The 56,474-nt window shown below is 63.1% G+C and carries 51 protein-coding genes and 1 riboswitch (2 of these 52 running past the window's edge); of the genes, 23 read left to right on the top strand and 28 right to left on the bottom strand.

The genetic code is table 11. From position 1 onward, the window contains the following. From IEG05_RS04755 to IEG05_RS04745, 3 genes are all read right to left on the bottom strand, one after another. Window positions 1–368 carry the 5' portion of a hemerythrin domain-containing protein gene (locus tag IEG05_RS04755; RefSeq protein ID WP_023446037.1) on the bottom strand. Its footprint begins 106 nt before the window's first position, so 368 of the gene's 474 nt are visible here — the first part of the coding sequence; its start codon is at window positions 366–368; its stop codon lies beyond the left edge, outside the window. A gap of 92 nt (window positions 369–460) precedes the next feature. Then, window positions 461–739, bottom strand: a complete 279-nt coding sequence (locus IEG05_RS04750) for a DUF3509 domain-containing protein (RefSeq protein WP_003301474.1) — start codon at window positions 737–739, stop codon at window positions 461–463. A gap of 177 nt (window positions 740–916) precedes the next feature. After that, complete coding sequence (locus tag IEG05_RS04745) at window positions 917–1,531, bottom strand: class I SAM-dependent methyltransferase (RefSeq protein ID WP_023446038.1); 615 nt, start codon at window positions 1,529–1,531, stop codon at window positions 917–919. Between the two features lie 310 nt (window positions 1,532–1,841). On the opposite strand from IEG05_RS04745, the gene IEG05_RS04740 reads away from it, so the two are divergent. Next, window positions 1,842–2,222 carry a response regulator gene (locus tag IEG05_RS04740; RefSeq protein WP_014818786.1) on the top strand — a complete coding sequence of 127 codons (381 nt, stop codon included), beginning with the start codon at window positions 1,842–1,844 and terminating at the stop codon, window positions 2,220–2,222. Between the two features lie 60 nt (window positions 2,223–2,282). Here the strand turns inward: IEG05_RS04740 and fba are convergent, their stop codons facing one another. From fba to IEG05_RS04705, 7 genes are all read right to left on the bottom strand, one after another. Next, window positions 2,283–3,347 carry a class II fructose-bisphosphate aldolase gene (gene fba, locus IEG05_RS04735; protein ID WP_014818785.1) on the bottom strand — a complete coding sequence of 355 codons (1,065 nt, stop codon included), beginning with the start codon at window positions 3,345–3,347 and terminating at the stop codon, window positions 2,283–2,285. A 179-nt stretch (window positions 3,348–3,526) separates the two neighbouring features. Further along, complete coding sequence (locus IEG05_RS04730; protein WP_023446039.1) at window positions 3,527–3,862, bottom strand: MliC family protein; 336 nt, start codon at window positions 3,860–3,862, stop codon at window positions 3,527–3,529. A 23-nt stretch (window positions 3,863–3,885) separates the two neighbouring features. Next, on the bottom strand, window positions 3,886–4,080 hold the full coding sequence (locus IEG05_RS04725; RefSeq protein ID WP_014818783.1) for a hypothetical protein: 195 nt from the start codon (window positions 4,078–4,080) through the stop codon (window positions 3,886–3,888). A gap of 134 nt (window positions 4,081–4,214) precedes the next feature. Continuing rightward, window positions 4,215–5,375 carry a phosphoglycerate kinase gene (locus tag IEG05_RS04720; protein WP_046617545.1) on the bottom strand — a complete coding sequence of 387 codons (1,161 nt, stop codon included), beginning with the start codon at window positions 5,373–5,375 and terminating at the stop codon, window positions 4,215–4,217. A 48-nt stretch (window positions 5,376–5,423) separates the two neighbouring features. Next, window positions 5,424–6,470, bottom strand: a complete 1,047-nt coding sequence (gene epd, locus IEG05_RS04715) for an erythrose-4-phosphate dehydrogenase (protein ID WP_046617544.1) — start codon at window positions 6,468–6,470, stop codon at window positions 5,424–5,426. Window positions 6,471–6,572: 102 nt separating this feature from the next. Beyond that, window positions 6,573–8,570 carry a transketolase gene (tkt, locus tag IEG05_RS04710; RefSeq protein WP_046617543.1) on the bottom strand — a complete coding sequence of 666 codons (1,998 nt, stop codon included), beginning with the start codon at window positions 8,568–8,570 and terminating at the stop codon, window positions 6,573–6,575. A 93-nt stretch (window positions 8,571–8,663) separates the two neighbouring features. Beyond that, complete coding sequence (locus IEG05_RS04705) at window positions 8,664–9,602, bottom strand: LysR substrate-binding domain-containing protein (RefSeq protein WP_045666224.1); 939 nt, start codon at window positions 9,600–9,602, stop codon at window positions 8,664–8,666. Window positions 9,603–9,746: 144 nt separating this feature from the next. Here IEG05_RS04705 and IEG05_RS04700 point away from each other — a divergent pair, with 144 nt between their 5' ends. The 5 genes from IEG05_RS04700 (at window position 9,747) to IEG05_RS04680 (ending at window position 14,089) form a co-directional block, all read left to right on the top strand. Next, window positions 9,747–10,643, top strand: a complete 897-nt coding sequence (locus IEG05_RS04700; protein ID WP_191121698.1) for a TauD/TfdA family dioxygenase — start codon at window positions 9,747–9,749, stop codon at window positions 10,641–10,643. Continuing rightward, window positions 10,640–11,242 carry a LysE family translocator gene (locus tag IEG05_RS04695; RefSeq protein WP_014818777.1) on the top strand — a complete coding sequence of 201 codons (603 nt, stop codon included), beginning with the start codon at window positions 10,640–10,642 and terminating at the stop codon, window positions 11,240–11,242. The genes IEG05_RS04700 and IEG05_RS04695 overlap by 4 nt, the downstream gene beginning before the upstream one ends. Before the next feature lie 83 nt (window positions 11,243–11,325). Continuing rightward, window positions 11,326–12,327 carry an ArsR/SmtB family transcription factor gene (locus tag IEG05_RS04690; RefSeq protein ID WP_046617540.1) on the top strand — a complete coding sequence of 334 codons (1,002 nt, stop codon included), beginning with the start codon at window positions 11,326–11,328 and terminating at the stop codon, window positions 12,325–12,327. Window positions 12,328–12,341: 14 nt separating this feature from the next. Next, on the top strand, window positions 12,342–13,532 hold the full coding sequence (metK, locus tag IEG05_RS04685; RefSeq protein WP_046617539.1) for a methionine adenosyltransferase: 1,191 nt from the start codon (window positions 12,342–12,344) through the stop codon (window positions 13,530–13,532). 224 nt (window positions 13,533–13,756) lie between these two features. Continuing rightward, window positions 13,757–14,089 (top strand): hypothetical protein, encoded by a 333-nt coding sequence (locus tag IEG05_RS04680; RefSeq protein ID WP_046617538.1) that lies wholly within the window; start codon window positions 13,757–13,759, stop codon window positions 14,087–14,089. 57 nt (window positions 14,090–14,146) lie between these two features. On the opposite strand, the gene IEG05_RS04675 is transcribed toward IEG05_RS04680, so the two are convergent. Together IEG05_RS04675 and IEG05_RS04670 are read right to left on the bottom strand one after the other, a co-directional pair. After that, complete coding sequence (locus IEG05_RS04675; protein ID WP_014818773.1) at window positions 14,147–14,908, bottom strand: ABC transporter permease; 762 nt, start codon at window positions 14,906–14,908, stop codon at window positions 14,147–14,149. Window positions 14,909–14,920: 12 nt separating this feature from the next. Further along, entirely contained in the window at window positions 14,921–15,844 is a 924-nt protein-coding gene (locus IEG05_RS04670; RefSeq protein WP_031298037.1) for an ABC transporter ATP-binding protein, read from the bottom strand. Between the two features lie 173 nt (window positions 15,845–16,017). Between IEG05_RS04670 and IEG05_RS04665 the strand changes: the two genes are divergently transcribed. From IEG05_RS04665 to IEG05_RS04655, 3 genes are all read left to right on the top strand, one after another. Further along, complete coding sequence (locus IEG05_RS04665) at window positions 16,018–17,349, top strand: ferredoxin reductase family protein (RefSeq protein ID WP_046617537.1); 1,332 nt, start codon at window positions 16,018–16,020, stop codon at window positions 17,347–17,349. A gap of 89 nt (window positions 17,350–17,438) precedes the next feature. Beyond that, window positions 17,439–19,103, top strand: coding sequence for an NAD-dependent DNA ligase LigB (gene ligB, locus IEG05_RS04660; RefSeq protein ID WP_191121697.1), 1,665 nt, complete (start codon window positions 17,439–17,441; stop codon window positions 19,101–19,103). A 60-nt stretch (window positions 19,104–19,163) separates the two neighbouring features. Then, window positions 19,164–19,544, top strand: a complete 381-nt coding sequence (locus IEG05_RS04655; protein WP_046617534.1) for a DUF1090 domain-containing protein — start codon at window positions 19,164–19,166, stop codon at window positions 19,542–19,544. Here IEG05_RS04655 and IEG05_RS04650 read toward each other — a convergent pair. Then, a complete protein-coding gene (locus IEG05_RS04650; protein WP_046617533.1) occupies window positions 19,541–19,987 on the bottom strand; it encodes a c-type cytochrome in 447 nt (148 codons plus the stop codon). The genes IEG05_RS04655 and IEG05_RS04650 overlap by 4 nt on opposite strands. 103 nt (window positions 19,988–20,090) lie before the next feature. Further along, window positions 20,091–20,528 (bottom strand): hypothetical protein, encoded by a 438-nt coding sequence (locus tag IEG05_RS04645; RefSeq protein ID WP_044316210.1) that lies wholly within the window; start codon window positions 20,526–20,528, stop codon window positions 20,091–20,093. A 167-nt stretch (window positions 20,529–20,695) separates the two neighbouring features. Then, a riboswitch (S-adenosyl-L-homocysteine riboswitch) is annotated at window positions 20,696–20,779 on the top strand. A gap of 24 nt (window positions 20,780–20,803) precedes the next feature. On the opposite strand from IEG05_RS04645, the gene ahcY reads away from it, so the two are divergent. The 3 genes from ahcY to IEG05_RS04630 all read left to right on the top strand — a co-directional run bounded on the left by ahcY (window position 20,804) and on the right by IEG05_RS04630 (window position 25,192). Then, entirely contained in the window at window positions 20,804–22,210 is a 1,407-nt protein-coding gene (gene ahcY, locus IEG05_RS04640) for an adenosylhomocysteinase (protein WP_014818766.1), read from the top strand. A gap of 73 nt (window positions 22,211–22,283) precedes the next feature. Then, on the top strand, window positions 22,284–23,135 hold the full coding sequence (gene metF, locus IEG05_RS04635) for a methylenetetrahydrofolate reductase [NAD(P)H] (protein WP_046617531.1): 852 nt from the start codon (window positions 22,284–22,286) through the stop codon (window positions 23,133–23,135). A gap of 233 nt (window positions 23,136–23,368) precedes the next feature. Further along, window positions 23,369–25,192: an RNA helicase RhlE2 gene (locus IEG05_RS04630; protein WP_046617530.1), complete on the top strand. Its 1,824-nt coding sequence runs from the start codon at window positions 23,369–23,371 to the stop codon at window positions 25,190–25,192. Between the two features lie 90 nt (window positions 25,193–25,282). Here the strand turns inward: IEG05_RS04630 and adeC are convergent, their stop codons facing one another. From adeC to IEG05_RS04605, 5 genes are all read right to left on the bottom strand, one after another. After that, a complete protein-coding gene (gene adeC, locus IEG05_RS04625) occupies window positions 25,283–26,707 on the bottom strand; it encodes an AdeC/AdeK/OprM family multidrug efflux complex outer membrane factor (RefSeq protein ID WP_046617529.1) in 1,425 nt (474 codons plus the stop codon). After that, entirely contained in the window at window positions 26,707–29,844 is a 3,138-nt protein-coding gene (locus IEG05_RS04620; protein ID WP_041015618.1) for an efflux RND transporter permease subunit, read from the bottom strand. Before IEG05_RS04620 ends, adeC begins: the two co-directional genes overlap by 1 nt. A 14-nt stretch (window positions 29,845–29,858) precedes the next feature. Beyond that, window positions 29,859–31,001 (bottom strand): efflux RND transporter periplasmic adaptor subunit, encoded by a 1,143-nt coding sequence (locus tag IEG05_RS04615; protein ID WP_041015617.1) that lies wholly within the window; start codon window positions 30,999–31,001, stop codon window positions 29,859–29,861. A 263-nt stretch (window positions 31,002–31,264) separates the two neighbouring features. Further along, the gene (locus tag IEG05_RS04610) at window positions 31,265–31,840 is read right to left on the bottom strand and encodes a YceI family protein (RefSeq protein ID WP_046617528.1); all 576 of its coding nucleotides are present in this window, start codon (window positions 31,838–31,840) and stop codon (window positions 31,265–31,267) included. Between the two features lie 25 nt (window positions 31,841–31,865). Continuing rightward, entirely contained in the window at window positions 31,866–32,420 is a 555-nt protein-coding gene (locus IEG05_RS04605; RefSeq protein WP_023446062.1) for a cytochrome b, read from the bottom strand. Between the two features lie 161 nt (window positions 32,421–32,581). On the opposite strand from IEG05_RS04605, the gene IEG05_RS04600 reads away from it, so the two are divergent. Beyond that, a complete protein-coding gene (locus tag IEG05_RS04600; RefSeq protein WP_046617526.1) occupies window positions 32,582–33,988 on the top strand; it encodes an adenosylmethionine--8-amino-7-oxononanoate transaminase in 1,407 nt (468 codons plus the stop codon). An 81-nt stretch (window positions 33,989–34,069) separates the two neighbouring features. Further along, window positions 34,070–34,786, top strand: coding sequence for a 16S rRNA (uracil(1498)-N(3))-methyltransferase (locus IEG05_RS04595; protein ID WP_046617525.1), 717 nt, complete (start codon window positions 34,070–34,072; stop codon window positions 34,784–34,786). 24 nt (window positions 34,787–34,810) lie between these two features. On the opposite strand, the gene IEG05_RS04590 is transcribed toward IEG05_RS04595, so the two are convergent. From IEG05_RS04590 to pilG, 8 genes are all read right to left on the bottom strand, one after another. Then, on the bottom strand, window positions 34,811–35,281 hold the full coding sequence (locus tag IEG05_RS04590) for a chemotaxis protein CheW (protein ID WP_031298038.1): 471 nt from the start codon (window positions 35,279–35,281) through the stop codon (window positions 34,811–34,813). Further along, the gene (locus IEG05_RS04585; RefSeq protein ID WP_023446065.1) at window positions 35,278–36,330 is read right to left on the bottom strand and encodes a chemotaxis protein CheB; all 1,053 of its coding nucleotides are present in this window, start codon (window positions 36,328–36,330) and stop codon (window positions 35,278–35,280) included. Before IEG05_RS04585 ends, IEG05_RS04590 begins: the two co-directional genes overlap by 4 nt. Continuing rightward, complete coding sequence (locus IEG05_RS04580; RefSeq protein WP_191121712.1) at window positions 36,323–43,489, bottom strand: Hpt domain-containing protein; 7,167 nt, start codon at window positions 43,487–43,489, stop codon at window positions 36,323–36,325. Before IEG05_RS04580 ends, IEG05_RS04585 begins: the two co-directional genes overlap by 8 nt. A gap of 11 nt (window positions 43,490–43,500) precedes the next feature. Beyond that, window positions 43,501–44,367 (bottom strand): CheR family methyltransferase, encoded by an 867-nt coding sequence (locus IEG05_RS04575; RefSeq protein WP_046617745.1) that lies wholly within the window; start codon window positions 44,365–44,367, stop codon window positions 43,501–43,503. Between the two features lie 61 nt (window positions 44,368–44,428). Beyond that, on the bottom strand, window positions 44,429–46,477 hold the full coding sequence (locus IEG05_RS04570) for a methyl-accepting chemotaxis protein (protein WP_046617523.1): 2,049 nt from the start codon (window positions 46,475–46,477) through the stop codon (window positions 44,429–44,431). A gap of 75 nt (window positions 46,478–46,552) precedes the next feature. Beyond that, entirely contained in the window at window positions 46,553–47,089 is a 537-nt protein-coding gene (locus tag IEG05_RS04565) for a chemotaxis protein CheW (RefSeq protein ID WP_191121696.1), read from the bottom strand. A 41-nt stretch (window positions 47,090–47,130) separates the two neighbouring features. After that, complete coding sequence (gene pilH, locus IEG05_RS04560; protein ID WP_003303135.1) at window positions 47,131–47,496, bottom strand: twitching motility response regulator PilH; 366 nt, start codon at window positions 47,494–47,496, stop codon at window positions 47,131–47,133. 43 nt (window positions 47,497–47,539) lie between these two features. Continuing rightward, complete coding sequence (gene pilG / locus IEG05_RS04555; protein ID WP_003282729.1) at window positions 47,540–47,947, bottom strand: twitching motility response regulator PilG; 408 nt, start codon at window positions 47,945–47,947, stop codon at window positions 47,540–47,542. A gap of 236 nt (window positions 47,948–48,183) precedes the next feature. Here pilG and gshB point away from each other — a divergent pair, with 236 nt between their 5' ends. The 7 genes from gshB (at window position 48,184) to IEG05_RS04520 (ending at window position 54,048) form a co-directional block, all read left to right on the top strand. Further along, window positions 48,184–49,134 carry a glutathione synthase gene (gene gshB, locus IEG05_RS04550; protein WP_046617521.1) on the top strand — a complete coding sequence of 317 codons (951 nt, stop codon included), beginning with the start codon at window positions 48,184–48,186 and terminating at the stop codon, window positions 49,132–49,134. Between the two features lie 87 nt (window positions 49,135–49,221). Beyond that, on the top strand, window positions 49,222–50,115 hold the full coding sequence (locus IEG05_RS04545) for an energy transducer TonB (RefSeq protein WP_046617520.1): 894 nt from the start codon (window positions 49,222–49,224) through the stop codon (window positions 50,113–50,115). Window positions 50,116–50,181: 66 nt separating this feature from the next. Further along, on the top strand, window positions 50,182–50,751 hold the full coding sequence (locus tag IEG05_RS04540; protein ID WP_044315557.1) for a YqgE/AlgH family protein: 570 nt from the start codon (window positions 50,182–50,184) through the stop codon (window positions 50,749–50,751). Beyond that, window positions 50,748–51,176 (top strand): Holliday junction resolvase RuvX, encoded by a 429-nt coding sequence (ruvX, locus tag IEG05_RS04535; RefSeq protein ID WP_191121695.1) that lies wholly within the window; start codon window positions 50,748–50,750, stop codon window positions 51,174–51,176. Before IEG05_RS04540 ends, ruvX begins: the two co-directional genes overlap by 4 nt. A gap of 21 nt (window positions 51,177–51,197) precedes the next feature. Then, the gene (pyrR, locus tag IEG05_RS04530) at window positions 51,198–51,710 is read left to right on the top strand and encodes a bifunctional pyr operon transcriptional regulator/uracil phosphoribosyltransferase PyrR (protein ID WP_046617519.1); all 513 of its coding nucleotides are present in this window, start codon (window positions 51,198–51,200) and stop codon (window positions 51,708–51,710) included. A 47-nt stretch (window positions 51,711–51,757) separates the two neighbouring features. Further along, on the top strand, window positions 51,758–52,774 hold the full coding sequence (locus tag IEG05_RS04525; protein ID WP_042927198.1) for an aspartate carbamoyltransferase catalytic subunit: 1,017 nt from the start codon (window positions 51,758–51,760) through the stop codon (window positions 52,772–52,774). After that, window positions 52,774–54,048 (top strand): dihydroorotase, encoded by a 1,275-nt coding sequence (locus IEG05_RS04520; RefSeq protein ID WP_046617518.1) that lies wholly within the window; start codon window positions 52,774–52,776, stop codon window positions 54,046–54,048. Before IEG05_RS04525 ends, IEG05_RS04520 begins: the two co-directional genes overlap by 1 nt. A gap of 77 nt (window positions 54,049–54,125) precedes the next feature. Here the strand turns inward: IEG05_RS04520 and IEG05_RS04515 are convergent, their stop codons facing one another. Continuing rightward, on the bottom strand, window positions 54,126–54,521 hold the full coding sequence (locus IEG05_RS04515; protein ID WP_003282737.1) for an NINE protein: 396 nt from the start codon (window positions 54,519–54,521) through the stop codon (window positions 54,126–54,128). Window positions 54,522–54,654: 133 nt separating this feature from the next. On the opposite strand from IEG05_RS04515, the gene IEG05_RS04510 reads away from it, so the two are divergent. Together IEG05_RS04510 and IEG05_RS04505 are read left to right on the top strand one after the other, a co-directional pair. Next, window positions 54,655–55,866 (top strand): putative DNA modification/repair radical SAM protein, encoded by a 1,212-nt coding sequence (locus tag IEG05_RS04510; protein ID WP_046617744.1) that lies wholly within the window; start codon window positions 54,655–54,657, stop codon window positions 55,864–55,866. Beyond that, window positions 55,866–56,474 carry the 5' portion of a TIGR03915 family putative DNA repair protein gene (locus tag IEG05_RS04505; protein WP_125898697.1) on the top strand. 228 nt of this gene lie beyond the right edge of the window, so 609 of the gene's 837 nt are visible here — the first part of the coding sequence; its start codon is at window positions 55,866–55,868; the stop codon falls past the right edge of the window. The genes IEG05_RS04510 and IEG05_RS04505 overlap by 1 nt, the downstream gene beginning before the upstream one ends.

Below are 56,474 nucleotides of genomic sequence, written 5' to 3'. Positions count from 1 at the left end.
TGCGGGAACATTTCCGATTCCTCTTCCTCGATATGGTGCTCGAGCAGCTCCTTGCACACCTTGGCGCGACCGGAGAATTCGAGGCTACCGGGATCGGTTGCCTTCAGATCCGGCAGTACCAGTGCATCCACCGCACGGTGTTCTTCCTTGGCCTCGTGGTACATCTTTGCTTCTTCCTTGCCGCCAGCTTCCTTGTAGGCGGGATAGAGAATCTGCTCTTCCAGCTGGGTATGGATGGTCACTTCCATTTCCAGCTTGCTCAGCAGCTCGGTGCGTGTCTTCACGGCACGCTCGGTGGAATCGGTCAGGCGCGTCAGCAGGTCCTTCACGCGCTCATGATCCTCAATCAACAGGTCGATGGCGTTCATGTGGCTATCCTCTTCGGCTTCACGGCAAACGAACCGGGCTCTGCGGCCCGGTGTCGAAAAATATGGCTGCGGTCATCCCGCAGCCGAGCGGCTCAGGCGTACTCGTAGGTCGGCAGTGCGGTACGGCTCTGGCTCTGCAGATGTGCGATGGAAGGCGACATCCCCGCCTCCAGCGCGAGGTCCCGGCGTACCGAGCTGACGACCCATTCCAGTTGCATCCGGGTCTGGGTCTGGCCCTTGGAAAGCGCTCGCTTGACCAGAACACGGTCGTCGTTGCGCAGGGTCAGCAGCAGCCCGCCATCCGGGCGGGGCTCGGTGAGCACTTCGAACTCAGGAAATGCGGCAGTGAGGAATTGTTGTGCAGCGGTCATTGTTCTGTACTCCAATAAGTTCCAGCGAACCTAACGGAGCAGCGTTCGTGCCAACCTGACCAATGATTTTTTATCTAGCAAAAACAATAACTTATGAAATTATGCCCAGGCATTAAGCCGTGCAAAACGCAATACGAAGCGTGACGCAGGTTGCATTCTGCGGTCTGCATTGACCGTTCAGCCCTTACGCCAGACACTCGCTAGCCAAGGTTGTTCCTCCCGTGGCAGCCCAGCGGGGCGGTAATAGTGCTCCAGTTCGACGAAACCGGCGGCCAGCAGGCGTTCGCACCAGGTCGGCCAGGCATACCAGACGCCGTAGCGATCTCCACTCCAGCCCTCCTGGTCCTGACCGCGCGGGTTGGAGCAGAACAACACCCCACCCGGCTTCAAGCTATCGCTCAGCTGCAAAAGGACCCTGGGCAATTCGGTGCTAGGCACGTGAAACAGCACCGCATTGGCGAAGATCCCATCGAACGATTGGGCCGGAAGCTCCAGTTGCAGCAGATCCTGATGCCAGACTTCACAGCCACTGTCGGCGCGAGCCATCTCGACGAACGCCTCTGTTCCATCGAGACCTATCGCCACATGCCCACGGGTTCTCAGGGTCTTCAGATCACGACCTGGACCGCAGCCGAGGTCGAGGATGCGCAGCGGCGGTTCTGCCCGAATGTGACGCAGAAGGGCATCGATGTTCTGGCTGACGTCGTGGTCGAGCGTACCCTCGCGGAAAGCCTCTGCATTGAGGCGGTAGTAATCGAGCGTGCGCTGCGCGGCGGCCTCGGTATCGTTCATGGGCGACTCCAGCAAGAGAATGGCGCAACCCTAGCGCGGCCTCGAGCCTGGGGCCAGTGCTGCGACCGACCTGTACTGCCGGTCAGGCACCCCCGGCTGCCCCCCGCTAGGCGCCCCCGGCTAAGGTAGGCATTGAGCGTTGCGCCTGGAACGGCGAGGATGCCACCCACAACGTGCGCCAGCGCACAGCCGCCGGTAGAAAGCGACGACCGTCCGGCTGCAGGACTGAAACTTGCAGCGCGTAACCTGTCGAAATCCTGTCCGGCTCTACAACGGCTGGAATGCAGCGAAACGCAACATCGAGACCACCATGAACCACGCACTGCCGAAAATCGTTCTGCTCGTCGAAGACGAGCCGCATATCCTCAGCCTGCTCTCGGACTATCTGGCCAGCGAGGGCTACCAGGTACTGGAAGCGGACAGCGCGCCCAAGGCATTCGAAATCCTGGCGACCAAACCGCAGCTGGATCTGTTGGTAACCGACTTCCGCCTGCCCGGCAATGTATCCGGCGTGATGATCGCCGAGCCGGCACTCAAGCTGCGGCCCGACCTCAAGGTGATCTTCATCAGCGGCTATCCGATCGAAATCTATGAATCGGGCAGCCCCATTGCGCGCTCGGCGCCGGTGCTGGCCAAGCCCTTCGCCCTGGACACGCTGCACAGCCAGATTCAGGCATTGCTCGCCAGCTGACCGACACTGCGCCGAAACGAAAAAGCCCGCATAGCGCGGGCTTTTTCACGTCTGGACGGATCAGTTGATCTTCGGGTCCAGTTCGCCGCTGGCGTAGCGCTGGAACATGCCTTCCAGGGAGATCGGCTTGATCTTGCTGGCGTTACCGGCGGTACCGAAGGCCTCGTAGCGGGCGATACAGATGTCGCGCATGGCCGAGACGGTCTTGGCGAAGTACTTGCGCGGGTCGAACTCGCTGGGGTTCTTCGCCATGAACTCGCGAATCGCGCCGGTGGAGGCCAGACGCAGGTCGGTGTCGATGTTGACCTTGCGCACGCCGTACTTGATGCCCTCGACGATTTCTTCGACCGGCACGCCGTAGGTTTCGCCGATTTCACCACCGTACTGGTTGATGATCTGCAGCCACTCCTGCGGCACCGACGAGGAGCCATGCATCACCAGATGAGTGTCCGGAATGCGCGCATGGATTTCCTTGATGCGCTGGATCGAAAGGGTGTCGCCGGTCGGCGGCTTGGTGAACTTGTAGGCGCCGTGGCTGGTGCCGATGGCGATCGCCAGGGCATCGACCTTGGTCTTGGCGACGAAGTCGGCGGCTTCTTCTGGATCGGTCAGCAGCTGGCTGTGGTCCAGTACGCCCTCGGCACCGACGCCGTCTTCCTCGCCGGCCATACCGGTTTCCAGGCTGCCCAGGCAGCCCAGCTCACCTTCCACGGAAACACCGCAGGCGTGAGCGAAGGCCACGGTCTGCTGGGTCACGCGCACGTTGTAGTCGTAGTCGGCGGGGGTCTTGCCGTCTGCCTGCAGCGAACCGTCCATCATCACCGAGGAGAAGCCGAGCTGGATCGAACGCTGGCAGACATCCGGGCTGGTTCCGTGGTCCTGGTGCATGCACACCGGGATGTGCGGGAATTCTTCGATCGCCGCCAGGATCAGATGACGCAGGAACGGCGCACCGGCGTATTTGCGGGCACCGGCGGAAGCCTGGACGATCACCGGGGAGTCGGTCTTGTCAGCCGCTTCCATGATGGCGCGCATCTGCTCGAGGTTGTTGACGTTGAAGGCCGGCACGCCGTAGCCGAACTCGGCGGCGTGGTCGAGCATCTGGCGCATGCTGATGAGTGCCATGTTTTCCTTTCTCCCGGTCTGGGTCGTTTGATCGTGTAGAGCCTGCCGCAGTGGCCGACGCTGTTCAAGCGCCGCACGCTGGGCGCGGCATTGTAGTGGCGGGGGCGGCAAATGCCAGCGTCCCGCCAGCTTTCAGTCGAAAACCCCGCATCGGCGAGGCCTGTATGAATCATTAGCCGCTAGATGCTGATGAGCGACGCACTGCAGCCATGGGCCAGCACCTTGTCATCGGCGACGCGGTACACCAGCGCCTCGTTACCCTTGTCGTGGAAAGCGAGTACGCCATCGCTATAGAAACTGCCGCGGGTGGCTGGTTCCTTTCGCAGGGTATGAATACGTTCGTCATTGCCCACTTTCAGGTCGATCGCCGAGTGCTGGTCGTCAGCGTATCGCCAGGCGATGTTCTGTTGACTCTGGCATTTCCAGCGCACGAATGGCGCATCCGGGCCGGATTGCCAGTGGCCACAACCGCCGAGCAGCAACGCTGCGATCAGCATGGACAGGCCTTTGTTCATTCCTTCTCCTTGGCAAACGGTGATCACGGGCAATCCTGCAGGCCGTCTTGCGTGGTGATGGTCGGGTCGCCCGTGGCCTGCATTTCGACGCGCTGGTCATGCTCGGCAGTCGGGCTGAGGACAGGCGGTGGGTCGAGTACCTGGCAAGCGCTATCCGGTGAATTCCCGGCGCAACCGGCCAACCCCAGGCAGCAAACAGCAACAACGGCATATCGCATGGTGCATCCCCTTTCCTTGTTCCAGATAGAACAAAGACCACGGCGAGCCGCCGGGGTTGCTCCATGCGCTGCCGGCCCGACATCTCCTGGGCCGGCAGGCGAACGGCACAAGGCGTTCACCTCGCCCGCGAAGTTCAGTCGGCGCGCTGTTCCAGCACTTCGACCGCCGGCAGCACCTTGCCCTCGACGAACTCGAGGAAGGCGCCACCACCGGTGGAAATGTAGGAGATCTGCTCGGCCACGCCGTACTTGTCGATGGCTGCCAGGGTGTCGCCGCCGCCGGCGATGGAGAACGCCGGGCTCTGGGCGATGGCCTGAGCCAACACCTTGGTGCCGTTGCCGAACTGGTCGAATTCGAACACGCCGACCGGACCGTTCCAGAGGATGGTCTGCGAAGCCTTGAGCATCTCGCCGAACATGGCGGCGGTCTTCGGGCCGATATCCAGGATCATGTCGTCGTCGGCGACGTCGGCGACAGCCTTGACCGTGGCTTCGGCGGTTTCGGCGAATTCCTTGGCGACGACCACGTCCACCGGCAGCGGCACCGAGACCTTGGCGGCGATGGCCTTGGCGGTATCCAGCAGGTCCGCTTCATGCAGCGACTTGCCGACGTTGTAGCCGGCAGCGGCGAGGAAGGTGTTGGCGATACCCCCACCGACGATGAGCTGATCGCAGACGTCCGCCAGGGAGGTCAGCACGTCGAGCTTGGTGGACACCTTGGAACCAGCCACGATGGCGACCATTGGCTTGGCCGGGGTCTTCAGCGCTTTGCCCAGGGCGTCCAACTCGGCTGCCAGCAGCGGGCCGGCGCAGGCGACCTTGGCGAATTTGGCCACCCCATGGGTCGAGCCCTGGGCCCGGTGGGCGGTGCCGAAGGCGTCCATGACGAAGACATCGCACAGCGCAGCGTATTTCTGCGCCAACTCGTCGGTGTTCTTCTTCTCGCCCTTGTTGAAGCGCACGTTCTCCAGCAGCACCAGCTCACCGGGCTGGACCTTGACGCCTTCGAGGTAGTCCTTGACCAGCGGGACTTCGCGGCCAAGCGCCTTGGACAGGTAGTCGGCGACCGGCTTGAGGCTGTCTTCCTCGCTGTAGACACCCTCTTCCGGGCGGCCCAGGTGCGAGCAGACCAGCACTGCCGCGCCCTTCTCCAGCGCCAGCTTGATGGTCGGCAACGAGGCCAGGATGCGTGCATCGCTCTTCACCGCGCCATCCTTCACCGGCACGTTGAGGTCCTCGCGGATCAGCACGCGCTTACCCTGGAGGTCGAGATCGGTCATCTTCAAAACGGTCATGTTGGTCTTCCTTAAGGTCGAGAAGCAGCGATGTTCCAGGCGCGGGAGCTAGGTGCGATTGGCCACGCGCAGATAGTGGTCGGTGACGTCGAGCATGCGGTTGGCGAACCCCCATTCGTTGTCGAACCAGGCCAGCAGGTTCACCAGGCGCGGGCCGGACGCGCGCGTCAGGCTGCCGTCGACGATCGCCGAATGCGGATCGTGATTGAAATCGCAGCTGGCGTGGGGCAGCTCGGTATACGCCAGCAAGCCCTGCAAGGGCCCGCCTTCGGCGGCCTCGCGCAGCACCCGGTTGATCGTTCGCGCATCGGTATCGCAGGCGGTCTGCAGCGTGATGTCCAGACAGGACACGTTCACCGTGGGCACCCGCACCGCTTTGGCCTGAATCCGCCCCGAGAGTTCCGGCAGCAGGCGTTCGATACCCCGCGCCAGGCCGGTGGAAACCGGAATTACCGACTGGAAGGCCGAACGGGTGCGGCGCAAGTCTTCATGATGGTAGGCGTCGATCACCGGCTGATCGTTCATCGCCGAGTGAATCGTGGTGATCGAGGCGTACTCGATGCCCACCGCGTCGTTGAGCAGCTTGAGCAATGGCACGCCGCAGTTGGTAGTGCAGGAAGCGTTGGACACCAGCCGCTCGGAGCCCGTCAGCTGCTGCTGGTTGATGCCCATGACCACCGTGGCATCGACATCCGCCGCGCTGGCCATCGGCTGCGAGAACAGCACCCGCGGCACACCCGCGGCGAGAAAGCGCTCGCCATCGGCGCGACTGGTGTAGGCGCCCGAGCACTCCAGCACCAGATCGACATCCAGCGCCCGCCAGTCGATGGCCTCGGGCGTCGACTCACGCAGCACCTTCACGCAGTGTCCATTGAGGTGCAGGCAATCGCCGTCGACACTGACTTCGCCGGGAAAGCGGCCGTGGGTGGAGTCGAAACGGGTGAGGTATTCCAGGCTGGCCATGTCGGCCAGATCGTTGAGGGCAACGAACTGAAAATCGAAGGCGGCGCCGCGCTCATAGAATGCACGCAGCACGCAACGGCCGATGCGGCCGTAGCCGTTGAGAACGACGCGATAGGGACGGGCGTTGGCCATGGGTTCTTCGTCGGTCCTGCAGGTGGAAAACCGATGTTCTCCACCCTACGCGGATGGGGCTTGATGGGTGGATGGCCGCAGCCATCCACCCCATCTTTGCGGTCAGTCCTCCAGCAGCTCTTCGGCGACGGCGAGGATGTTGTCGACGGTGAAGCCGAATTCCTCGAACAGCTGGTTGGCCGGAGCCGATTCCCCGTAGGTGGTCATGCCGATGATGCGACCGTCAAGGCCGACGTACTTGTACCAGTAGTCCGCGTGCGCCGCCTCGACGGCGATACGTGCACCGACTTCCACCGGCAGCACCTGCTGCTTGTAGGCGGCGTCCTGGGCATCGAACACGCTGGTGCAAGGCATCGAGACAACACGCACCTTGCGGCCCTGCTCGGTCAGCTTGTCGGCGGCCTGCACCGCCAGACTGACTTCCGAACCGGTGGCGATGAGGATCAGCTCCGGCTCGCCGACGCAGTTCTTCAGGATGTACCCGCCGCGGGCGATGGCCGCCTCGGTCTCGTTGTCGCGCACGTGGAACGGCAGGTTTTGCCGCGAGAAGATCAGCGCGCTCGGGCCGTCCTTGCGTTCGACCGCATGCTTCCAGGCCACCGCGGATTCGACGGTATCGGCCGGGCGCCAGGTGTCCAGGTTCGGCGTGGTGCGCAGACTGGTCAGCTGCTCGATCGGCTGGTGAGTCGGGCCATCTTCGCCAAGACCGATGGAGTCGTGGGTGAAGACGTAGAGCACGCGCTGCTTCATCAGGGCGGACATGCGCACGGCATTGCGGGCGTATTCCATGAACATCAGGAAGGTTGCGCCGTACGGAATCAGGCCGCCGTGCAGGGCGATGCCGTTCATGATCGCGGCCATGCCGAACTCGCGCACGCCGTAATACATGTAGTTGCCCGAGGCGTCCTCAGCGACTACCGGCTTGCAGCCCTTCCACAGGGTCAGGTTGGAGCCGGCGAGGTCCGCCGAGCCGCCGAGCAGCTCCGGCAGCAGCGGGCCGAAGGCATTCAGACAGTTCTGACTGGCCTTGCGGCTGGCGATGGTTTCGCCCTTGGTGGCGACTTCACGGATGAACTCGCTGGCCTTGTCGGCGAAGTCAGCCGGCAGCTCGCCGGCCATGCGCCGCTTGAACTCGGACGCCAGAGCCGGGAATTCGGTTTCATAGGCGGCGAAGCGCTTGTTCCACTCGTTTTCCGCGTCGGCGCCCTTCTGCTTGGCGTCCCACTCGGCGTAGATCTCGGCCGGGATTTCGAACGGGCCGTGTTTCCAGCCCAGCGCCTCGCGGGTCAGCGCGATTTCGGCATCACCCAGCGCAGCGCCGTGGGATTCTTCCTTACCCTGCTTGTTCGGCGAGCCGAAGCCGATGATGGTCTTGCAGCAGATCAGCGTCGGACGGTCGCTCTTGCGCGCGGTCTCGATTGCCATCTGGATCTCGTCGGCGTCATGGCCGTCGACGTTGCGGATCACCTGCCAGCCATAGGCTTCGAAGCGCCGCGGGGTGTCATCGGTGAACCAGCCGTGCACTTCGCCGTCGATGGAGATGCCGTTGTCGTCGTAGAAGGCGATCAGCTTGTTCAGGCCAAGGGTTCCGGCCAGCGAGCAGACTTCGTGGCTGATGCCTTCCATCATGCAGCCGTCACCGAGGAACACATAGGTGTTGTGGTCGACGATGTTATGGCCGGGGCGGTTGAACTGCGCCGCCATGACCTTCTCCGCCACGGCGAAACCGACAGCGTTGGCCAGGCCCTGACCGAGCGGACCGGTGGTGGTCTCAACGCCGGCGGTGTAGCCGAACTCCGGGTGGCCCGGGGTCTTGCTGTGCAGCTGGCGGAAGTTCTTCAGGTCATCGATGGTCAGGTCGTAACCGGTCAGGTGCAGCAGCGAGTAGATCAGCATCGAGCCGTGGCCGTTGGACAGCACGAAGCGGTCGCGGTCGGCCCACTGCGGGTTGGTCGGGCTGTGCTTCAGATGATCACGCCAGAGGACTTCGGCGATGTCCGCCATGCCCATGGGGGCACCCGGGTGGCCGCTGTTGGCTTTCTGCACAGCATCCATGCTGAGGGCGCGGATGGCATTGGCTCGCTCACGACGGCTGGGCATCGCTGAATCTCCTGCGGGTGTACGTAGAAAAAGGCGGCCATTTTCCCCTACCGAGGGTGGCCCCGGCAATGACTGAATGGCCGCCGCGCGCGCTCAATCCAACAGCTCGACGCCCTGACTGGTCACGTCCGGCAGGTGTTCGAGCAGGTAATCGCGCATGCGCATCAGGGTCGCCGACTCATCGCCGCCGCCAGGCCAGACCAGGTAATAGCTGTCACCGGACTTCACTGCCTGATGGAACGGCAGCACTAGGCTGCCGCGCTGCAGCTCGGCGCCGACCAGCGCCAGATCGCCGATCGAGACACCATGCCCCTGCGCCGCGGCGGAGATGCCCAGCTCGAGGGTGTCGAACAGCTTGCCCTGCTGCCAGGCGATCTGATCCGCGCGCCCGGTACGCTGCAGCCAGCGCCGCCAGTCACGGCAATCCCGCGAGGGATGGATCAGCTCCGCCTCGCCCAGCCGCTGCGTGGTCCAGGCCGTGGTGCCAAGCAGTTCGGGGGCACAGACCGGCACCAGCCACTCATCGAACAGCTTCACCCGTCGCCAATCAGCGGGAAAACCGCCGTTGCCGAGCAGAATTGCACAGTCGAACGGCTCGCTACTGAAATCCACTGCGTCCAGATCCATCCAGGCACTGGTCAACTGCACGCGGTTCTGCGGATTGGCCATATGAAAGCCCTCCAGCGTGCCCAGCAACCAACGCATGGTCAGCGTCGACGGCGCCTTCAGGCGCAACGCACCGCGCTGGCGGGTCACCGCAACGCAGGCGTTTTCGATGGTGCGAAAACCGATCTTCAACTCCTGCGCCAGCAGTCGCCCGGCATCGGTCAGCGTCAGACGCGAGCCGTGCCGCTCGAACAGCTGGCAGCCCAGATGCTCTTCCAGCGTCTTCACGTGCCGGCTGACCGCACTCTGGGTGATGAACAGGCTCTGCGCGGCCTGGGTGAACGAGCCGAAACGCGCCGCCACCTCGAAGGCGCGCAAGGCATAGAGCGGCGGCATGCGCGGTGCTGCGACAACCGAATCCGGCATGACTAAAACTCATCCTTAGGGGTCATTTTTTCCATTTTCCAATCTTTTCCAGCGTCCCAATACTGCGCCAGCAATGGGTTCCGGGCCAACTTCGGTATTCACTTAGCGCGCATGCGCACCAATAAAAACTCAGGAAAGGATGCCATGCAGAACAAATACTACGAGACGCTCCTGGCCAATGCGGTAGAGAAGAGCGCACTGCAGCATGAGCAGATCGGCCAGATCATCAATTTCAGGCTGTTCGGTAACAAGAAAGGCTTCATGACCCTCGAAAGCCTGCCCATCGGCGACATCCCGCCAACACCGCTGAGCCGCGACCTGCTTTGCAAACCCGACGACAGCAGCGAGCGCCTTCTGCTGCAGGCCACCGCCCTGCTCGGGGAACCGATCGGCTATCTGCAGGAGTCCGAGGGCTGCATCGTCAACAACTTCTTCCCGCAGCAGGCACATTCCCGCGGCGCAACGTCGGACAGTTTCGATACCGAACTGGACCTGCACAAGGAAAACGCCTTCCACGCCGTACTGCCCGACTATCTGGTGCTGCTCTGTCTGCGCCAGGGCCCCGACGCGGAGGCGGTCACCTATATCGCCTCGATCGAGCGCATCCTCGAGCGACTGACCTTCGAAGAGCAGGCGTTCTTCCTCACCGAGCCGTACAACTTCCTGTCCGATTACGGTCCCACCGAAAAGAACCAGCGCATCGACATCAATCGCCACCAGACCATCCTCTACGGCGACCCGGATGCACCTTTCTTCCGTTTCGACCCGCACTTCATGCTGGCCTTCAGCAGCCGCGCCCAACAACTGATGGACAAGCTGCACGCCATCGCCTGGGAGGTGGTCGAGCCGGTGCGGCTGAATCGTGGCGACATGCTAATCATCGACAATCGCCGCACCGCTCACGCCCGCAGCCCCTTCAGTGCACGCTTCGACGGCAGCGATCGCTGGATCCAGCGCGCCTTCGCCATCACCAATCCGAACTTCTATGCCGAGCGCCTGGGCAAACGCAGCCGGGTATTCGGCCTGGTGACCGAACTATGAACGCAACCTATCTCGCCTTCGCCGCGGCGGTCGCCCTGCTGATCGCCTCTCCCGGACCGGTGGTCGCACTGGTGGTATCCGACGCGCGCCGGCGCTGGCCACTGTGGACGATTCTCGGCGGTGCGCTGTCTGCGCAGATCCTGATGATCGCCGCACTGGTGATGATCTACCTGGCGCTGGACCTCGACCCGCTGGTGCTCGAGGCCGGGCAGATCCTCGGCGGCCTGTACCTGATCTGGCTGGGCTGCGACAGCCTGTGCGGCGGACGCAGCGAGGCCGCCATGCCCAAACGCAGCGAGGCGCACTATTTCTGGCGGGCCATGGCAGTGGGCCTGTCCAACCCCAAGGACATCCTTTTCTTTCTCGCCTTCCTCCCCGGCTTCATCCTGCCCGCGCAGCCGTTCGCGCCACAGGCGACGGTGCTCATCGTGATCTGGGCGGTGATCGATCTGAGCATCCTGCTCGCCTACAGCCTGCTCTCGCGCCGCCTGGCCGGCGAGGGATTGATTCAGCGCCTGCTGGATATCCTGCCGAACTACTTCCTCATCGGCCTTGGCCTGGTGTCGTGCACTCTAGGGTTGTCCCGCCTGCTGCAGTAACCCTGCGCCCCAGAAGGGCAATATCAAAACTTTTTGATATTGCCCTTGCTGTACGAAAAGTGACCGACTAGACTGCGCGCCTTATGAGCCTGCGCATGCCCCAGATCCGTTTCGACGCCAGTGATTCACTCGCCGCCCTGTGCAAGGCCGGCGGCGATGCATTGCGTTTGAACGTACTGCGGGCGCTGGCCAGTGACTCGTTCGGCGTGCTCGAGCTGGCGCAGATCTTCGCCATCGGTCAGTCCGGCATGAGCCACCACCTCAAGGTACTTACCCAGGCTGGGTTGCTGGCAACCCGCCGCGAAGGTAACGCGGTGTTCTACCGGCGCAGCCTGCCGCTGGTCGACAGCCCCGGCGGCAAGCTGCACACGGCGCTGCTCGAGGAAGCCGATCGGCTGGAGCTGCCGCGCGAGATCGAGGCCCGTATCGCCGCTGTGCATGCCCAGCGCAGCGCCGCCAGCGAGGATTTCTTCGCGCGCATGGCCGACAGCTTTCAGGCCCGTCAGGACCTTATCGCCGGCCTGCCGCAGTACCGCGACAGCGTGGTGGCCCTGCTCGATGCGCTGAACTTCAATGCCAGCGCCACGGCGCTGGAAGTCGGTCCCGGCGATGGCAGTTTCCTGCCGGAGTTGGCGCGGCGCTTCGCACGCGTAGTGGCGCTGGACAACAGCCCCGCCATGCTCGACCTGGCGCGTGCGCGCTGTCAGGAAGCGGGGCTGACAAATGTCGAGCTGAAGCTCGCCGACGCACTGCACGACGACTGCCCGCCGGCCGACTGCGTGGTGCTGAACATGGTGCTGCATCACCTGGCGGCGCCCGGCGAGGCGATCAAACAATTGGCACGGCTGGTGAACGCGGGCGGCAGTCTGCTGGTCACGGAGCTGTGCAGCCACAACCAGAGTTGGGCCAGGGAGGCCTGCGGCGATCTCTGGCTGGGCTTCGAACAGGACGATCTGGCCCGTTGGGCCGATGCCGCGGGGCTCACGCCCGGCGAGAGCCTCTACATTGGCTTGAAGAACGGTTTTCAGATCCAGGCCCGGTACTTTTCCCGGTCCGCCCCTGACGACCGACTCACCCACCGGTAATAGGAAACCGATAGATGAGCGAATACTCGATTTTTACCTCCGAGTCCGTGTCCGAAGGGCATCCGGACAAGATCGCCGACCAGATCTCCGATGCGGTGCTCGACGCCATCATCGCCGAGGACAAGCATGCCCGCGTCGCCTGCGAAACCATGGTCAAGACCGGTGTGGCGATCGTTGCCGGTGAAGTCACCACTTCGGCCTGGGTCGATTTGGAGCAACTGGTGCGCGACGTCATCGTCGACATCGGCTACAACAGCTCGGAAGTCGGTTTCGACGGTGCCACCTGCGGCATCATCAACATCATCGGCAAGCAGTCGGTGGACATCGCCCAAGGCGTCGACCGCACCAAGCCGGAAGACCAGGGTGCCGGTGATCAGGGCCTGATGTTCGGCTACGCCAGCAACGAGACCGACGTGCTGATGCCGGCGCCGATCCGCTTCTCCCACGCCCTGGTCGAACGCCAGGCCGAAGCACGCAAGAACGGCCTGCTGCCATGGCTGCGCCCGGACGCCAAGAGCCAGGTCACCTGCCGCTACGAGAACGGCAAGGTCGCCGGCATCGACGCCATCGTGCTGTCCACCCAGCACAACCCCGAGGTCAAGCAGAGCGATCTGCGCGAAGCGGTGATGGAGCTGATCATCAAGCACAGCCTGCCCGCGGAGCTGCTGCACAAGGACACCCAGTACCACATCAATCCGACCGGCCAGTTCGTCATCGGCGGCCCGGTGGGCGACTGCGGCCTTACCGGCCGCAAGATCATCGTCGACACCTACGGCGGCATGGCCCGCCATGGCGGCGGCGCGTTCTCCGGCAAGGACCCGTCCAAGGTAGATCGCTCGGCCGCCTACGCCGGCCGCTACGTGGCGAAGAACATCGTCGCCGCCGGTCTCGCCGACCGCTGCGAGATTCAGGTGTCCTACGCCATCGGCGTGGCCCAGCCGACCTCCATCTCGCTGAACACCTTCGGCACCGGCAAGCTCAGCGACGAGAAGATCATCGCTTTGGTCCGTGAGCATTTCGATCTGCGCCCTTACGCGATCACCCGCATGCTCGACCTGCTGCACCCGATGTACCGCGCCACCGCGGCCTACGGCCACTTCGGCCGCAATCCCTACGAGATGACGGTGGGGGCCGACACCTTCACCGCCTTCACTTGGGAAAAGATCGACAAGGCCGACGCTTTGCGCGCCGCCGCCGGGTTGTAAGCACGACCGCACCGACAAAAAGCCCCGCCGGCGCAAGCCGCGCGGGGCTTCTTGCTTTCGAGAGGGGGTAGAGCCGCAACAGACACCATCCGCTGCCAGCGGTGCATCACGAAACCTCCATTCCAGAGCCTTTCCGTTATGCAGGCCAACAGCTATCATCAGCGTCCTTTTCGAACGGACTCGATCGATCACCTGTTGTGATCGGCATTACAAGGAGCGTATCCATGCGTATTTCCCTCATTCTCGGCTGTGCCGCCGTCATCCTCGCCAGCACCTCGCTGCAGGCCGCCACCACTGACGCGCAAGCCAAATGCCAAGCGCAGCTGGCCGCCCAGCAGGGCAATCTGGAAACCGGCAAGCTGCTCGGCCAGATGCTAGGCAACGAAAAACTCAGCAATGCGCTGAATCAGGTCGAAGACGGCTGCGCTCAGTTGGACGTCGACGGCCTGGCAGCCAACGCAGCTGGCGACGACGCTGGAGCAGTGAATGAGAAGGTCCAGGCTGTCACCCAAGCCAAGGATGCGGTTCTCGGTCTGGGTAAGATGTTCGGCAAGTAAGCCCTCCCGACGCACTGATGAAAAAACGCCCGCATCTGCGGGCGTTTTTGTTGGTGGCTAGTTCTTCAACCGATAGCCGGTCTTGAATATCCACCACACCGCCAGCAGACAGGCGCCGAGGAAACCGAGGATCATCGCCAGACTGACACCGACGCTGATGTCCGAGACGCCGTAGAAGCTCCAGCGGAAACCGCTGATCAGATAAACCACCGGATTGAACAGGGTGACCTTCTGCCACAGCGGCGGCAGCATCTCGATGGAATAGAAACTGCCGCCGAGAAAGGCCAGCGGCGTGACGATCAGTGCCGGAACGATCTGCAGCTTCTCCCAGCCATCGGCCCAGATGCCGATGATAAAGCCGAACAGGCAGAAGGTGACCGCCGTCAGCACCAGGAACAGCGCCATCATCAGCGGGTGCTGGATTTCGTAATCGACGAACAGCCGTGCGGTGACAAGGATGATCACGCCGAGCACCAGCGACTTGGTCGCCGCCGCACCGACATAGCCGATGACGATCTCGACATAGGACACCGGCGCCGACAGCACCTCGTAGATGGTTCCGGAATAGCGCGGCATGTAAATGCCGAACGAGGCGTTGGAGATGCTCTCGGTGAGCAGCGCCATCATGATCAGGCCGGGGATGATGAACGCGCCGTAGGGGATGCCGTGCATCGCCTCCATTCGCGCGCCGATGGCCGAGCCGAAGACCACGAAGTAAAGCGAGGTGGAGATCACCGGGGTGGCGATGCTCTGCAGCAGGGTGCGCCAGGTGCGCGCCAGTTCGAACAGGTAGATCGCGCGGATCGCGTAGAAATTCATGCGGGCTTTTCCTCAGCGACCGTGAACCAGATTGACGAAGATTTCTTCCAGCGAGCTCTGGCTCGACTGCAGATCCTTGAAGTCGATGCCGTGGGCCGCCAGGCGCCGGAGCAGCTCGGCGATGCCGGTATCCTCATGCTGGGCGTCGAAGGTGAACACCAGCTGGTTGCCGGCATCGGTGAGCTCCAGGGGATAGCTGGCCAGTTCCGCGGGAATTTCGGCCAGCGGTCGCTGTAGGTGCAGGGTCAGCTGCTTCTTGCCAAGCTTGTGCATCAGCACGTCCTTGTCCTCGACCAGAATGATCTCGCCGCGGCTGATCACCCCGATGCGGTCGGCCATTTCCTCGGCTTCTTCGATGTAGTGGGTAGTGAGGATGATGGTCACGCCACGCTCGCGCAGGCCGCGGACCATTTCCCACATGTCACGACGCAGCTCGACGTCGACGCCGGCGGTGGGCTCGTCGAGAAACAGGATCGACGGCTCGTGGGACAGCGCCTTGGCGATCATCACCCTCCGCTTCATGCCGCCGGAAAGCTCGAGGATGCGGGCATTGCGCTTGTCCCACAGCGACAAATCACGCAACAGTTTCTCCAGGAACGAATCGTCCGGCGCCTTGCCAAACAGGCCGCGCGAAAAACGCACTGTCGCCCAGACGCTTTCGAAGCCCTCGTTGAACAGCTCCTGCGGCACCAGACCGATCTTCGAGCGGGCGGCGCGGTAGTCCTGAACGATGTCGTGGCCGTCGACCAGCACTCGCCCGCTGCCGGGGTTGACGATGCCGCAAATGATGCTGATCAACGTGGTCTTGCCGGCGCCGTTGGGCCCGAGCAGGGCGAATATCTCGCCCTTGTGGATCTCGAGGTCGATGCGCTTGAGCGCCGGGTGGCCGGAAGCGTAGGTCTTGGTGAGCTGCTCGATGGCGATCACTGGTTGCACGGGCTCGTCTCTTCGAGGAATCAGGGGCGGAATTGTAGATAAAAACGCACCGTAGGGCGCCCGCCATCTCCCGGTCACGACTCGCAGTGACCGTGATCATGGCGGCGTCGCAGCGTTGCATACATGCTTGGAAGCGCTGGCACACGGGACGCCAGCAAGGAGGCTTTCCCGAGATGAGACAGATAAAACTCACCTACGTCGCGCTGTTCGTCGGACTGACGCTGCTCTGGTTGCTGGTGGACGACTTCATCATGGCGCGCTATCAGTTCTGGCCGCTGCGCAAGGTCCTGGTGCACTACAGCGGCGTGCTCGGCATCGTTGCGATGAGCGTGGCGATGGTGCTGGCGGCACGGCCACGGCGCTTCGAACGCTTCTTCGACGGCCTGGACAAGACCTATCGACTGCACAAGTGGCTGGGTATCAGCGCCCTGGTGATCGCCATCTTCCACTGGGGCTGGGGGCAGATACCGAAATGGCTGGTCGGCTTCGGCTGGCTGGAAAAGCCGGCGCGACGTGCCGGTGAGGGCCAGATGCATGAGGGCATCTTTGCCCTGCTGCAGCGCTTTCGCGGCCTCGCCGAGACGATCGGCGAATGGGCCTTCTATGCGGCGGCGATTCTGATCGTACTGGCGCTGGTCAAAAGCTTCCCCTACCGCTGGTTCTTCAAGACGCACCGCTGGCTGGCGCTGGTCTATCTGGCGCTGGTGGCGCACTCGGTGGTGCTGACCCCACCCGACTACTGGACCTCGCCGCTGGGCCTGGTCCTCGCCGTGCTGATGGCTTCGGGTTCCGCCGCGGCCTGCATTTCGCTGTTGCGCCGCATCGGGCGCAAGCATCAGGTGGTCGGTCGCATAGAAAGCTTGACCCATCACCGCGAAAACCGCGTGCTGCGCGTCGATATCAAGCTCGACGGTCCCTGGCCGGGGCACAAGGCCGGGCAGTTCGCCTTCGTCACCTTCGACGACAAGGAAGGGCCGCACCCCTTCAGCCTGTCCTCAGCCTGGTGCAACGACGGCAAGCTGGCCTTCTCCATCAAGGGCCTTGGTGACTACACCCGCACCCTGCCGGACACCCTGAAGGTGGGCGATGCGGTGAAGGTCGAAGGGCCTTATGGCTGCTTCGACTTCCATAGCCGCAAGCCGCGGCAGATCTGGGTGGCCGGCGGCATCGGCATTGCGCCCTTCATCGGCCGGCTGCAGGCGCTAGCCGCGAGCGGCAAGGGCGACAACGTCGATCTGTTCTACTGCACCAGCGCGCCGGACCAGGGCTTTATCGAGCGTATCCGCGAACTGGCCGCACGCGCCCGGGTGCGCCTGCACGTGCTGGTAGCCAGCGAGGGCGGGCGCCTGACGCCCGAGCGCCTTCGCCAGTTGGCGCCGCAATGGCAGGACAGCGACGTCTGGTTCTGCGGCCCGGCGGGCTTCGGCGAGGATCTGAGCAGGGACCTGCAGCGCCACGGCCTGCCACCGAGGGATTTCCACCAGGAACTGTTCAATATGCGCTGACGCACGGTCGCGCCGCGTCGAGCCGGCGACAATGAGCTGGCCTTCAACGAGGGAGGCCAGACCAACTCATCAGAGCAAGGATGCTCGCCATGCAACGCCTGATCGCACTGTTATTGTGCCTTTTCTCGCCGCTTTGCCTCGCCGTCTGCCCGACCTGGAACGATGCGCGAGCGCAGCAGGAAATCACCAGGCTCCAACAGCAGCTGCAACACTGGGACGAGGCCTATCACCGCCGCGGCCTGGCGCTGGTGGATGACGAAATCTACGACCAGAGCCGGGCGCGCCTGCACGACTGGCAGCGTTGTTTCCCGAGCACCCTCGCGACTCCGAACCCATTGGCCGGGGCCGGCGGCCCGGTACGGCATCCGGTAATGCAGACCGGGCTGGCCAAGCTCGCCGACGAGCAGGCGGTCGCGGACTGGATCGCGCGTCGCGAAGATATTTGGATTCAACCGAAGGTGGACGGCGTGGCGGTCACCCTCGTCTATCGCGACGGACTGCTGCAGCAAGCCATCAGCCGCGGCGATGGTCACAGCGGACAGGACTGGACAGCCCACGTCCGACAGCTGCCGGCGGTTCCGTCCCGACTTGCAGCGCCTGGCGAGGTGATACTGCAGGGCGAACTCTACTGGCGTCTGGAGCAGCATGTGCAGGCGGAGTTTGGCAGCGCTGGCGCGCGCGGCCGTGTTGCCGGCGCCATGGCCAGCAACCGGCTGGACACCGATACGGCGGCGCAGATCGGCCTGTTCGTCTGGGACTGGCCGAACGGGCCGGAGCAGATGACCCTTCGTCTGCAGCGGCTGGCCGCCATGGGGTTCAGCGACAGTCAGCGGTTCAGTCTGCCGCTACAGGGTCCCGCGCAAGCGCAGCATTGGCGCGAACAGTGGTATCGGCAACCGCTGCCGTTCGCCACCGACGGCGTGGTGTTGCGGCAAGGCACGCGCCCGCCTGCCGAGCGCTGGCAGGCAGAGCCGCACTGGGCGGCGGCCTGGAAACATCCGCTGCGCAAGGGGGTGACCGAGGTCCGCGCCGTGGAGTTTCGCATCGGCCGCACCGGGCGCATCACGCCTATGCTGCAGCTGGCGCCGGTACATCTCGATGATCGCCGTATCCGTACGCTCAGCCTCGGCTCGCTGGAGCGCTGGCGCGAACTGGATGTGCGCCCCCGCGACCAGGTCGCAGTTGCGCTCGCCGGGCATAGCATCCCGCAACTGGACTCGGTGGTCTGGCGCAGCACCGAACGGGCAGAGGTTGCGGCACCGGACCCATCGCAGTATCACGCGCACAGCTGCTGGCAGCCAACGCCGGGCTGTGAGCAGCAGTTCATCGCCCGTATGGTCTGGCTGAGCGGCAAGCAGGGGCTTGGCCTTGCCGGGGTAGGCCAAGGCAGTTGGCAGGCCCTGCTGGACGCCGGACTGCTGCCCGATCTGCTCGCCTGGCTGGAGCTGGACGCGGCGACGTTGCAACAGGTCCCTGGCATCGGCAAGGCGCGCGCCAGCAAGCTGGTCGCGAGCTTCGCTCTCGCCCGGCAGAGGCCAGCGGGCCAATGGCTCAAGGCGCTCGGCATGCCGGTCAATCTACCGCTCACATTGCAGCCCGACTGGGACGTACTGGCGGCACGCAGCGTGGCGCAATGGCAGGCGGAACCGGGGGTTGGAAAGGCACGCGCAGAACAGCTGCATACCTTCTTTCATGCACCGGAGCTGCAGTTGCTGCGTCACAGGCTGCACGCTGTCGGTGTTTCGGGGTTCTGAAGGGACTTTCCCCCAATGTCGCGGTCGATAGGAGCTGGATAACAATTATGGAGGCGAGGCATGTCTTTGCGACATTGGCCGATTGCCCTGCTGATCGGCGCTACCGCCATCAGCCCGCTGGCTAGCGCGGCCCCCAACGCCGACAGCCAGTGCCACAACCAGCGCCAGGCCTTGCGCGAACAGCTGCAGCAGGCGCGCCTGCAGGGTGACAAGCTGCGCCAGACGCAACTCGACAGCGAACTGCAGGGCCTGACCGAGCAGTGCCAGGGCGTGATTGCCCTGCACCCGCATCAGGTCGAATACGATCACACCAATCGCCAGGTTGAGCGGCGCGAGACGCTGCTACGCGAGGCCCTGGGCACCGGTGATGCTCAGCTGATCGAGCTGCGCCGCAATCAGCTGGCCAAGTCGCGGGAAAAGCTCGAATCGCTGCGCCGTTAGTAGGCGCGGAACTCCTTGTGGCAGGCTTCACAGGCATCCTCGACCCGCTGGAACGCCGGTGCCACGCTTTGTGCAGTAACCGGGGCGGAGGTCGTCACGCTCACCAGCGCGGCCGTGGTCGCTTCCAGTTCGCGGGCCATCTCCTTGAATCGCTCCTGACGCTGCCAGACGTCGTCACGCGCGTCGCTCTGCTCTTCCTTCACATCGGGATAATGCTGCCAAGGCTGTCGCGAGAGTTCGTCCAGCTTGGCCGCGCCTGCACTGAAGCCTTCGCCGTCGAACGGGATGCGCCCGCGCAGCATGCCGCCAAGGTCTTCCTTGGTATCGAGCATCGCCTGGTAGATCGCCTTGCGCTTGCCCAATGGGGAATTGGGGTCGACCCGGTCGCAGCCAGTCAGCGCCAGGACAGCAATCAGGGACAGGCTCAGCAGACTCAGCTTCATGGTTCAACCACTCGTCGATGCAAAGCGCGGGATTATCCCCGTCCATGCGCGGTTGAACAAATCAGTCGGGTTTCGACTCCGTCAGCCAAGATTGCTCGGCAGGCTATTGGGCCCAGCTGCCGCCAGCGCTTTCGCAATCGATCTTGGCCTGGGCCCGATCAGTGGCGTGATAGTGATAGGTGACAATCGTCGCGTCGCCGCCGACCTGGCTGGGCAAGGTACCGTTCTTCGCCTGGGAGCCAGTGGCACGTTCGTTGGCCAGCGTCTCCGCCGTCATCGGCGCGGTGCAGACACCGAAGTGGCCGTCCGGACAACTGTCGCGGAGCTCGCGGCGCGAATTTCTCACGGCCTCATTGTCCTGGCAAACCCAGTCGATGGCGTCGTCCTTGTCCACGCCGTGGAATTCGAAACACTGCTCGGTCACCACTGGCGCAGGAACCGCGCCGGAGGTTTCGCTGTGCACGTAGCAGGATTTGGCGGCGGCAGGCAGGCTGAAGGCGCCGACAAGCAACACGGGCGCTAAGCGAAGCATGGGGTTCATGGCGGTCTCCTGAAACGGTTTCGCCCGGCAAGGGTCACCGAACCTGTAGTTTTCGACCCCCTCACGCACACGGTAGTTCGCGCCACGCGGGGTTGGGATTGCCGCGCGGCGCAGCTATAATCGCCGGGCTTTTCCCCGGTCGACTCCGCTTCGACCGTGCCCGCCACCCGTCCGAGGGGCGCTGCAGCAGGATGAAACCTGTCAGGCTCGGATGGGGCGTTTCCAGAACGCATCAACGGCGCCCATTCGCATCTATACGAATGGAGAACTCTTCGATGAGTGCTGTCATGACGCCTGCCGGTTTCACCGACTTCAAGGTCGCCGATATTTCCCTGGCTGCCTGGGGCCGCCGCGAAATCATCATCGCCGAATCCGAAATGCCCGCGCTGATGGGCCTGCGCAAGAAATACGCCGCCGAGCAGCCGCTCAAGGGCGCGAAGATCCTCGGCTGCATTCACATGACCATCCAGACCGCCGTGCTGATCGAGACGCTGATCGCGCTCGGCGCGGAAGTGCGTTGGTCGAGCTGCAACATCTTCTCCACCCAGGACCAGGCCGCTGCCGCCATCGCCGCTGCCGGCATCCCGGTGTTCGCCTGGAAGGGCGAGACCGAGGAAGAATACGAGTGGTGCATCGAGCAGACCATCCTCAAGGACGGCCAGCCGTGGGATGCCAACATGGTGCTGGACGACGGCGGTGACCTGACCCAGATCCTGCACGACAAGTATCCGCAGGTGCTCGAGCGCGTCCACGGCGTGACCGAGGAAACCACCACCGGCGTGCATCGCCTGCTCGACATGCTCAAGGGCGGCACGCTGAAGATCCCGGCGATCAACGTCAACGACTCGGTCACCAAGAGCAAGAACGACAACAAGTACGGCTGCCGTCACAGCCTGAACGATGCCATCAAGCGCGCCACCGACCATCTGCTGTCGGGCAAGCAGGCGCTGGTCGTCGGCTACGGCGACGTCGGCAAGGGCTCGGCACAGTCGCTGCGCCAGGAAGGCATGATCGTCAAGGTCTCCGAGGTCGATCCGATCTGCGCCATGCAGGCCTGCATGGATGGCTTCGAGCTGGTCTCCCCCTACAAGGACGGCATCAACGACGGCACCGAAGCCAGCGTCGACGCGGCCCTGCTGGGCAAGATCGACCTGATCGTCACCACCACCGGCAACGTCAACGTCTGCGACGCCGGCATGCTCAAGGCACTGAAGAAGCGCGCCGTGGTGTGCAACATCGGCCACTTCGACAATGAGATCGACACCGCCTTCATGCGCGCCAACTGGGGCTGGGAAGAGGTCAAGCCGCAGGTGCACAAGATCCACCGCACCGGCAAGACCGTCGACCCGACCAACGACGACTACCTGATCCTGCTGGCCGAAGGCCGCCTGGTGAACCTGGGCAACGCCACCGGTCATCCGAGCCGGATCATGGACGGCTCCTTCGCCAACCAGGTGCTGGCGCAGATCCACCTCTACAACGAGAAGTTCGCCGACCTGCCAGTGGCCGAGAAGAGCAAGAACGTCACCGTCATGGTGCTGCCGAAGAAGCTCGACGAGGAAGTGGCGCTGGAAATGGTCAAGGGCTTCGGTGGCGTGGTCACCCAGCTGACCACCAAGCAGGCGGAATACATCGGTGTGACCGTCGAAGGCCCGTTCAAGCCGGACAGCTACCGCTACTAAGCAGGTCATGCTGCTGGCGACGAACTGTGCCCTGCATTAGTCGCCAGCAGCCTGCAGCCCAAGGAATAACCGAATGACCGCTTTGAACCGCCCATCCATCAGCTTCGAGTTCTTTCCCACCAAGACCGAAGCCGGGCACGAAAAACTGCTGAACGTGGCACGCCAGCTGGCAGGCTACCAACCCGATTTCTTCTCCTGCACTTACGGTGCCGGTGGCTCGACCCGTGACCGCACGCTCAACACCGTGCTGCAGCTCGACGGCGAGGTAAAGGTGCCGACCGCACCGCACCTGTCCTGCGTCGGCGACAGCAAGGCCGAGCTGCGCGAACTGCTGAACCTCTACAAGGATGCCGGCATCAAGCGCATCGTCGCCCTTCGCGGCGACCTGCCCTCCGGCATGGGCATGGCCAGCGGCGAGCTGCGCTACGCCAACGAGCTGGTGGAATTCATCCGCAGCGAAACCGGCGATCACTTCCATATCGAGATTGCCGCCTACCCGGAAATGCATCCGCAGGCGCGCAGCTTCGAAGACGACCTGACCAACTTCGTGCGCAAGGCCAGGGCCGGCGCCGACAGTGCCATCACCCAGTACTTCTTCAATGCCGACTGCTACTTCTACTTTGTCGAGCGCGTGCGCAAACTCGGAGTGGAAACCCCGGTGGTGCCCGGCATCATGCCGATCACCAACTACAGCAAGCTGGCACGCTTCTCCGACGCCTGCGGTGCGGAGATTCCGCGTTGGGTGCGCAAGCAGCTCGAAAGCTATGGCGACGACATGCAGAGCATCCAGGCCTTCGGCGAACAGGTCATCACCGAGATGTGCGAGAAGCTGCTGGCCGGCGGTGCGCCCGGCCTGCACTTCTATACGCTGAACCAGGCCGAGCCGAGCCTGGCGATCTGGAACAACCTCGGGCTGTCACGCTGAGCACCAACCGGCTCCGTAGAAATACGGAGCTGGCTAATGAACCCGTGACCTGCGACACTGTCAGAGCAATGCGGCGTTAACAGGCTCTGTTATACTCCGCGCTTCCGCCAGGCTTACGCCCGGATGCCGCCATATATGACCCGCGGCAGGACCGGACGGGATCGCACGCCAGTCGCGATTCGAGCCAGGCATGATCATCCCAGGGCCTCGCCCCTAACAAGACAGGATTACTCATGTCCTTTGCTTCCCTCGGTCTCTCCGAGGCTTTGGCCGGTGCCGTCGAGGCCGCCGGTTACACCCAGCCTACTCCCGTGCAACAGCGGGCCATTCCCGCCGTGTTGCAAGGCCGCGACCTGATGGTCGCCGCCCAGACCGGAACCGGTAAGACAGGCGGTTTCGCCCTGCCGGTACTCGAACTGCTGTTTCCGGGTGGTCACCCGGATCGTGAACACCGCTACGGCCCGAAACAGCCGCGCGTGCTGGTGCTGACACCGACCCGCGAGCTCGCCGCCCAGGTTCACGACAGTTTCAAGATCTACGCCCGCGATCTGCCCCTGAAGAGCACCTGCATCTTCGGCGGCGTCGGCATGAACCCGCAGATCCAGGCGGTTGCCAAGGGTCTCGACGTGCTGGTCGCCTGCCCAGGCCGCCTGCTCGACCTGGCCAACCAGAAAGCCATCGACCTCTCGCACGTGGAAATTCTCGTCCTCGACGAAGCCGACCGCATGCTCGACATGGGCTTCATCCATGACGTCAAGAAGGTCCTCGCCAAGCTGCCGGCCAAACGCCAGAACCTGCTGTTCTCGGCGACCTTCTCCAAGGACATCACCGACCTCGCCGGCAAGCTGCTGCACAATCCCGAGCGCATCGAGGTCACACCACCGAACACCACCGTCGAGCGTATCGAGCAGCGCATGTTCCGCGTGGCTGCCAGTCACAAGCGCGCTCTGCTCGCGCACCTGATCACCCAGGGTGCCTGGGAGCAGGTGCTGGTCTTCACCCGCACCAAGCACGGCGCCAACCGTCTGGCCGAGTATCTGGAAAAGCACGGCCTGCCGGCTGCCGCGATTCACGGCAACAAGAGCCAGAACGCCCGCACCAAGGCTCTGGCCGACTTCAAGGCCAACCAGGTGCGCATCCTGGTCGCCACCGATATCGCCGCCCGCGGTCTGGATATCGACCAGCTGCCCCATGTGGTCAACTTCGAGCTGCCCAACGTCGAGGAAGACTACGTACACCGCATCGGCCGTACTGGCCGTGCCGGGCGCAGCGGTGAAGCCATTTCGCTGGTCGCGCCGGACGAGGAAAAGCTGCTCAAGGGCATCGAGCGCATGACCAAGCAGCGCATCCCTGAAGGCGATCTGATGGGCTTCGATGCCAGCGCCATCGAGGCGGAGAAGCCGGAGGTGCGCGAACCGCGCCAGCCGCGTCCGCAGCGTGGCGAACGCAAGGCTCGCGCTGAGCGCGAAAAGCCAGCAGAGAAAGGCACCGAGCAGAAGGAACGCAACCGCCGCAGCCAGAGCAAGGCGCGCAAGCCTGCTCGCGATGGAGCCGCCAGTGAAGCGCAAACCGCTGCTCGACCTCCGCAGCTGCCGCCAAACCGTGCTCCGGACGAGTTTCTCGATGACGAAGTGGACAACTTCGGCAATCGCGTCGACTACGTCAGCCCGTATCAGAACAAGCAGAACCGCGGCCGGCGCCCTGGTGCCCCGGCTCCGGCTCCGGCTGGTGCCGCGCCACGTGCCGCCGGAGCCGCACGCCCTGGCGCTGCTGGTGCTCCCGCCGGCAAGGGCAAACGTCCGGGTACGGGCCAAGGCCAGGCGGCGCGCAGCGGCCAGCCGCGCAACGGCCAGCCACGGCGCAAGAACGACAGCCGACGGATCGAAGAGCCGGCCGTCGCGCGCCAGGAAGCTGCCAAGCCGCGTGAAAAGCAGCCGGTGATCATCCACAAGGAATCGAAGATCGATCGCCTGCCCAGTCTGGACCAGCTCGAGCAGCTGCCAACCCGGCCACGAGGTGAGAAGCCGGCCCTGCTGACGCGCAACCGCGAAGCCTGAGCCACAAACGAAAACGCCGCCCGATGGGCGGCGTTTTCGTATCTGCGTGTTGTCGGCGGTGGTCGTACTGCAAGCGACCACCGCATCGCCTCATTCCTCCTGCGGCTGCGCCTGCACCGCGTCCTGCCAGCCGCCACCCAGCGCCTTGAACAGATTGACCTCGCTGGTCATCTGCGCCAGGCGATCGGTGATCAGTTGCTGCTGCACGCTGAACAGCTGGCGCTGCGCATCGAGCACGGTCAGGTAGCTGTCGATGCCCGTGCGATAGCGGCGCTCGGCGAGGTTGTAGTAGTCCTCGCTGGTCTCCAACAGATCACGCTGCGCCTGCACCTGCCGCGTGTAGGTGGCCTGAGCCGCCAGCCCGTCGGCCACTTCGCGGAAGGCGGTCTGGATCGCTTTCTCGTATTGCGCGACCTGGATGTTCTTGCTGATCTGCGCGTAGTCCAGATTCGCCCGCAGCTGGCCAGCATTGAAGATCGGCACACTGATGCTCGGCGAGAAGCTCCAGTAACCGGAGCCGCCGTCGAACAGGCCGGACAACTCGCTGCTCGCCGAACCCGCTGCGCCGGTCAGGCTGATGCGCGGAAAGAACGCCGCACGGGCTGCGCCGATGCTGGCATTGACCGCGCGCAGTTGATATTCAGCCTGGAGAACATCCGGGCGCTGCTGAAGCAGATCGGAGGGCAGCCCGACCGGCAACGTCGCCAGCTGGGTACGCTCCAGCCCGTCACCCGATTGCAGACCGGCCGGCAGGCTCTGTCCCAGCAACAGCGTCAGCGCATTTCGGTCCTGCGCCACCAGCCGCGTGTACTGCTCGATGTTCACCCGCGCACTGTCGACAGCGCTGCGCGCCTGACGCAGCTCCAGCGCCGAGGCGACCCCGACGTCGAAACTGCGTTGGGTCAGACCAAAGCTCTCTTCATAGGTCTTCAGCGTATCGCGGGTGACCTGCAGCAATGCCTGGTCGGCCTGCAAGGTCAGCCAGGCATTGGCGACACTGGCGATCAGACTGATCTGGGTGCTGCGCTGGGCGGCCTCGCTGGCGAAGAACTCTTCCAGCGCCTGGTCGCGCAGGCTGCGCAGGCGACCGAACAGGTCCAGCTCCCAGGACACACCGAACGTGGCGCTGTACTGGCTGCTGATGGCCGGCTCGCCACTCATGTTCAGATCGCCAGGCGTGCGGCTGCGCGTCCCCGCGCCGTCGGCACTCACCGCCGGCAGCACATCGGCGCGCTGCACGCGATACAGCGCGCGATAGGCATCGACGTTGAGCGCCGCCACACGCAGGTCACGGTTGTTCTCCAGCGCCACCTCGATCAGCTGCTGCAGTGCCGGATCACGGAAGAACTCGCGCCAGCCAAGCGCGCGCTCGGACGCCTGCGTCGCGTCTTGCGGATAGGCCTCGCCTTGCGGCCAGGCGGCCGCGACCGGTGCGTCCGGACGTTCGTAGTCAGGGATCAGCGAGCAACCGCCCAGCGCCGCCATCAGCGCCAGGCTCAACAGAGACTTGTGCATCACTGCGAATCCTCCTTCACACCCTCGTTGGCGGACTTCGAGCGGTCGAAGAACGTGCAGATCATTACGTAGAACAGTGGAATCCAGAAGATTGCGAGTATCGCGGCGGTCAACATGCCGCCGATCACACCGGTACCGATCGCGTGCTTGCTGCCCGCACCGGCGCCAGACGCAATCGCCAGAGGCACCACGCCGAGAATGAACGCCAGCGAGGTCATGATGATCGGCCGCAGACGCATGCGGCACGCCTGCAGCGCGGCATCGGCGTAGCTCATCCCCTGCTCGTGCAGCGCCTTGGCGAACTCGACGATGAGGATCGCGTTACGCGCCGACAGACCGATGGTGGTGACTAGGCCCACCTGGAAGAACACCTCGTTGGACAGCCCGCGCAGCAAGGTGAAGGCCAACGCCCCGACGATACCCAGCGGCACGACCAGCATGACCGAGAACGGAATCGACCAGCTCTCGTACAGGGCCGCCAGGCAGAGGAACACCACCAGCAGCGACAGGGCATAGAGCGCCAGCGTCTGCGATCCCGCCAGACGTTCCTCGTAGGACTGGCCAGTCCAGGAATAGCCGACTCCAGGTGGCAGCTGGGCGGCGATGCGTTCGACCTCGGCCATGGCATCACCCGAGCTGTAGCCAGGGGCCGGCTCACCGAGCATCTCGATCGCACTGACGCCGTTGAAACGCGACAGCTTCGGCGAACCGTAGGTCCACTCACCGCTGGCGAAGGCGCTGAACGGAACCATCTCGCCAGCGTCGTTGCGCACGTACCACTTCTGCAAATCCTCAGGGCTCATGCGCGCGTCCGGAACGCCCTGCAAATACACCTTCTTCACCCGGCCTCGATCGATAAAGTCGTTGACGTAGCGGCCACCCCAGGCAATCGACAGCGTGCTGTTGATGTCTGCCAGGGAGATACCCAGCACCCGCGCCTTCTCGTCGTCGATCAGAACCTGATACTGCGGCTCGTCGCGCAGGGTATTGGGCCGCACCCGGGTCAGCACCGGACTCTGGCTGGCAAGCTGGAGGAACTTGTCGCGGGCCTGCTGCAGCACTTCCTGGCCAACGCCGGCGCGGTCCTGCAGGAACAGGTTGAAACCGGTGGCGTTACCCAGCTCCATCACCGCAGGCGGCGCAAAGGCGAACACCTGGGCGTCACGGAAACTGGCGAAATGCTGCTGCGCACGCTGGGCCAGGGCGAACACGCTGTCTTCCTCGTTGGTCCGCTCGCTCCAGGGCTTCAGGCCGATGAAGGCGATACCCGAGCTCTGGCCGCGGCCGGCGAAGCTGAAGCCGGTCACGGTAAAGACGGAACGAACGATGTCGCTCTCCTCTTCCAGCAGATAGCTGCGCATGGCGTCGATGCTCTGCTGGGTGCGCTCGGCGGTCGAGCCCGACGGAGTCATTACCTGGGCGAACAGGACGCCCTGGTCCTCTTCCGGCAGGAAGGCGCTGGGAATGCGGTTGAACAGCACCACCATCACGCCGACGATCAGCACATACAGCAGCAGGAACGGTGCCTTGCGCTTGAGCACGGCCCTCACGCCGCGCTCGTAGCCATTCACGCTGCGATCGAAGGTGCGATTGAACCAGCCGAAGAATCCGCCCTTCTCGTGGTGATCATCCTTGTCGATCGGCTTGAGCAGCGTCGCACACAGCGCCGGCGTGAAGATCAGCGCCATCAGCACCGAGAGCACCATCGCCGAAACGATGGTGATGGAGAACTGCCGATAGATGACCCCGGTCGAGCCTCCGAAGAAGGCCATCGGCAGCAGTACCGCCGACAGCACCACGCCAATGCCGATCAGCGCGCCCTGGATCTGGCCCATGGACTTGCGCGTCGCCTCCAGAGGCGAGAGCCCTTCTTCGCGCATCACCCGTTCGACGTTCTCCACCACCACGATGGCATCGTCGACCAGCAGGCCGATGGCCAGAATCATGGCGAACATGGTCAGGGTATTGATGCTGAAACCGAACACCGCCAGCACGCCGAAGGTACCCAGCAGCACCACCGGCACCGCGAGCGTCGGAACCAGCGTCGCGCGGAAGTTCTGCAGGAACAGGTACATCACTAGGAACACCAGCACGAACGCCTCGAGCAGCGTGTGCATGACGCCGGTGATGGACGCAGAGATGACCGGCGTGGTGTCGTAGGGATAAACCACGTCGACACCCGGCGGGAAGAACGGCTTGAGCTCCTCGATGGTCTTGCGCACGCCTTCGACGGTATCCAGCGCGTTGGCGCCGGTTGCCAGCTTCAGCGCCAGGCCGGCGGCCGGCTTGCCGTTGAAGTGCGCGCTGACCGAATAGTTTTCACCCCCCAGCTCGACCTTGGCGACATCACCCAGACGCACCTGCGAGCCGTCGCTGTTGACCTTGAGCAGGATGTTGCGGAACTGCTCCGGAGTCTGCAGGCGGGTCTTGCCGATCACCGTGGCGTTGAGCTGCTGCCCGGGCAGCGCCGGCAAGCCACCCAGCTGACCGGACGAGATCTGGACGTTCTGCGCCTGGATCGCCGAGCTGACGTCCACAGGGGTCAGGCTGAAGTTGTTCAGCTTCGCCGGATCGAGCCAGATGCGCATCGCGTACTGGGCACCGAATACCTGGAAGTCGCCGACGCCCTTGGTGCGCGAGATCGGGTCCTGCATGTTGGCGACGATGTAGTTCGCCAGGTCACGCTGGTCGAGACTGCCGTCGGTGGAAACCAAGCCGATCACGATCAGGAAGTTGCGTACCGCCTTGGTGACGCGAATACCCTGCTGCTGAACCTCCTGCGGCAGCAGCGGCGTCGCCAGCTGCAGCTTGTTCTGCACCTGAACCTGGGCGATATCGGGGTTGGTGCCCTGATCGAAGGTCACGGTAATGGTCATGCTGCCGTCGGAGTTGCTCTCCGAGGAGATGTAGCGCAGCCCGTCGATGCCGTTGAGCTGCTGCTCGATGACCTGCACCACGGTGTCCTGCACCGTCTGCGCCGAGGCGCCCGGGTAGCTGACGGAAATGCCGACCGCAGGCGCGGCGATGCTCGGGTACTGATTGACCGGCAACTTGAGAATGGACAGCCCGCCGGCGAGCATGATCACCAGGGCGATCACCCAGGCGAAGATCGGCCGGTCGATAAAGAACTTGGACATGGATTAGAAACCCCTCAGCCTTCTTGGCCTTGGGGTTGTGCAGACACCCCACCGCGATTATCGACATTGGTCGCCGGAGCCACCTCGACCTCGACCCCCGGCTGGATGAACTGCAGGCCTTCGGTGATCACGCGATCGCCCGGCTGCAGGCCTTCGCCGACCAGCCAGCGATTGCCCACGGCGCGCTCGGTCTTGATCGGGCGCACTTCCACCTTGTTCTCGGCATTGACCACCATGGCGGTCGGGTCACCCTTGGTGTTGCGGGTGACGCCCTGCTGCGGAACCAGGATCGCCTCGCTCTTCATGCCGGCCACCAGCTGCGCATGGACGAACATGCCCGGCAGCAGATTCTTGTCCGGATTCGGGAATACGGCGCGCAGGGTCACCGAGCCGGTACCGGCATCCACCGTGACTTCGCTGAATTCGAGTTTGCCTTCGTGACCGTAATCGCTGCCATCCTCCAGTTTGAGGGTGACCTTGGCCGCGTTATCGCCAGACTTCTGCAGACGACCCTCGGCCAGGTCGCGCCGCAGCGCTAGCAGGTCTCGGGCCGGCTGGGTCACGTCGACATAGATCGGGTCAAGCTGCTGAATGGTCGCCAGCTCCTGGGCCTGACCGTTGCTGACCAGCGCACCCTCGGTCACCGCGGAACGGCCGATCCGGCCGGAAATCGGCGCAAGCACCTTGGTGTAGCGCACGTCGATCCGCGCGCGCTCCAGCTCCGCTTCGGCCTGCAGGCTGGTGGCCCGCGCCTCGTCATAGGCCTGCTTGCTGACGGCCTGATCCTTGACCAGCTCGGCGTATCGATCGGCCAGCGACTTGCTGGAAGCGACGCTCGCCTGAGCACTCTTCAGCGTGGCCTCGTACACCGACGCATCGATCTGATAGAGCTGTTGCCCAGCCTTGACGTCGCTGCCTTCGGTGAACAGACGCTTCTGGATGATGCCGTTGACCTGTGGCCGCACCTCGGCGATGCGGTAGGCGCGGGTACGCCCGGGCAGCTCGGTGGTTACCGCGAACGGCTCTGCCTGCAGGGTCACGATACCCACCTTGGGCTTCTGCTGGGCCGGTGGGGCGGCTTCTTCCTGACAGCCGGCCAGGAAAACAGCCATGGCGAGAATGGACATCAGGGCAGCATTGGCTGACTTGATTGGCATGGTTAGACCTCTTGAAAACCTGGCAGGCGGGAGTGGGCAACAGCGCGCCGCAGACGCGGAGAGCGGAATGGGCCGAAATATACTTACATCCATTACTGTCTGTAAACCTGAAAAGACTCGTCGGCCCTGCCGCAAATGTTGCAAAAGGTGCGTCATAGACCCATTCGACACAGGTTTGTCCGCTGTGCAAGAAGCGTTGATGCATATCCTGGCAAACGCAGAACGCCGGCAAGATGCCGGCGTTCGGGTTCCACGGGGAGCGTTTACTTGCGCACACCTTCGACCGAGATGATCAGATCGACCGTTTGCGACGCCGGCCCGAGGTCCATCTTGATGTCGAAGTCCTTCAGCGTCAGCGTGGTACTGCCTTCGAAACCGGCACGGTAGCCACCCCAGGGATCATCACCTTCGCCGATGAACTTGGCAGCGATCACCACCGGTTTGGTCACGCCGTTGAGCGTCAGGTTGCCGGTGATGTCAGCGGTGCCGTCGCCGGTGGACTTCACCGAAGTCGACTCGAAGGTGGCTACCGGGTGCTTGTCGACGTTGAGGAAGTCATCGCTGCGCAGGTGCTTGTCGCGCTCAGCGTGGTTGGTATCGACGCTGGCGGTCTTCAACGTGACGTTAACCTTGCTCGCTTCCGGCTTGTCCGCATCGTAGCTGAAGCTGCCATCGAAATCCTTGAACGTGCCCCATAGCCAGCTGTAGCCGAGGTGGCTGATCTTGAAATTGACGAAGGCGTGCTGGCCCTGCTTGTCGATGGCGTAGTCGGCAGCGAATGCCTGGCCACCGACCAGTGCGGAACCGAGGACCAGTGCGGCGAGGGTTTTCTTGAGCATCGATGGATTCTCCTATCGGGGGTGATTAACCGGCACTACGACCGAGCATGCGCTTGAGTGTCGCGTCGCGGTCGATGAAATGGTGTTTGAGCGCAGCCAGGGCGTGTACCACGGCGAAGATCACCAGCGCCCAGGCAGCGTATTCGTGAACAATCCCGGCGCTGTCGGCCTGATCGGGGATGGAAGTGATCAGCGCCGGCACCTCGAACAGACCGAACACGCTGATCGGCCGGCCATCGGCGGTGGAGATCAGGTAACCCGAGATCATCACCAGGAACAGGCCGAGGTACAGCAGGCTGTGACCAAGCCTGGCCGCGATCCGGGTCAGCCGCCCCTGACTCGCCAGCGGCGCCGGCGCAGGGCTGACGAAACGCCAGAGCACCCGCAGCAGCATGATCAGAAACAGCGCGATGCCAATGCTCTTGTGCAGGTCCGGCGCGGTGCGATACCAGCTGCTGTAGTAGTTCAGCCCAACCATCCAGAAGCCCAGGCCGAACAGACCGAATACGGCGATGGCCACCAACCAGTGCAAGGCAATGCTGGTCAGCCCATAGTTCGTTGAGGAGTTACGCCAGTGCATTGAATCTTCCTTCAAATTCAGGCCTAGAAGCCTAGCCGGTTACCTATCGGAATAGAGCGCATTTTTTCGCTTTGAAACATCGAGTAAATCGATGACTGATCGCATCAAGTCATGCCCCAGCGCTTCTGCTAGGCTTCGCGACTCATTGCGGAGGAGTAACGATGAGCCTGAACGACAGCTGGATGCAACGCGACCTTGCCGTACTCTGGCATCCCTGCACCCAGATGAAAGATCACGAGCAGCTGCCGCTGATCCCGATCCGCCGCGGCGAAGGCGTCTGGCTGGAGGATTTCGACGGCAAGCGATACCTGGACGCGGTCAGTTCCTGGTGGGTCAACGTCTTCGGCCATGCCAATCCGCGCATCAATCAGCGCATCAAGGATCAGGTCGACCAACTCGAGCACGTGATGCTGGCCGGCTTCAGTCATCAGCCGGTGGTGGAGCTGTCGGAGCGCCTGGTCGCCCTGACACCGGCCGGACTGGACCGCGTCTTCTATACCGACAACGGTTCAACCGGTATCGAAGTTGCGCTGAAGATGAGCTTTCACTACTGGCGCAACAGCGGCCGTGGCCAGAAGCAGCGCTTCGTCACCCTGACCAACAGCTATCACGGGGAAACCGTCGCCGCGATGTCGGTGGGTGATGTCGCCCTCTTCACCGACACCTACAAGCCGCTGCTGCTGGACACCTTCAAGGTGCCGAGCCCGGACTGCTACCTGCGACCCGAGGGTGTGAGCTGGGAAGAGCATTCGCGGCAGATGTTCGCGCACATGGAACAGACCCTTGCCGAGCACCACCAGGACATCGCCGCGGTCATCGTCGAACCGCTGATTCAGGGCGCCGGCGGTATGCGCATGTACCACCCGATATATCTGAAGCTGCTGCGCGAGGCCTGCGACCGCTACGAAGTGCACCTCATCCACGACGAGATCGCGGTCGGCTTCGGCCGCACCGGCAGCATGTTCGCCTGCGAGCAGGCTGGCATCACGCCAGACTTCCTCTGCCTGTCCAAAGCCTTGACCGGCGGCTATCTGCCGATGGCCGCAGTGCTCACCACCGACCGGATGTACCGGGCGTTCTACGACGACTATTCGACGCTGCGCGCCTTCCTCCATTCGCACACCTACACCGGCAACCCACTGGCCTGCGCCGCGGCACTGGCGACCCTGGATATCTTCGCCGAAGACAACGTGATCGAAGCGAACAAGGCGCTGGCCGCGCGCATGGCCAGCGCCACCGCGCACCTGGTCGAGCATCCGCACGTGGCCGAGGTCCGCCAGACCGGCATGGCACTTGCCATCGAGATGGTTCAGGACAAGGCCAGCCGCACGGCCTATCCCTGGCAGGAGCGTCGCGGCCTGAAGGTCTATCAGCACGCGATGGGGCGGGGCGCGCTGTTGCGCCCGCTCGGCAGTGTGGTGTATTTCCTGCCGCCCTATTGCATCACCGAGGAACAGATCGACTTTCTGGCGGCAGTCGCCACCGAGGGAATCGACATCGCCACCCGAGATGCCTCCGGGGTATCGGTCCCGGTCGGTCCATACCCAGGCTTCAGAGATCCGGGTTGATGTGGAGCATCGGCAGCCTGCGAGCCAGGCTGCCGATGCTTTAGACTTGCCGCTTCCAACTCGCCGCCTGCAGCTGCCTCCATGCGCCTATCCCGTTTTTTCATCGACGTCCCCCTTTCCCTTGGCCAGCACCCACTGCCTGACGCACCGGCCCACTACATCAGCCGGGTGCTGCGGCTTTCGGCCGGCAGCGCGGTTCAGCTGTTCGATGGCAGCGGTAGTGAATTTCGCGGCGAACTGCTGGAAGTCGGCAAGAAGTCCGTCACCGTCGAACTGCACGAACGCCTGACGGGGATGCCAGAGTCACCTCTACAGATCCACCTCGGGCAGGGTCTTTCCCGCGGTGAACGGATGGATTGGGCCATTCAGAAGGCCACCGAGCTAGGCGTAACGCAGATCACGCCCATCATCAGCGAGCGTTGCGAAGTGCGCCTCAACGATGAGCGTGCCGACAAACGTCTGGCCCATTGGCGGCAGATCGCGATCAGCGCCTGCGAGCAATGCGGCCGGTCGGTGCTGCCGGTCATCCACCCGCCAATCAGCCTGCGTGACTGGTTGCCTGTCGAGGCAGACCTGAAGCTCGTGCTGCATCCAGTGGCGGCGCCGCTGACGAGCCATGCCAGACCGCAGACACTGGCTTTCCTGATCGGTCCGGAAGGAGGCTTGAGCGAGAGCGAAGTCGAACAAGCGGCCAATCAAGGGTTTCAGCCTGCTCGACTCGGCCCGCGAGTGCTGCGCACCGAGACCGCTCCGGTGGTGGCGCTGAGCGTGGCACAGCAGCTCTGGGGCGATTTCTGACGATGGATCGGCGGACGGCTTCGATCAGATCAGGCCAGCATCGGCGAGCTTCTGCTCCAGACCGATCAGATCGGGGATTCGCGGCTGCACGTCGCCAAGGTTGACCGCATCCAGTTCGAGCGGGGCAAGCGTGACATCCGCGCGCGCGAGGCTGGCGTCGACCTTGATCGAGTGCGGGATGCCCTGCACCAGCAGCGCGATGAACTTGACGTGGTCGCGCCCACCAACCGCGTTGAGCACGGCAACCCGCGCCGAACTGCCAACCGGTTGTGCCTGACCGCTGGACGCGGCCTCGAACGACAGCAATGGTAGGCTCAGGTCACGCCACTGCACCTGCCCGAGAAACCATGCAGGCATGCCCTGCACCGCTTGCGGAGCGCGATAGGGAATCAGCTCGGCGACGGCCACGTTGGGCACCAGCAATACGCGATCGGCGAGCGGCATCAGCAGCCCGGTGAGGCTTTCCGCCTCCGGAGAAACGACCATTTGACTCATGAGTTATCCCGTTGAAAAGACGTGGCGGGCGTACCGACCTGGCTGACCAGATGATTGACCAAGGCTTGCGCCAGCTCGCGAGGGTCACCGCTGTAGGAGCTGTAGCCACCTTCGCGAAGATTGTCCGGCATACTTGAGCAGGCACAGGAGTCGGCGCGCTGCGTCCAGACCCTGCCACCCTGACGCAGCACATATGCGGCCGCCGCACTGCCGTCGCTGCCCATGCCACTGAAGGCAATGACACCGCAACGCTGGCCGAACTGCTGGGCCAGATTCAGCATCATCTGGTCGATCGACGGGCTATACGGTTCAGGCCAGCAACGACCGTTCAGGCGGGTGCTGCCATCGGACTCGAACCCGAGTTCCTCTCCGATCGGCGCGATGATCACTTCTCCGCAGCGCACCGGCTGGCCAGGGCGCACCTGTTGAACCTGCCACTGACTATGTCGGCCCACGGCCTGGGACAACGCCGACTCGAAGCTGGCTTCGATATGCTGGGCATAGATGAAACCGACTGGCAGGCCGCCAGGCAGCGCGTCCAGGAAGGCCTTTACTGCTTCCGGCCCACCGAGCGAAGCCGCCAGCAGCCATACCTGGGTCGCCGCTTCACCGGCATGCAGCGCGCTATCAGCCAGCAGCGGCGGTAGCGTCAGGCGCTCGGGGCGTTGTCCTTCACCCTGCAGTACGTCCAGACGCGGCCCCACTGCCCGTGATGGGTCACCGATCAGGCGCTTCAGCTTGCTGAACAGGCTGCGCTCCCAACGTGGGTAGAACTCCGAATGCCGCTCCGGCGCATGCCCCTCACCGAACAGCACCCGCGTGGTGTCGCGCTCAAGCAACGCATCCACAAGAGGCGAATCTTCGGTCTGCGCCAGATCAACCAGCCAGAGATCGGCCTCGGTACTATCCAGGTCTGCCGGCTCGAGGCGCGCCGGGTCATTGTTCAATACCACCTGATAGCCACTGCCGGTCAAAGCCTGCTGCAGCACGTGACGCTGCAGAGAGGTGTCGGCGAGTACCGCAATGCGGGCGCAGAGAACGTCAGACATCGGCGTGAACCAAGCGCTGAATGGCCTCGAGCAACACCGATTCCTGATAGGGCTTGCCAAGGTATTCGTTGACGCCGATGGTCAGCGCGCGATCACGGTGCTTCTCGCCGGTACGCGAGGTGATCATGATGATCGGCAGATCCTTCAAACGCTCGTCGTGGCGAACCAGCGTGGCCACCTCGAAGCCGTCCATGCGCGGCATCTCGATATCCAGCAGCATGATGTCCGGCTTGCGCTCCTGCAGCTGAGTGATGGCATCCACCCCGTCCTTGGCGGTCAGAACGTTCATGCCATTGCGCTCCAGCAGACGACTGGTGACCTTGCGCACGGTGACCGAATCGTCAACCACCATGACCAGCGTCGGCCGTTCGGTTTCGACCTCGACCGGCTCCTGCACCTGATCGATAAGGCGCGGCTGTTGCAGCTGAATGAGCTGGTGCGCATGGAGCACACGGATGGTCGCCAGCAGGTCCAGAATCACCACGACCCGGCCATCGCCGAGGATGGTCGCGCCGGAAATGCCATGTACGCCGGCGAACTGCAGCCCGAGGCTCTTCACCACGATTTCACGAGAACCGGCGAGGCTGTCGACCTGTACCGCAACGCTGTGCTCTTTCGAGCGGACCAGGATCACCGGCAGCGGCAGACTCTGCCCCACCAGCTTGGGCTTCTGGCCGTTGTTCAAGAGATCGCCAAGATAACGCAGCTCGTAAGCCTGACCGGCATATTCGAAGCGCGGCGCATCCGGCTGGTAATAAGCTTCCAGCTCGTATGGCGAGACACGCACGATACCTTCGATGGTATTCAGCGGGATCGCATACAGATCCTCACCGGAATAAACCATCAGCGCGCGGTTCACCGACACTGTGAACGGCAGGCGAATCAGGAAGCGCGTGCCCTGACCGAGCGTCGACTCGATGCTCATCGACCCGCCGAGCTGCTTCACTTCCGAGTGCACCACGTCCATGCCCACGCCGCGTCCGGAGATCTGCGTGACGCGCTCCGCGGTGGAGAACCCGGCTTCGAGGATGAACTGCAGGATTTCATGCTCGGACAGGTCGCTATCGGCGGACATCAGCCCGCGTTCGATAGCCTTGCGCCGCACCGCGTCCAGATTGATGCCACCACCGTCGTCGGCCAGCGTCAGCACGATATCGCCACCCTCACGGGCCAGATCCAGGCGTATCACGCCCTGCTCGGGCTTGCCGGCAGCACGACGACGCTCGACCGGCTCGATACCGTGATCGACGGCGTTGCGCAGCATGTGCTCCAGCGGCGCAACGATTCGCTCAAGCACGCTGCGGTCCATCTCACCGGTGGCGTTGCCGACCTTGAACTCGACCTGTTTGCCGAGCTCGCCAGCGACCTGCCGCACGATTCTGCGCAGGCGCGGCACCAGGCGCTCGAAAGGAACCATGCGGGTACGCATGAGGCCTTCCTGTAGCTCGGTATTGACCCGAGCCTGCTGCAGCAGCAGCGTTTCAGCGTCGCGATTACGCGCAGCCAGCGTTTCCTTCAGATCGAGCAAGTCAGACGCTGACTCGAACAGTGCACGCGAAAGCTGTTGCAGCTGCGAATGGCGGTCCATTTCCAGCGGGTCGAAATCGTCATAGCCGGCGCGCTCGGCTTCAGCCTGGTAACGGCTGAGAATCTGCGCCTGGGTTTCGGTATCCAATCGGCGCAGCTGGTCGCGCACCCGTTCGATGGTCGCTTCCATCTCGCCAAGGGTGAAGCCGACGTCGCTGACCTGCTGCTCGACTCGACCGCGGAAGATCGATGTTTCGCCCGCCAGGTTGACCAGACCCTCCAGCAGTTCTGCGGGAACCTTGACCAGCTCCTGCGGTGCCCGCCGCGCAGCGGCTTCCTGAGCGGCCAGCTGTGCGCGTCGAATGAATGGCAGCACCTTAGCCGGGCTGGTACTCGGCTTCGGCAAGGTACTGGCCGCGACGATCGGTTGTTCCAGAGCCACCGGCTCGCGCGGCAACTCTGGCTCGAGCTCCGGCGACTCAGGTTGCGAAGCGTCGCCTCCGTCGCTCGCCAGGCCCGCCCGAAGCAGCTCGACATCCTTCAGCAGCGCGTCGTAGCCGTGCTGCACATCGAGAAACAGGCTATCCGGCCAGGGGGCGCCCTGCTGCTGCGCCTCGCTCAACCGCTGCTCCAGATCGTGGGCCATGTTGCCCAGTGCGGTCTGCCCAGCCAGCCGCGCACCGCCTTTCAGCGTGTGCAGCACACGGAGCATGTCAGCCAACGGAGCGGCATCCTCACGGCCGGCATCCCAGCGACCGAGCGCTGATTCCATTTCCTCCAGCAGGTCGTCAGCTTCCTCGACAAAGATGTCGAGAATTTCGGCTTCGGCAGACTGCTGCGCATCTTCCTGAGCGGCCTTCAGCGACACGCTGCTGGGAATGCTCAGTTGCTCATCGGGGTTGTTGCGAAAGTGGCGAATCGTCTCGATCAGCGCATCACCCGATGACACCGGTTGGTGGGCCCGCACCGCCTCGAGCATTTCCGCCAGGCGGTCCTGGCAGGCCTGCAGAAGGCCGAACAATTCCGGGCTGGCCCGGTAGCTACCGGCGCACAGGCCTTCGTAAAGAAACTCGAGCTCGTGGGAGAGATCACCGATTTCACGGATATCAGCCATCCGGGCCCCGCCCTTGAGGGTATGCAGATCGCGCTGCAATGCCTCGAGTTCGAAGCTGTTGTCGACATCCGCCATCCAGCGTTGCAAACCACCCGCAGCACTCTCGATGAGGTCGAAACCCTCCTCGAGGAAGATCTCCACTAATTCGGGATCGCGCTCGACTGCGTCGTGCTCCTCGGCGGCCGGCACAGCTTCGAACGCTTCCGGCACCTCATCCAGCTCGGGAAGGCTGAGGTCGACCTCATCCAACTCTTCGCTGAACGGGATATCCGAAGCGCGGCTATCGTCCGCTGCAGTTTCGTTGTCGCCTTCATCCGCCTCGGCAGAAGTCTCATCGACCTCGAGCAGCGGCAAATCAAACGCATCGGCGCTCAGCGGCTCATCCAGCGATTGAGCAGAATCGTTCTCCGGTCGGATCAGGTCAGGACCCGCATCCGTCTCCAGTAGGGAAGCATCAGTCGAATCAACGCCGTCGAATGCCGGCAGGGCCCCCTGACGGAAGGCTTTCATCGACTCGATGAGTGCATCAGCACTGCTCATCGGCATCTCGCCCTGCAGCTGCTCGAGCTGCAGCGCCAGATGATCGTGGCTACGCTGCAACAGCGCTGCAAGCGGGGCGGAATGGACGTAGCGACCGTCGGAGAGCCCCTCGTAAAGCGACTCCAGCTCATGGGCGAGGTCGCCGATCGGACGGATTGCTGCCATCCGGGCGCCGCCCTTGAGGGTGTGAAGGTCGCGCAGCAGAGCCGAGAGCGCCATCTGGTTGGCCGGATCAGCGAGCCAGCGATCAAGCGCATGGCCGGCGCTTTCCATCAGGTCGACGGCTTCGTCGAGAAAGATCTCAACCATTTCGTGATCGAGATCGTCCTGCGCCTCGTCTTGCGGGGCGTCTTCTTCGGGCCAGGCTTCGGCTTCGGCTTCGGCTTCGGCTTCGGCTTCGGCTGGCAATTCTGTCAGCGCAATCTCGCCAGGAGCTGCAACCGAAACTGGGTCGCCCGGCTGCTCCAGAACCAATGGATCAATGGCTTCGGCGAGCAATGCTTCGAGCCGCGCCACCAACTCCGACTGCTCACTCACCTGCAGCGCGGCAGCTACCTGATCCATCATGCCGACCAGCGCTTCATGGCCCTGCTCGACGTCGTCGAAGAAGCGCTCGCTGACAGCCAGTCGCCCCTCCTCAACTACCGCGTACAAACGCAGCAGCACCCGGCACAACGCTTCCATCTGCGGCAGGTCGGCCATCTTCGCGCCCTGTCCGAGCGTGGTTAGCTCCTGCAGCAGAGCGGAGAGTTCCTGACGCTCGGCAGGATGCTCGCGCCAGCTGCGCAGCAAATCTTCGGCATCCAGCAGGATGTCCATGCCTTCAGAGAGGAACAGCGCGATCACGCTCGGATCGCGAGCCTCACCAGCATCGTTATGCTGGCGGGCGCCGGCTTCGACCAATCTGGCCTGATGCAGGGCGTGCACCTTGGCCAGGAACTCCGGGGCGCCTTCTATTGGCGCCAACGGTTCGTAATCGAGATTGGCCAGCCCCTGACGTAACAACAGCTCGGCCTCATGCAGCAGCTCGGCTTCGGCCAGATCCATCTGGATCAGGTTGGTCTTGAATTCCTTGACCATCTTCTCCAGAGGCGTTGCGATTTCCGCCACCGGCAGGATGCCGGCCATGTGCGCACTACCCTTGAGCGTGTGCAAGGCACGTTGCAGCGCATCGGTCACCGGCTGCGGCAGGCGCTGGGCGCAATCGGCGAGGAAACTGACCAGCGTGGTCAGATGCGATTCGGCTTCGTTGCGAAAAATTTCCAGCAACTGGGGGTCCAGTGCGTCGTCATCGTCTTGCGGCGCCGCGGACGGGGCAGGCTCGTCCGCAATCGCAGCAGGCGTCTCGGCAGGCTGCGAAAGCACCACTGACTGCCCCTTGGCCAGGGCATGCGCTGCTGCCGCAAGGTGATCGACGTCATCACGCTGGCGCTGGGCCTTAGCCGCGAACTCATCGACGAGGGCTGGCATGAGTGCAACGACATCGCACACGACCTGCCTCACCGCGTCGGTCGGCTGGATGCTGCGATCGAGTACACGATTGAGCAGATTCTCGATGGACCACGCCAACTCGCCGATGACCAGTGCACGCACCATCCGCCCACTACCCTTGAGCGTGTGGAATGCACGTCGCACTTCGCCCAAGGCATCCTTGTTGTCACTGTCGGCAAGCCAGAGTGGTAACTGCTCGCCAATCGCCTCCAGAACTTCTGCCGCTTCCTCGATGAAGACTTCCAGCAGGTCCTCGTCGACCGGTTCTTCGTCGGCAGGAGGCGGCAGGAGGCTAGGCGGTACATCCTGAGCAGGCGGGTTGATGGCTGCGACCGGCGCCGCCATGACTTCCTCAAGGCTGAGTACAGGCTCGACTTCGACCTGCAGGCCTTCAGGTTCGGAATAATCTGGCAGGCTCACTTCCGGAAGATCGAGCTCGGCGACCTGCGCATCGCTCCATTCGCTCAGGTCCGACTCATCTTCAAGTGAGTCTGGAGGCGTTTCGGACGCCGGCATCTCTTCTGGCAGGTTGAAAATGATTTCTTCATCGCCGGACAGGTCTTCCAGCGTCCACTCGCTTTCCTTGGCCTCCGCCGCGGTCTCCGCATCATGGCTCTCGAGTGGCGCTTGCGCCTCGCTCAAGAAATCAGGGTCCATCGGTTCCGGAGATTCTTCCTGGCCGACCGCAACGGAGTCGAATGCATCCAGACTTGCGTCCGGCTCCTCAGGCAGCACTTCGATCTCGTCCAGCTGATCGGCGAATTCGTTCTCGACCACCTCGACCTTCATCGGAGCATTTGCATGCCCCAGCGAGTAGCCGAGGTTCTGCAGGCTTTCTTCGGCCACATCCAGAATCAGATCGCCCTGGGTGCCGCAATCCTCGGACAGTCGCTCAAGGTAATACTCGACGCTGGTGATCGCGTCAGCCAGGGTATCCAGGCTCTGCCAGTCCGGCACAGCCTGTCGCGCCAGAAGCTGATCCTGGATGTAGCCATTGCAGGCTTGCAATAGGGCCGCAGCACGCTCCAGGGGAATCATCGCCAGGCCGCCGCGAACCTGAGTGAGCAGATCCGGCACCCGGGCCAGATGCTCGTGGTTCCATTGCGAGGCAATGAATTCGATGATCGCGTCCTTGGCCTGCTCCAGCCCGTTACGCGCTTCGCGAATGACCAACTGGTGAATCTGGGCAACATCGGTGGTCGGCAGGTGGCTTGCTTCGCTGCGCTCCTCCGCGGGACCGCCGACCATGCCGGCCAACGTAGCCTCGACATAGAGCAACGCACCGGCGATATCCATCAGTATGGCGTCGTCGGGCGCCTGCTGCCCCTGCGCTACGGACTGAACGAGGACGATCTGATCGAGAATGATCTTGCGCGGTTGAGCGAAGCCGAGCACTGCCAAGGTATCGGCGATCTGCTTGAGCGGGACCTCGAGGCTGGACAGCTCGGCAATGACCTTGCGATCGCTGCGCACGAACAGGTCCAGGCTGTCCTTTACCCGCACCAGCTCTTCACAAAGGGCAGCGACCACCGAGCGCATCGCGCCACGGTCGGGACCAGCCAGCTGAGCACGCTCCTGATCGACCACGGCGCTGTCCGGCAGCGCTTCGTCGAGGCGGTAAAGCTGCTTTAACGCCTGGATACGGGGCGTCTGCCCCGGCGCCTTGGCGACGTAGAAGAGCAGGTTCTTGATCAGCTCATCGGGCGCAGCCTGATTTAGGCCATCAGCGCCTTCCTCGACCAACCGCTTGAGCTGCTTGTCTACCTGTCGCAACAAGGTGCGGACGGAGGTGCCGTTGCTCACGCCGCCACTGGCCAGACCTTCGACCATGCCCGAGGCGATCTGCCATAGCGCCGCCAGTGGCGCATCCTTGCAGAGCATTTCCAGGCGGGCGAATACGCGCGCCATGTAGCCGAGATTGGTCGGCAGGTCCTGGTTGCGAATCACCCCAACCAGCGCAACCTGCAGCATCTGGCGCAGCTTGCGCAGCAGGGCCGGCAGCTCGTTCGTACGCAGACGCTCGACCGACTCCTGGGAAAGCGCCGGCGTGCGTCCGGACAGGTCGGGTGAAAATAGGCTGGTTTCAGAAAGCAGCTTCTCACCGCGAGCGGCGCGCAGATCGTTAAGCAGCGGCAGCACCACCATCGGCAGGTCGCGGCGCGCACTCTGAATGCGGTCCAGATATGCAGGCAGCTGCAGGATGGCCTGCATCATCACCTCGAGCGCCTCGCCCTGATTGGCCACCCGCTCGTCGAGCAGGGCCCGCGCCAGCTGCTCCATTTCCTCGGCGAGCAATGCTGCGCCGAAGAACTCCACCATCTGCAGAGTGCCGTGGACCTGATGCACATAGGTCAGGCAAAAGCGCATCCGGGTCGAGTCCTGTGGGTTCTCGACGAACGCCTCCAGAGCCTGACGCGCCTGCTTAAGCGTCTCGGCAATCTCGCCTTTCACCCACTCCAGGGCGACATAATCGTGCCGATCACCCATAGCGACTCCGCTCATAAACTTTTCCGGGTAAAAGCCAGAACCTGATCGTTGGCCACCGGAAGCAATCCCGGATGCTGCCAACCGACCACTTCACCTACACCGATCACCAACAATCCCCCCGGAGCCAGGCAATCTGCCAGGCGATTGAGGATTTCTCGGCGACGCCAGCGGCGGAAATAGATCAGCAGGTTCTGACAGAAAATAACGTCCATGCTGGAAACGGGCGAGTTCGCCAGTTCCAGCACATTGAGCCTTGCAAAGCACACACGTGCGGCCAGGCCGGGAATCACTTGAAAACGATCATCGGATAGCGACAGGAAATAACGCTCACGCAACGCCGGTTCGACCTGCTCCAGCTTGCGCGCGCTGTAGACCGCTGTTCGGGACTTGGCCAGCGCGCTCAGACTGATATCCGTACCGGTGACCCCGAAGCTGCCGTCGAATTCGCGTCCCGCCAGCGCCTCGGTGGTGGCCATGGCTAGCGAGTACGTCTCTTCACCACTTGCGCAACCCACGCTCCACAGCGCCAGGGGTCGCTTGATCGACTCCTGCTCCAGACGCTGACGCAAGTAGGTTTCGAGCAGATCAAAAGAAGCGGGATGACGGAAAAAACGTGTTTCCTGAACGGTCAGCCTGTCCATGAGAGTCGACCACTCGACAGCACCACGGGGGCCGGAGGTGACCTGCCGATAGTAGCTGGCATAGTCGGGAGCACCGACCTCGCGCATGCGAGCGCTCAGATTGGTCTGCAGGAAGCTGCGCCTGCGTTCGCTGACGACCATGCCGGAGCGCTCTTCGAGGAGCGTCTGCCAGTCATGGAATTCCGCCGGCGACATATCGGCCAAGGGCTCCAATGCCCAGTCAAACCTCGGCTGCATGCCCTGCCCCTCGCTCATGATCATCGGCGGCAGCCATCAGATGACTGCCCCACTGCTCAAGTCAGGCCTGATCCGGAGCATCCGGCAGGGTAAAGCCGGAAACGGAATGGCGCATCTCGTTGGCCATCTTGGCCAAATTACCGATGCTCTTGGCCGTAGCGGTGGTACCCGACGAGGTCTGCGAGGTGATCTCCTGGATCACGTTCATGGTGTTGGAGATGTGACCGGCCGAAGAAGCCTGCTGGCGTGCCGCGTTGGAGATGTTCTGGATCAGCGCCGCAAGCGTCTTCGATACCTTTTCGATCTCTTCCAGTGCCACACCGGCGTCCTGCGCCAGACGCGCACCGCGCACCACTTCGGAGGTGGTCTGTTCCATCGAGATGACCGCCTCGTTGGTGTCGGTCTGAATGGTCTTTACCAGTGCCTCGATCTGCTTGGTCGCCGCGGAAGAGCGTTCAGCCAGGCGCTGTACTTCGTCCGCTACCACGGCGAAGCCGCGCCCTGCGTCGCCCGCCATGGATGCCTGGATCGCCGCGTTGAGTGCAAGGATGTTGGTCTGGTCGGCAATGTCGTTAATCAGGCTGACGATGTCACCGATCTCCTGGGACGACTCACCGAGACGCTTGATCCGCTTGGACGTGTCCTGGATCTGCTCGCGAATGTTGTCCATGCCGGTGATGGTGTTGTGCACCACCTCGTTGCCCTTGTTGGCAATCGCTACCGAACGTTCTGCTACCGCCGAGGATTCCGCGGCGTTGGCCGATACCTGGTCAATGGAAACCGCCATTTCGTTGATTGCAGCAGAAGCACCGGCAATTTCCTGGGCCTGGTGTTCGGATGCCTCGGCGAGGTGCATCGCAGTCGCCTGGGTTTCCTGCGCAGCGCCCGATACCTGAACAGCGGTCTGGTTGATGGTGGCTACCAGTTCGCGCAGCTGGTCGATGGAGTAGTTGATCGAGTCGGCAATCGCACCGGTGAAGTCTTCGGTAACGGTCGCGGCCACCGTCAGGTCACCGTCTGCGAGGTCGCCGATTTCATCGAGCAGTCGCAGAATCGCAGCCTGGTTACGCTCGTTCTTCTCAGCGGTTTCGCTCAGGCGGCGGCGTGCTTCCTGAACCATTACCAGACCAATCAGGATGATCGAGGCCAGCGCAATGGCGCCCAGCACGTAACCGAGGATAGTGTTGAGATAACGGGCATCGGCGCGGCTCTGCAGGCCTTGCGACAGCGCGGAGGTCTTGTCGAGCAGGGTCTGCGAAACCTCGAAGATGCTGTTAGCCGACTCGCGCACCTGGAACAGTTCAGGCGACGTTTCGAGAATTTCGTCCACTGATCCGGATACGAACTGGAAGAGCTCAGCGATCTCCGAGAGACGATCCAGCGCCTCTTCGTCGGCCACCGCAGTGATGCCCATGGCGACGTTGCCTTCGATCATCGCATTCAGGACTCGACCGAACAGACTGGCATCACGACCGAACATATCGGCCGCCTGTACCGAGTCCTGGTCACCGGACAGCACCTTGTTCACCGAACCGAGGATACGCTCGGCCAGCAGCGACTGGCGCTGGGCAACCGAAACCTGGGCTGCTGGCGCACCACTTTCCAGCAGGATGTCGACGACCTCCTCGTACTCGACCTGGAGCTGAGGAATGGTTTCGGCGAGGGTGCTGGCTACCTGGTGAAGCGACAGGACAGTCTGCTCACTGGCCAGGATGGCGTCGGTATCGCGACGCAGCGTGTTCCAGTCCTGCTCCACCGCGTTGACTTCATCGCGCAACGATTCGGGAACCGCCGGCAGACCGATGTTCTCGTTTCCTTGCGAGAGATAGGCCCAGCGCTGGTTGAACTCGTTCCGGGCCTGCTTCAGAGACGCGAACGCCTCCTGCGTGCCGGTCGCCGCTTCCACGGCATCCTTGGCGATCTGCTGGGACAGTACGCGCAGCTCTCCTGCGTGAGCGATGTATTCGTTATCGTGATCGGCCTGAGTATTGACGTACGCGAAGTTCGCGAACAGCAGCACGATCGATACGATCAGCACGATAAACAAACCGGTGGTCAGCGAATTGCTGCGCACCCCGCTCAACAAAGCATTAGCATTCATTTTGATCATTATCCGGCCCCCGCCTGGACCCCCGTCGTTTCCATCCAAGAACCAAAAGGCCGACCTTGGTCGACCCACCTACAACTAAAACGCGACGTCCAGAAACGCCTGATGCGTAGCCAATGCGTGCGGGCTGAAGACCAGCCAGGGCTGCTCGCGCTGGAACACACCATGAATGAATGGCTGAATCGATGCCTCAATCGGAGGCAACTCCTCCGAGAAGGCTTCCACCGCGAAATGCTGCATGCCGAAGACTTCATCGACAGTCAGTCCGGCGAACACTTCCTGGTGATCCACCACCAGCACCCTGCGCTGCTTACGCAGTGCCGAAAGCTCAAGCCCGAAATACCCACAAAGATCCATCACAGGCAACAATCTGCCGCGCACGTTCGCCACGCCCTTTATCCAACTCTTGACGCCGGGAAGCAACGTATAGCGCGGCTCATGCAGGATTTCGCCAACCTCCCCCATTGGAGCGACGAACAAGCGCCCCCCCATCCGAAAGCCGATCCCTCCCCAGGTTTGCACGGCTTCCTGCTGAGAAGGCAGGCCTGCCGCGTACGTGCGGCAACGTTTATCTAGCTCCAGCAACTGCTGAAACGGCGTTTGCATGTCAGGCATGCTGGCCACGTCCCTTTGTCCGAGTGTTGGCTACCGCGGCGTCAGCCCGCCAGAACGGCATTCAGGGTCTTCAGCAATGTGGCTTCGTCCACCGGCTTGGTCAGGTAATCCTTGGCGCCTTGGCGTTTGCCCCAGACCTTATCGGTTTCCTGATCCTTGGTGGTGACGATGATCACCGGAATGTGACTGGTTTCAGAATCTTTGGTCAGTTGGCGCGTAGCCTGAAAACCATTCAGCCCGGGCATGACAATATCCATCAACACGGCATCCGGCTTTTCCTGACGAGCCAGCGCGACGCCGTCAGCGCCATTCTCTGCTTTAAGCACCACATGACCATTCTTCTCAAGCATGGCGGTGAGCTTGTACATTTCGGTCGGCGAATCATCAACAATCAGAACGCGAGCCATGATTTCTCCATAGGAAGGCTTCAGCGGCAAACAATGCCGAACTTCAGGATGCTTGCTCCACCGGTGCGAAATCAGGGACATGCGCCTTGATCGCACCGAGCAGCTCTTCTTTGCTGAACGGCTTGGTGAGGTATTGATCGGATCCGACAATACGCCCTTTGGCCTTGTCGAACAGGCCATCTTTGGAAGACAGCATGATCACCGGCGTCGACTTGAAGGAACTGTTGTTCTTGATCAACGCACAGGTCTGATAACCGTCCAGCCTGGGCATCATAATATCGACAAAGATGATGCGGGGATGAGTATCCGCAATCTTGGCGAGCGCATCGAAACCGTCCACAGCGGTGATGACATCGCAACCTACTTTCTTCAGCAGGGTTTCAGCAGTGCGACGAATCGTTTTCGAATCGTCGATCACCATGACCTTCAAGCCCTCGGAGTGCTGTTCCATTTCGCCCTACCATCGCCTCGGTGAGTCGTAGTTTATCGTTATGTCAGTGCGCCGGAGGCCCTGCCACCGATGGGCTGCACCCAATCGCCGGACCTTTTTAGCACACTCCTCATGCACACGCTATCAACCGGAAAAGCATCCGGATTTTCCTTGACCCAGTGCACAACCACAGCCAATCTGCAGCGACATTTTGAGCCACTGGCGGCGCTTCGCCGCCCATTGCCGGAGAACACCCCATGACCGTTCGCGTCGGGATCATCATGGACCCTATCGCGCAGATCGCCTTCAAGAAGGACAGCTCGCTGGCCATGCTGCTGGCTGCCCAGGCGCGAGGCTGGACACTGTTCTACATGGAGCAGCGCGACCTATATCAGCTCGGCAATCAGGCCCGGGCGCGCATGTGCCCGCTGCGGGTATTCAACGACCCACAACATTGGTTCGAGAAGGATGGGGAGGTCGATGCGGCCCTGACTGATCTGGACGTGATCCTCATGCGCAAGGACCCGCCTTTCAACAGCGAGTATGTCTACGCAACCTATCTGCTAGAACTGGCGGAAAAGGCCGGAACGCTGGTGGTCAATCGACCGCAGAGCCTGCGCGACTGCAACGAGAAGTTCTTCGCCACCCAGTTTCCACAATGCACCCCGCCGACACTGGTCAGTCGGCGCTCGGACATTCTCCGCGAGTTCGCCCGCGAGCACCGTGACATCATTCTCAAACCCCTCGACGAGATGGGCGGTGCATCGATCTTTCGTCATCGCGAAGGCGACCCGAATCTGTCGGTTATTCTCGAGGTTCTGACCGAGCATGGCAGCCGCCAAATCATGGCTCAGCGATACATTCCCGCGATCAAGGACGGCGACAAGCGCATCCTGATGATCGATGGCGAGCCGATCCCCTATTGCCTGGCGCGAATCCCCGCCACTGGCGAGACCCGCGGCAATCTGGCCGCGGGTGGTCGCGGCGTGGCACAGCCGCTGTCGGATCGCGACCGCGAGATTGCAGCGATCGTCGGCCCGGAACTACGCAAGCGCGGCTTGCTGTTCGTCGGCCTGGATGTGATCGGCGACTACCTCACCGAAATCAACATCACCAGCCCGACCTGCATCCGCGAAATCGACAATGCTTTCGATACCCGCATCGGCGAACGGCTCATGGACGCGATTGCGGCGAAGCTGCAAGGTTGAACCAGCTAACAGCTTTGAGCTTGGAGCTTGCGACTCCAAGCCCAAAGCCGGCAGACTGCGCGGCACTTCGAGCCGACCCGACCTGCGATGAACGCCGCTATCCGCCATCCCGAGCCTGAAACCACCCGAGTCCGCCCGGCGGACAGGCTCGGCTTCACGCTTTTTCTGGCTACCGCATTGCATCTGGCCTTGATTCTCGGGCTTGGCTTTACCCTCTCCGAGCCGAAGCAGATCAGCAAGACGCTGGAAATCACCCTGTCGACCTTCAAAAGCGAAGAGAAGCCCAAGGAAGCGGACTTCCTCGCCCAAGACAATCAGCAGGGCAGCGGCACGCTGGAGCACAAGGCCACGCCGAAAACCACCGAGCAAGCGCAGTTCCAGGATACCGAGGTACGCAAGGTGACCCCACCGGCAGCACCGCCTCGCAGCACCCGGCCGGAACCGGCGAAGACCGTCGTCACCACTCGCAGCCCACAGCGCGAAAAGGCCGACGTTAAGCAACAGACGCCACCGCAGCCCGAGCCGCAAGCAGCGCCGGCATTCGACAGCTCACAACTGAGCGCGGAGATCGCCAGCCTCGAAGCCGAGCTGGCACAAGAGGTCGAGCGCTATGCCAAGCGCCCCAGGGTCAGCCGACAGAACAGCGCCGCCACCATGCGCGACATCAGTGCCTGGTATCGCGACGAATGGCGCAAGAAGGTCGAGCGCATCGGCAACCTCAACTATCCCGATGAGGCCCGCCGCCAGCAGATCTACGGCAGCCTGCGCATGCTGGTGACCATCAACCGCGACGGCACCATCCAGGAGCTGCGCGTGATCGAGTCCTCCGGCAAGCCGGTGCTGGACGATGCCGCGCTGCGCATCGTGCGACTGGCAGCGCCTTTTGCGCCCTTCACCGGCGACCTGGCACAGAAGTTCGACCAGGTGGAGATCATCCGCACCTGGCGTTTCGAGCGCGGCGACAAGCTTTCGAGTCGCTGAAATCGGCAGCCGGGCGAACCGTCGCACCTGTAGCCGGAACGCGGTGCAACGCTTAAGCTAACGCGCATGAAAAGCACCGCGCCCAGCTACCTCAAGCATCACTTCCTGATCGCCATGCCGCAGATGGCCGATCCGAACTTTGCCCAGACGCTGATCTACCTGATCGAACACGGCGCAGAAGGCGCCATGGGCCTGATCGTCAATCGCCCGAGCGGGCTGAGCCTGGCTGATGTGCTGGAGCAGCTGCGCCCGGACGAGCCGATCCCCCCGCTCTGCCAGAGCCTGCCGATATTCTCCGGCGGCCCGGTGCAGACCGATCGCGGCTTCGTTCTGCATTCGCCCGACCAGCAATTCCAGGCCACCCTCTCCCTCGGCCCGCTGGGCATGTCCACATCGCAGGACGTCCTGTTCGCCATTGCGGACGGCCAGGGGCCTGCTCGGCACTTCGTGGCCCTAGGTTACGCCGGCTGGGAAGCGGGACAGCTGGAAGCCGAACTGGCCGACAATGCCTGGCTCAGCTGCCCCGCGGATACCGAGATCCTGTTCGACCTACCTTATGACCAACGCCTGAACGCCGCGGCAGCATCACTCGGCGTCGACCTGCGCCTGCTCAGCACCCAGGTCGGCCACGCATGAGTGCGCCGCGACTGCTGCTCGGCTTCGACTACGGCACCAAGCAGATCGGCGTCGCCGTCGGCCAGGCCATTACCGGGCAAGCACGTGAACTCTGCGTACTCAAGTCACAGAACGGCGTGCCGGACTGGCAACAGATCGAGGCGCTGATGCGCGAATGGCAGCCCGATGCGCTGGTCGTCGGCCTGCCGCTGAACATGGACGGCACGCCCAGCGACATGAGTGCCCGGGCGGAAAAGTTCGCCCGCCGACTCAACGGTCGCTTCAACCTGCCGGTGCACACTCACGACGAACGCCTGACCACGTTCGAAGCCAAAGGCGAGCGTCTGCGCCAGGGCCAGCACGGCGGCTATCGCGATCGCCCGGTGGATGCCCTGGCCGCAGCCCTATTACTGGAAGGCTGGCTGAGCGATCACCCTGCCGCCTGATCAGACCTGTAAGGAGACACAATGATTCTGCCCAATCCCGAACAGCTGCTGCCCGAGATGGTCGCCACACTGAAGCAGCACCTGATTGATCGCGACATCCAGGAGCCGCGCTTCATCGGTATCCGTACCGGCGGCGTCTGGGTGGCCCAGGCGCTGCTCGCAGCCCGCGCGGAGAACGAACCGCTCGGCATTCTCGACGTGTCCTTCTATCGCGACGACTTCACCCAGAAGGGCCTGCACCCGCAGGTGCAGCCGTCGGAGCTGCCTTTCGAGATCGAAGGCCAGCACCTGGTGCTGATCGATGACGTGCTGATGACCGGCCGCACCATCCGCGCCGCGCTCAATGAACTGTTCGACTACGGTCGTCCTGCCAGCGTAACGCTGGTCTGCCTGCTCGACCTGAACGCGCGTGAGCTGCCGATTCGCCCGGACGTGGTCGGCGCCACCCTGTCGCTGGCGCCCGAGCAGCGCATCAAGCTGATCGGACCGGAGCCATTGGCCCTCGAACAACAGATGGAAACCAGCGGCTCCTGAACGAGCCGGCAAGTCCGCCCCACAGCCCCGCCAACCGAGATCCTGCGATGACGCCCACCGACGCCAAGCGCCCGCTACAGTTGAACGACCAAGGCCAGCTGCGCCATTTTCTCTCCCTCGACGGCCTGCCGCGCGAGTTGCTCACCGAGATCCTGGACACTGCCGATTCTTTCCTCGAAGTCGGCGCACGGGCGGTGAAGAAGGTTCCACTGCTGCGCGGCAAAACCGTCTGCAACGTGTTCTTCGAGAACTCCACGCGCACCCGCACGACCTTCGAACTGGCGGCGCAGCGGTTGTCGGCAGACGTCATCACGCTGAACGTCTCGACCTCCTCCACGAGCAAGGGCGAGACCCTGACCGACACGCTGCGCAACCTGGAAGCCATGGCCGCGGACATGTTCGTGGTGCGCCACGCCGACTCCGGCGCCGCCCATTTCATCGCCGAGCACGTCAGCCCGGAGGTCGCGGTGATCAATGGCGGCGACGGGCGCCATGCGCACCCGACCCAGGGCATGCTCGACATGCTTACCATCCGCCGCCACAAAGGCAGCTTCGAGAACCTCTCGGTCGCCATCGTTGGTGACATTCTGCATTCGCGGGTAGCGCGCTCGAACATGCTGGCGCTGAAGACACTGGGCTGCCCGGACATCCGCGTGATCGCACCGAAAACCCTGCTGCCCGAGGGCATCGAGCAATACGGTGTGCGCGTGTTCAACGACATGAACGAGGGGCTGCGCGATGTCGACGTGGTGATCATGCTGCGCCTGCAGCGCGAGCGCATGCAGGGCGGCCTGCTTCCCAGCGAAGGGGAGTTCTACAAACTCTACGGTCTGAACACCCAGCGTCTCGCACTGGCCAAGCCCGACGCCATCGTCATGCACCCGGGCCCGATCAACCGCGGCGTGGAGATCGAGTCGGCGGTGGCCGACGGCCCGCAATCGGTGATCCTCAATCAGGTCACCTATGGCATCGCCATTCGCATGGCCGTGCTGTCCATGGCGATGAGCGGCCAGGCGGCCCAGCGCCAGATCGATTCTGAATCCGTATCCGAGGAGCAGCAGTGATGGTGGCAACCCGAATCCTCGGCGCACACGTGATCGACCCCGTCAGCGGGCGCAACGAAATCGCCGATATCTACCTACAGCACAACAAGATCGCCGCCATCGGCCAGGCGCCAGCCGGCTTCGAAGCACAACAGACAATCGACGCACAGGGTCTGACCGCCGCACCCGGCCTGGTCGATCTTGCGGTAGCCCTGCGCGAGCCCGGCTACAGCCGCAAAGGCAGCATTGCCAGCGAGACCCTGGCCGCCGCCGCTGGCGGCATCACCAGCCTGTGCTGCCCGCCGCAAACGCGACCGGTGCTGGATACCGCGGCAGTGACCGAACTGATCCTCGATCGCGCCCGTGAGTCGGGCCATGCCAAGGTGTTCCCCATCGGCGCGCTGACGCGCAACCTGGCCGGTGAGCAGCTTTCCGAGTTGGTCGCGTTGCGTGAAGCCGGGTGTGTCGCGTTCGGCAACGGCCTTACCGAATTTGCCAGCAATCGCAACCTGCGCCGTGCGCTGGAATACGCCGCCACCTTCGATCTGACGGTGATCTTCCACTCCCAGGACCGCGACCTGGCCGAAGGCGGGCTTGCTCACGAAGGAGCCGCCGCCAGCTTCCTCGGCCTGTCGGGGATTCCGGAGACTGCCGAAACCGTGGCACTGGCGCGCAATCTGCTGCTAGTCGAGCGCTCCGGCGTTCGCGCGCATTTCGCCCAACTGACCAGCGCCCGTGGCGCGGAAATGATTGCCCAGGCACAGGCTCGTGGCCTGCCGGTGACGGCCGACGTGGCCATGTATCAGCTGATCCTCACCGATGAAGCGCTGCACGGTTTCTCCAGCCTGTATCACGTGCAGCCGCCACTGCGCAGCGCAGCGGATCGCGATGGCCTGCGTGAGGCGGTGAAGGCGGGCGTCATCTCGGCGATTTCCAGTCATCACCAACCACACGAGGCCGATGCCAAACTGGCCCCGTTCGGCGAAACCGAACCGGGTATCAGCAGTGCCGAAATTCTGCTGCCACTGGCGCTGACATTGGTGGACGACGGCTTGCTCGATCTGCCGACCCTGCTGGCGCGCCTGACCAGCGGGCCCGCTACAGCACTACGGCTGCCGACCAGCACCCTGCAAGCTGGCCAACCTGCGGACCTAGTGCTGTTCGATCAACACAGTTCGACCCTGGTCGGCGAGCGCTGGTATTCCAAAGGTCGTAACTGCCCGTTCATGGGCCACTGCCTGCCGGGCGCGGTACGCTACACCATCGTCGACGGCCACATCAGCTTCGAAGGCTGATGCGAAAGATCTGCGCAGGCTGGACATCAACCCGTCCATGCCTGCCAGTTTTCTAAAGTATTTCCTGCCCTACTCGTTCAGCTCCGCGCCAGATTGCGCTCGGATATCTGCGAGTTCAGCGTCCAGAAGTCGTAAAGCACACCGATAAAGAACAAGCCACCGGTGAACAGGTAAAGGATCCCTGTGATCCACTTACCCTGATACATGCGGTGTACACCGAATACGCCGAGAAAGGTCAGCAGTATCCAGCCGACCGTGTAGTCAATGGGCCCCGGCTGGAAGCGCATGTCCGCTTCACGATCCATCGATGGGATCAGAAACAGGTCGATGATCCAGCCGACAAAGAACAGGCCGAGGGTAAAGAACCAGATGGTGCCGGTGATGGGCTTGCCGTAGTAGAAGCGGTGGGAGCCGAGAAAACCGAATATCCACAGGAGATAGCCGATCAGCGTGCTATGGGTGTTCTGCTGCATCCGAACCTCGATGTGCGATTGATGAGTGACGTCCAGCTTATCCGATAATGCGCCTGAACCGCCCCGCCAGACGGACCTTGCCGCCATGCGCAACCGTGATACTGTATATGCGAACAGTATCACGGCCACCACCATGCAATTGATCGACAAACTCAGCGTGCTCGCCGATGCGGCCAAGTACGATGTTTCCTGCGCCAGCAGCGGCGCGCCGAAGCGCAGTTCGAAGGGCAAGAGCGGACTCGGCGCCACCAATGGCATGGGCATCTGCCACAGCTTCACGCCGGATGGGCGCTGCGTGGCGCTGCTGAAGATCCTGCTGACCAACTTCTGCCTGTACGACTGCCAGTACTGCGTCAATCGCCGCTCCAGCGATGTGCCGCGGGCGCGCTTCACGCCGGAAGAAGTGGTCAGCCTGACGCTCGACTTCTACCGGCGCAACTGCATCAGCGGCCTGTTCCTCAGCTCCGGCATCATCCGCTCGGCGGACTACACCATGGAACAGCTGGTGCGGGTCGCCAGGCTGCTGCGTGAGGAGCACGAGTTTCGCGGCTACATCCACCTCAAGACCATTCCAGATGCCGACCCACTGCTGATCGCCGAAGCCGGCCGCTACGCCGACCGTCTCAGCGTGAACATCGAACTGCCGACCGAAACCAGCCTGATCCGCCTGGCGCCGGAAAAGCAGGTGGTAACCATCAAGCAGGCCATGCATACCATTCACCAGGGCGAAACCGAGGCCAGCGCGGAGCGGCGGGCACCGCGCTTCGCGCCTGCCGGGCAGAGCACGCAGATGATCGTTGGCGCCGACAACACCGATGACAGCACCATCCTGCATACCGCACAGTCGCTGTACGGCAGCTATCGACTGCGCCGGGTCTACTATTCGGCCTTCAGCCCTATTCCGCACAGCCCCAATACCGTGCCTTTCGCGGCACCACCGCTGATGCGCGAGCATCGCCTGTATCAGGCCGACTTCCTCATGCGAGGCTACGGCTTCAAGGCCGGGGAGCTGCTCAGCGGGCCAGGCAACCTCGCGCTGGATATCGATCCCAAGCTGGCCTGGGCGCTGGCGCACCGCGACCAGTTTCCGGTGGACCTCAACCGCGCCGAACCGACGATGATCGCCCGCATTCCCGGAATCGGCATGCTCAGCGCGAAACGCCTGGTGGATCTGCGCCGGCAGAAGCGCATCCGCTTCGAGGATCTGACCCGTCTGCGCTGCTCGCTCGAGAAAGCCAAACCCTTCGTCATCACTCAGGATTACCGGCCAAGCCTGGCAGGGCAGGAGTCGGCCATGCTGCGCCAGCATCTGCGCGACACGCCCGCACAACTGGCGCTCTGGTAATGGTCACGGTGCGTTTCGATGGAAGCTTCCAGGAGTGGCGAGTTCGGGCTCGCGCGCTGCTGCAGAGCTGCGTCGCGCCACATGAGCTGAACTGGGCCAGCGACGATGAATCGACAGGGCTATTCGACGATCCCTCGCCGGCACCTTCAACGGAAGGCGGACCGCGCGTTCGCGTCCCCCGACAACTGCTGGACGAACTCGAAATGGCCGCGCGCTATCGCACCGAGCAGCGCTGGAGCCTGCTGTATCGTGTGCTCTGGCGGGTCACCCAGGGCGATTCGAGTGCGCGAATGGTCGGCGACATTGATGGCAGCGAACTGCATGGTCGAATCAAGGCAGTCCGACGTGAGGCCCACCATCTGCATGCCTTTCTTCGCTTCAGCCCACTGCAGACCAGTGATGGACCACAGCACGTCGCCTGGTTCGAACCTGCGCACGACGTACTGCCCTGGGCGGCGGGACACTTCGCCGAACGGATGGGCGGCAACAGCTGGCTGATCGCGACGCCGGAAGAAGGGGTTTGCTGGGATGGCCAAGACATGTACTACATCCGCCCCTGCCCGCCACAGTGGCGGCAGCTGGCGCAGAACGCAGCGGACCCCGGCGGC

The sequence above is a fragment of the Stutzerimonas kunmingensis genome (genome assembly GCF_014764705.1).
Taxonomy (GTDB): domain Bacteria; phylum Pseudomonadota; class Gammaproteobacteria; order Pseudomonadales; family Pseudomonadaceae; genus Stutzerimonas.
The sequence above is the reverse complement of the archived record's forward strand: the minus strand, read 5'-3'. Positions and strand labels throughout refer to the sequence as shown.

What these genes read in the sequence shown, in the direction of transcription:
- IEG05_RS04725 (WP_014818783.1), bottom strand. Translation starts at nt 4,080, where the DNA reads ATGCGATATGCCGTTGTTGCTGTTTGCTGCCTGGGGTTGGCCGGTTGC.
- IEG05_RS04540 (WP_044315557.1), top strand. Translation starts at nt 50,182, where the DNA reads ATGAAAAGCACCGCGCCCAGCTACCTCAAGCATCACTTCCTGATCGCC.
- ruvX (WP_191121695.1), top strand. Translation starts at nt 50,748, where the DNA reads ATGAGTGCGCCGCGACTGCTGCTCGGCTTCGACTACGGCACCAAGCAG.
- tkt (WP_046617543.1), bottom strand. Translation starts at nt 8,570, where the DNA reads ATGCCCAGCCGTCGTGAGCGAGCCAATGCCATCCGCGCCCTCAGCATG.
- IEG05_RS04675 (WP_014818773.1), bottom strand. Translation starts at nt 14,908, where the DNA reads ATGAATTTCTACGCGATCCGCGCGATCTACCTGTTCGAACTGGCGCGC.
- IEG05_RS04690 (WP_046617540.1), top strand. Translation starts at nt 11,326, where the DNA reads ATGAGCCTGCGCATGCCCCAGATCCGTTTCGACGCCAGTGATTCACTC.
- IEG05_RS04695 (WP_014818777.1), top strand. Translation starts at nt 10,640, where the DNA reads ATGAACGCAACCTATCTCGCCTTCGCCGCGGCGGTCGCCCTGCTGATC.
- IEG05_RS04705 (WP_045666224.1), bottom strand. Translation starts at nt 9,602, where the DNA reads ATGCCGGATTCGGTTGTCGCAGCACCGCGCATGCCGCCGCTCTATGCC.
- IEG05_RS04570 (WP_046617523.1), bottom strand. Translation starts at nt 46,477, where the DNA reads ATGATCAAAATGAATGCTAATGCTTTGTTGAGCGGGGTGCGCAGCAAT.
- IEG05_RS04510 (WP_046617744.1), top strand. Translation starts at nt 54,655, where the DNA reads ATGCAATTGATCGACAAACTCAGCGTGCTCGCCGATGCGGCCAAGTAC.
- IEG05_RS04645 (WP_044316210.1), bottom strand. Translation starts at nt 20,528, where the DNA reads ATGAACCCCATGCTTCGCTTAGCGCCCGTGTTGCTTGTCGGCGCCTTC.
- IEG05_RS04610 (WP_046617528.1), bottom strand. Translation starts at nt 31,840, where the DNA reads ATGCTCAAGAAAACCCTCGCCGCACTGGTCCTCGGTTCCGCACTGGTC.
- ahcY (WP_014818766.1), top strand. Translation starts at nt 20,804, where the DNA reads ATGAGTGCTGTCATGACGCCTGCCGGTTTCACCGACTTCAAGGTCGCC.
- adeC (WP_046617529.1), bottom strand. Translation starts at nt 26,707, where the DNA reads ATGCACAAGTCTCTGTTGAGCCTGGCGCTGATGGCGGCGCTGGGCGGT.
- gshB (WP_046617521.1), top strand. Translation starts at nt 48,184, where the DNA reads ATGACCGTTCGCGTCGGGATCATCATGGACCCTATCGCGCAGATCGCC.
- IEG05_RS04620 (WP_041015618.1), bottom strand. Translation starts at nt 29,844, where the DNA reads ATGTCCAAGTTCTTTATCGACCGGCCGATCTTCGCCTGGGTGATCGCC.
- IEG05_RS04630 (WP_046617530.1), top strand. Translation starts at nt 23,369, where the DNA reads ATGTCCTTTGCTTCCCTCGGTCTCTCCGAGGCTTTGGCCGGTGCCGTC.
- IEG05_RS04590 (WP_031298038.1), bottom strand. Translation starts at nt 35,281, where the DNA reads ATGAGTCAAATGGTCGTTTCTCCGGAGGCGGAAAGCCTCACCGGGCTG.
- IEG05_RS04605 (WP_023446062.1), bottom strand. Translation starts at nt 32,420, where the DNA reads ATGCACTGGCGTAACTCCTCAACGAACTATGGGCTGACCAGCATTGCC.
- IEG05_RS04615 (WP_041015617.1), bottom strand. Translation starts at nt 31,001, where the DNA reads ATGCCAATCAAGTCAGCCAATGCTGCCCTGATGTCCATTCTCGCCATG.
- fba (WP_014818785.1), bottom strand. Translation starts at nt 3,347, where the DNA reads ATGGCACTCATCAGCATGCGCCAGATGCTCGACCACGCCGCCGAGTTC.
- IEG05_RS04520 (WP_046617518.1), top strand. Translation starts at nt 52,774, where the DNA reads ATGGTGGCAACCCGAATCCTCGGCGCACACGTGATCGACCCCGTCAGC.
- ligB (WP_191121697.1), top strand. Translation starts at nt 17,439, where the DNA reads ATGCAACGCCTGATCGCACTGTTATTGTGCCTTTTCTCGCCGCTTTGC.
- IEG05_RS04665 (WP_046617537.1), top strand. Translation starts at nt 16,018, where the DNA reads ATGAGACAGATAAAACTCACCTACGTCGCGCTGTTCGTCGGACTGACG.
- IEG05_RS04595 (WP_046617525.1), top strand. Translation starts at nt 34,070, where the DNA reads ATGCGCCTATCCCGTTTTTTCATCGACGTCCCCCTTTCCCTTGGCCAG.
- IEG05_RS04700 (WP_191121698.1), top strand. Translation starts at nt 9,747, where the DNA reads ATGCAGAACAAATACTACGAGACGCTCCTGGCCAATGCGGTAGAGAAG.
- pilG (WP_003282729.1), bottom strand. Translation starts at nt 47,947, where the DNA reads ATGGAACAGCACTCCGAGGGCTTGAAGGTCATGGTGATCGACGATTCG.
- pilH (WP_003303135.1), bottom strand. Translation starts at nt 47,496, where the DNA reads ATGGCTCGCGTTCTGATTGTTGATGATTCGCCGACCGAAATGTACAAG.
- IEG05_RS04650 (WP_046617533.1), bottom strand. Translation starts at nt 19,987, where the DNA reads ATGAAGCTGAGTCTGCTGAGCCTGTCCCTGATTGCTGTCCTGGCGCTG.
- IEG05_RS04565 (WP_191121696.1), bottom strand. Translation starts at nt 47,089, where the DNA reads ATGCCTGACATGCAAACGCCGTTTCAGCAGTTGCTGGAGCTAGATAAA.
- IEG05_RS04730 (WP_023446039.1), bottom strand. Translation starts at nt 3,862, where the DNA reads ATGAACAAAGGCCTGTCCATGCTGATCGCAGCGTTGCTGCTCGGCGGT.
- IEG05_RS04600 (WP_046617526.1), top strand. Translation starts at nt 32,582, where the DNA reads ATGAGCCTGAACGACAGCTGGATGCAACGCGACCTTGCCGTACTCTGG.
- IEG05_RS04655 (WP_046617534.1), top strand. Translation starts at nt 19,164, where the DNA reads ATGTCTTTGCGACATTGGCCGATTGCCCTGCTGATCGGCGCTACCGCC.
- IEG05_RS04750 (WP_003301474.1), bottom strand. Translation starts at nt 739, where the DNA reads ATGACCGCTGCACAACAATTCCTCACTGCCGCATTTCCTGAGTTCGAA.
- IEG05_RS04580 (WP_191121712.1), bottom strand. Translation starts at nt 43,489, where the DNA reads ATGGGTGATCGGCACGATTATGTCGCCCTGGAGTGGGTGAAAGGCGAG.
- IEG05_RS04720 (WP_046617545.1), bottom strand. Translation starts at nt 5,375, where the DNA reads ATGACCGTTTTGAAGATGACCGATCTCGACCTCCAGGGTAAGCGCGTG.
- IEG05_RS04515 (WP_003282737.1), bottom strand. Translation starts at nt 54,521, where the DNA reads ATGCAGCAGAACACCCATAGCACGCTGATCGGCTATCTCCTGTGGATA.
- epd (WP_046617544.1), bottom strand. Translation starts at nt 6,470, where the DNA reads ATGGCCAACGCCCGTCCCTATCGCGTCGTTCTCAACGGCTACGGCCGC.
- IEG05_RS04585 (WP_023446065.1), bottom strand. Translation starts at nt 36,330, where the DNA reads ATGTCTGACGTTCTCTGCGCCCGCATTGCGGTACTCGCCGACACCTCT.
- metF (WP_046617531.1), top strand. Translation starts at nt 22,284, where the DNA reads ATGACCGCTTTGAACCGCCCATCCATCAGCTTCGAGTTCTTTCCCACC.
- IEG05_RS04745 (WP_023446038.1), bottom strand. Translation starts at nt 1,531, where the DNA reads ATGAACGATACCGAGGCCGCCGCGCAGCGCACGCTCGATTACTACCGC.
- IEG05_RS04680 (WP_046617538.1), top strand. Translation starts at nt 13,757, where the DNA reads ATGCGTATTTCCCTCATTCTCGGCTGTGCCGCCGTCATCCTCGCCAGC.
- IEG05_RS04545 (WP_046617520.1), top strand. Translation starts at nt 49,222, where the DNA reads ATGAACGCCGCTATCCGCCATCCCGAGCCTGAAACCACCCGAGTCCGC.
- IEG05_RS04525 (WP_042927198.1), top strand. Translation starts at nt 51,758, where the DNA reads ATGACGCCCACCGACGCCAAGCGCCCGCTACAGTTGAACGACCAAGGC.
- metK (WP_046617539.1), top strand. Translation starts at nt 12,342, where the DNA reads ATGAGCGAATACTCGATTTTTACCTCCGAGTCCGTGTCCGAAGGGCAT.
- pyrR (WP_046617519.1), top strand. Translation starts at nt 51,198, where the DNA reads ATGATTCTGCCCAATCCCGAACAGCTGCTGCCCGAGATGGTCGCCACA.
- IEG05_RS04575 (WP_046617745.1), bottom strand. Translation starts at nt 44,367, where the DNA reads ATGCAGCCGAGGTTTGACTGGGCATTGGAGCCCTTGGCCGATATGTCG.
- IEG05_RS04740 (WP_014818786.1), top strand. Translation starts at nt 1,842, where the DNA reads ATGAACCACGCACTGCCGAAAATCGTTCTGCTCGTCGAAGACGAGCCG.